This is a genomic window from uncultured Henriciella sp., from assembly GCF_964005855.1.
Classification (GTDB): Bacteria; Pseudomonadota; Alphaproteobacteria; order Caulobacterales; family Hyphomonadaceae; genus Henriciella.
This window is the reverse complement of sequence record NZ_CAXFSW010000002.1, coordinates 383,357-438,003: the sequence shown is the minus strand read 5'-3', so window position 1 is coordinate 438,003 and position 54,647 is coordinate 383,357. Positions and strand designations below refer to the sequence as shown.

The following is a 54,647-nucleotide window of genomic DNA, read 5'->3' as shown; positions in this document are numbered from 1 at the left end:
ATAGCCGAGCGACCAGTCGAACTCACCGGCAGCGGTGTCGAAGGCGTTCGACAGAGCCAGCGAGGCCACGAATGTCTGACCTTCATTGGTGTTGGTCAGGATAAAGTCATCCGTGTTCTCGTCATAGATCGGGCGGGCATCCGGAGCTGAACCGACACGATCAAGCGAGATGGCCTTGGTGATCGCGGCGTCTCTGACCTTCGAATAAAGAACGTCGGCGTTCAGCACATACCCGTTACCGAAGGACGGCGTGTTGAAGTCGTAGGTGAAGCCGAGAGCGAACTTCCACTCAGACGGGATCTCGAAGTCCGGATCGAGCGCGTTGACCGGGCCGCTGACGGCGCCATTGGCAACTTCGTCGAACATTTCCTGCGGCACACCGAAGATCGGGGTGTCACCACCGGCAACCGGGTTTGCGAACAGGTCGAAATTACGACGGTTGGCTTCGTAGAGCGTGACGCCGTTATTGGAGTAGTTGTTCGAAATCCAGACGTTCGGGTTACCACCGGAGTAGAGACCGAAGCCGCCGCGGAAGGAGAGGTTCGGCTGATAGTCATAGGTGAAGCCGATACGCGGCATCAGCAGGTCTCTGCCGTCCATGTTCTCATTGTTGCTGAAACCGTACTCATCCCGGAAATCCTGGTTGAAGTTCGGCTTCGAGTCGGACGTGTAGAAGTCATAGCGCAGACCCGCAGTCACGGTCAGGCCGTTCGGGCCGGTCCACTCGTCCTGGGCGTAGAGCGTGTTGACTTCATACTCGAAGGAGGCAGCGCCATCGGCGGCATTGTTCGTGCCGGCAGCGTTCTCATAGATCACGCGTGCAGCGATCCCGTTGCGGAAATCGTCGATGGAGTTGAAGCGGAATTCGCCTTCGGATTCCTGAACGAACAGGTTGAAGATCTCATATTCCTGACGCTCACCGCCGAAGGTGAGATTGTGGTTGCCCACATTGTAGCGGCCAAGCGCCTTGTAGTTGGCGACCGAGTATTCCAGCTGGTTGGAGTGACGGGAGTCGTCAGCACCAAGATAGATGGTGTTGCGCTGGTTCGTGCCGTCCACTGCTTCGACGTTCTGGTCGGTGATCTGGACTTCGCCGAATTCCGTGCCGCCAACCGACTGCTGGAGGAAGGTCACGTCGTTGTAGGAATAACGAAGCTCGGTGGAGAAATTGTTCGTCCAGTCCGAGAAGACCTGGCCGGAATAGGCCTTCAGCTCTGCGCCGCGGTTGTAGAGGTGGTTTGCGAACTCGAACTCATCGTCGTCGCCATCGGACTCGCTGAGGCTGAAGCCCTCATTGTAGTTGTAGGTGGCGGTCGCACGGTGATTGTCCGTGATGTTCCAGTCGACGCGGATGAGGTACTTCTCGTCTTCGGTGCCTTCCGCGGTCGGAATGCCGCCCGGATTGTAGCCGTAGACGTTCTGGGCAATGTCGCTGATTTCGTCGAATTCGGCCTGGGTGAAGCCTTCAACGACCTGACCGCTGCCGCCTTCCGGCGTGCGGTTGATCTCTGCGCCCGGGCCTTCGAATTTTTCGTAGGCGCCGAAGAAGAAGAGACGGTCTTTCAGGACAGGGCCGCCGAGGGTGAAGCCATAACGCTTCTCCTCGAAGTCAGGGCCGGTATAGTCCTGGCCTTCGGTCTTGTCGCCAACCAGGCTGTCGTCGCCATAGTCGTAGAAGGCCGAACCGTGGAATTCGTTCGTGCCGGACTTGGTCACCGCGTTGATGTTACAGGCGGTGAAGGAGCCATACTCGACGTCGAACGGGGCCAGCTCGACCGAAACGTTCTGGATGGCGTCGAACGGGAACGGCATCTGCTGGGTCGGATAGCCGTTCGAGTTGAGGCCAAAGCCGTCATTGAGGCCGATACCGTCAACCGTCAGCGAGTTGAAGCGCGGGTGGGAACCGGCACACTGGATCGAGTCGTTGAAGGACTCGTCGAGATAGACGCGCGGGTCGAGACGGACGATGTCCTTCAGGTCGCGGTTGATGGCAGGGGTCTGCTCGATGTCCTCGAGCGAGAAGGTTGCCGACGGGCCGATAGCGGTCTGGACGAGGCCGCCTGCGGTTGCCGAAACGGTCACAACTTCCATCCGGGCTTCGGCGTCATCGTCAGCGGCTGCCGCGAAAGCGACTTCGACATTGGCGACTTCACCCAGCTGCAGGACGATATCCGTGATGCGGGTGGTCTGATAACCAGGCGCTGCGATCTCGATGGTGTAAGGACCGCCGACATTCAGGCCGCGCGTCTGGAACTGGCCGGTCGCGCTGGCTGTCGAGGTGCTGACTGCACCCGTCCGCGTATCGATGATGCGCACCGAAGCGCCAGGAACGGCTTCGCCGCTTGGCGAGACGATGTCACCGCGGATACCCGCGGAGGTGACCTGCGCTTGGGCAGGCGCAACGATCGCGGCGGCGGCCATCAGGCTCACCGCAGCGCCGGAATAAAGTTTCCAGTTGGACATGAAGAACCCCTCTTCGGTTGAACAACCCGCGCCCCCTGCGAATTCAGGCGAATTACGGGCTAATTGACCGCGCCTCTATGCCCGCTCTGTAACGGTTTCGTGACACGATTATAACTGTTCTGTGCCCCGCAACATTCACCTTTAAAGGCTTGCAAAAAAGCCACACATCAGCTTCGGCGCTGGCCTAATGGCTCGGCCCGCGCTAGCTGCTGCTGGACATGACACACACCCAGGCGAGAACACCGGATTATAGCAGGCTTACCGCCCTGATTCTGCTTGGGCTTCTGGCGCTCAGGCTCGCTGCGGTTCTGCTTTCGCCGCTCGAACTCTATGCCGATGAGGCACAATACTGGCGCTGGGGACAGTCGCTGGACTGGGGCTATTATTCCAAACCACCCCTGATCGCCTGGCTGATCCATACAAGTACCGCCATTTTCGGTGATACGGCATGGGCGGTGCGTCTGCCGGCGGCCTTTCTGCACACCGCGGCGGCCTGGTGCCTGTTCCTCCTCGGACGGCGCGTGGCTGGGCCCCGCACCGGCTTCCTGGCCGCCGTGGGCTATGCGCTCATGCCGGCAGTCTGGCTGTCCTCTGCCGTTCTATCGACGGACGGGGTCCTCATGCCGCTCTGGTCGGTGTCGCTCTATCTGCTCTGGAGGGTTCGCGAAGGCGACGCCGGATGGGCCGGATTTCTCGGCCTCGGCCTCGCCGTCGGGGCAGGCTTTCTCGCCAAATATGCGATGATCTATTTCGCGATCGGCCTTGTCCTGGTCGCCGTCTTCGACAAACAGACCCGCCGCGGCCTTCTCTCGGCACAGGGCGGCGCGGCCCTGGCTCTCGCCCTTGCCGTCATAACGCCTCATCTTGTCTGGAACGCGCTCAATGATTTCGCCACGGTCGGCCACACGGTCGACAATGCCAATCTGGGCGGCCACCTGTTCAACCCGGAAAACGTCCTGAAATTCCTTGCTGACCAGATGGGCGTATTCGGACCTGTCAGCTTCCTCGGCCTTCTCGCCGCGCTCTTCTTCCTGCGCGCCAGCCGGCGCCCGGAAACCGGGCAGCAGGAACTATGGCTGAGCGCCTTTATCGTGCCGGTCCTGGCCATCATCCTCTTCCAGTCCGTCCTCTCGCGCGCGCATGCCAATTGGGCTGCAACCGCCTATCCGGCCGCATCGGTCCTGATTGCCATCTTCTTCCTGCGGGCACGGCCAAATCGCTGGCTATGGGCAGTGATCGCCGTCCTCTCTGCGGTTGGTTTCCTGATCGCACCGGACTTCACCCTCCTCGCCCGCTTGCTGGCCGGCCTCGCCGTCGCGGCAGGAATCGGCCTCTTCGCCTTGGCCTTCCGCTTCCGCCCCGAAGGGCTTTTCTGGGCGGGCCTCACCCTGCATGGCGTCCTCGGTCTCATCATGACCGCTGCCCTCATCGCGCCCACAGCCCTCTCCGGCCCGCTTGACCTCGACAATGCGCTGAAGCGCACACGCGGCTGGGACCCGCTGGCAGACCAGCTCGTCGCCTTTACCCGGCAGAATGGCACGCCGAGCGCACTGCTCACCGATGAGCGCGAGGTCTGGCATGGTCTCGATTTCTATCTGAAGGACCGGATCGACGCCCCGCTCATCCTGTGGCGCTACAATGAGGGCCCCCACAGCTTTGCCGAGGAACGCCCGCTGACCGGCGATATCGACGGGGATGTCCTCGTGGCGAGTTACCGGCCAAACCGCCGCCCGGCTATCGCTGCAGATTTCGCGACCTTCGAACGCGTCGGTGCGATCAGCGTGGACCTGGGCGAACGGGCCAATGGCTGCCCGATTGTTCGCGAACTGATGCTCTACCGCGCGTCTGGCTATGCCCCGCTTGCGCGCACGGACGCATGGGTGGAGCGGTTCGACGACCAGACCATGAATGCACCTGAGCCTTGTCCTCCGCAGGACTGAGCGCCACTTCGTTTGGACCTTTTCCCCTTTTCTGGCAGGTGCATGGGCCATGGGTACCCTGAAGGCCGTTCTCGGGCCGACAAATACCGGTAAGACGCACTATGCGATCGAGCGCATGATGGGCCATGCCAGCGGCATGATCGGCCTGCCGCTGCGGCTGCTCGCGCGCGAGGTGTATGACCGTGTCGTCAAGGCCAAGGGCGAACGCGCCGTTGCCCTCATCACGGGTGAAGAGCGTATAGAGCCGCCCACTGCGCGGTACTGGATCTGCACCGTGGAATCGATGCCGGTGCAGAAGCGCGTAGAATTCCTCGCCATCGACGAGATCCAGCTCGCGGAAGACGAAGATCGCGGCCACGTCTTCACCGACCGCATCCTTCATGCACGCGGGACCCAGGAAACCCTGCTGCTCGGCGCCGAAACCATGCGCGCAGTGCTCCGAGATCTCGACCTCGATGTCGACACCAATACGCGTGAGCGGTTCTCGCAGCTTCATTATGCCGGTCCCGCCAAAATCACCAAACTGCCGAAGCGCTCTGCCGTCGTCGCGTTCTCGACCGAGCAGGTCTACGCCATCGGAGAGCTTCTGAAGCGCCAGAAAGGCGGCGCCGCCATCGTGATGGGCGCGCTCAGCCCGCGCACCCGGAACGCGCAGGTGGCGCTCTACCAGTCCGGCGAGGTCGATTATCTCGTCGCCACGGACGCCATCGGCATGGGGCTCAATCTCGATGTGGAGCGGATCGCCTTTGCCGCGCGGTCGAAATTCGACGGGCGCCGGAACCGCTGGCTGTCAGCCGCCGAAGCCGGACAGATTGCCGGGCGGGCGGGCCGTTTTCGCACCGATGGTGAGTTCGGCGAGACAGGCGACTGCCCGCCTTTCGAGGAAGATCTCATCCGCGCCATCGAAACGAATAATTTCGAGCCGGTCGATGAGCTTCAATGGCGTAACTCGAACCTCGATTACCGCTCGATCAAGACGCTGATCGCCAGTCTCGCCCGCCCCTCCGGCAGCCCGATATTGCGCCAGAACCCGCACGCTCTGGATGAATGGGTTCTGCGGCGGATGGCAGAGGATGAGGCCATCGGGCCTGAGGTGCGCGGTGAGCGCAAGGTGCGCCGTCTCTGGGATCTTGCCCGCCTGCCTGACTTCCGCAAATCCGGTCATGAAGGCCATGGCCGTCTCGTTCTCGGCCTGGCCGAGACGCTGGCCGACCCCGATGCCCGTCTCGGCGATACCGCCATGGCACGGCGGCTCGACAACCTCGAGGCGAATGTCCCGGACATCGCCAGCCTTCAGCACAGGCTTGCCATGATCCGGACGTGGACCTATGCCGCCCATCGTGAGGACTGGCTTGAAAACCCGTCCTACTGGCGGGACAGGACCCGCGAAATCGAGGACAGGCTGTCGGATGCTCTTCACGCCGCGCTGACATTGCGCTTTGTTGACCGTCGGACGACAGCTCTACTTGCGGGACTGAAAAGGGAAGATCTGCTTTTGACCGAATTGTCTGAGACCGGAGAAGTCACTGTCGAGGGCCATGTCGTTGGCCGCCTGGTCGGCCTGCACTTTGAGCCAGCCTCGACCGCGAAAACACTGGAAGGCAAGGCCGTGCGGTCCGCAGCCGTCTCTGCGCTCGGCCCGATCCTGGCTGAGCGGCTGGGAGAGATCGCGGGCGCCCCGACAGACGCTTTTGCGCTGGCTGACAGCGGCCGCATCACCTGGAAAGGTGAGGACATCGCCGGACTGAAACCCGGCCCGGACTGGCTCGCCCCCCGGCTGGAGCTCATCGGCGCAGAGGACGCAGAAGCCCACAGGCGGGAAGCCGCCCTCAAACGTGTCGATGAATGGCTGGGCGAAGAGATCAAGCGGACCCTGCCCACCCACGCAAAGCTGAAGACAGGCGAGGCTGGCAGCGAGCTTCAGGGCATGGCGCGTGGCCTGGCCTTCCGCCTGCTTGAAAGCGGCGCCGCTATCGACCTTCGCGAGGAAAGCCCGCCGCCGCACGTCTCAAAGGAAGAGCGCGAGGCGCTGAAAACCGCCGGCCTCCGGACCGGGCGTGTCGCCGCCCATGTGCCTGACGCGCAGAAGCCGGCCGCCCAGCGGCTGATTGCCATTCTTCAGGCCACGCAGACAGGCGAGAACCGCAGGGTCGCGCCGGAAGGGGCAGGCTCCTTCGAGCTTGACGGCGAATGGGCCGATGCCGAGCTTCATGCCCAGGGCTATCTGCGCTTTGGCAAGCGGGCCGTGCGCGCAGACCTTGCCGAACGCCTTGGCTGGGAGATTTCCCGCCGCCGCAAGGAAGCCGACAAGCCTGCCTTCGAACTGCCAGCCGAACTTGCCTCGGTGATCTCCTGCCCGGGCGACGAGTTCCCCGCCGTGGTCAAGGGCTTTGGCCTCGCCCCGGCTGAGAAGGATCCGGAGACCGGCGCGGTGACCCTCTGGCGCTATCTTGCCCGCAACCGGCGCGAAGGCCCGCCGCGCGGCAAACGCCCGCAATCGGGCACGGAGGGCCGCGGCCACCAGAAGTCAGGAAAGAAAGGCGCGCCGAACAAGCGCCCGGCCAAAGGCGGCGGACGCCCCGCCCAACGTCAGCCTGATCCTGACAGCCCCTTCGCGGCGCTCGCCAGCCTGCTGCCGCCACCCCCGCCGCCAAAGCCGAAGCCCAAAAAGAAGAAAAAACCCAAAAAGCCCGACCAGGCCGCAGCGGCCCCTTCACCGGACACGGCGGCTCAGGAAAAACCCGCCGGCGAGACTCCGCCGTCGTCTCCCCCGGCGAATTCCGCCCCGGACACGTCGGAGACCAAGTCATAAGCGAGCAATTGCGCCTCGACATCTGGCTCTGGCGCGCCCGCTTCTTCAAGACGCGCGCGCTCTCATCCAGCTTCGTTTCAGGCCGCGGTATCCGGCTGTCGCGTGGTGGCCAGCTCCGCAAGGTGACCAAGCCCGGCTTCCGGATATTGCCGGGGGATATTGTAAGTTTCCCCAGAGGCGGCCAAATAGTGAGCGTCCGGGTTCTCGATCATGGAGAGCGCCGGGGGCCGGCAACAGAGGCCCGCGCGCTTTATGAGGACCTTTCGATAGAAGATCAGGAGCGCCACGATGCTTGACGCGCTTAAAAGGCTGTTCTCCGGCCGCCAGGATGCCTCCTCCGGGGAGATGGACCCCGAGGTCGCCACAGCGGCGCTTCTGGTCGAGGTCGCCCTGGTCGACGGCGTCTACGCCAATCTGGAAAGCGACCAGATCGCCGAAATCCTCCTCGACAGCCTGGATATGGACGCCGACCGCGTGGACGATGTGCTCCAGCAGGGCGAAGATCTGGCTGAGAACGCCATCGGCGCGCATCAATTCACCAAATACGTCAAGAAGCTGCCTCTTCTGAAGCGGGTGAAGGTCATCGAAGGGCTCTACATGGTCTCCATGGCCGATGGCGATGCCTGCAAGTTCGAGGACGCCTTTATCCGCCACGTTGCCAGCCTGCTGCATGTCGACGACATCCGCCGGGCACAGGCGCGCCGCCGCGCGGAATCGCGTCATATCTGACAATTGACTCAGGCGGCCTTCACCGCCAAATGCACGCCTTCAGCTATTCAGGAACACCCAACCCGAATGACCTATATCGTCGTAGATGCCTGCATCCGCTGCAAATACATGGATTGTGTCGAAGTCTGTCCCGTCGACTGTTTCTATGAGGGCGAGAACATGCTCGTCATCGATCCGGACGAATGTATCGACTGCGGTGTGTGCGAGCCTGAATGCCCGGTCGAAGCCATCAAGCCCGACACCGAGGATGACCCGGATTCCAAGTGGCTCAAGCTGAATACCGAATACGCCAAGGTCTGGCCAAACATTACCAGAATGAAAGAGCCGCCCTCGGACCGCGAACAGTACGCACAGGAAACCGGAAAGCTGGAAAAATACTTCAGCGCCAAGCCGGGCGAAGGAGACTAGACGCCGGCTGGGGAATACTCCCAGTTGTGAAATAGTCTTTTTTCTGATATATATTTATCAACAAGATCCCAAGGAGCCTGACAAAACCTCCGGTCTGACGCGCAAAGTGTTGCCGGGGTATGCAGGCTCATGTTGCGTAGAAAGGCTATCAGCACATGGCAAAAGAAACACAGGGTGATGTTCAGGAACTTTCATTCGCCGTAGGACAGTCGGTCGTTTATCCGGCCCACGGCGTCGGCAAGATCACAACGATCGAAAAGCAGACGGTCGCTGGCATGTCACTCGAAGTGTATGTGGTTTCCTTCGATCAGGACAAGATGATCCTGCGTGTGCCGACCAATCGCGCCGAAGCCTCCGGCATGCGCGCCCTGGCCGGCTCCAAGCTCGTTGATGACGCGCTGAAGACGCTGGGCGGCAAGGCCCGCATCAAGCGCACCATGTGGTCACGCCGCGCCCAGGAATACGAAGCGAAGATCAATTCCGGCGACCTTATCTCCATCGCCGAAGTCGTGCGTGACCTGCACCGCGGCGAAGACCAGCCGGAACAGTCCTATTCCGAACGTCAGCTCTATGAGAGCGCGCTGGACCGTATGGCCCGTGAACTGGCTGCGGTGGAAAACACCGACCACGACACGGCCATGGAGCGTCTGGCCAAGTCTCTGGCCAAGAAAAAAGCCGCCTAGAGCCGGTCGGAAAAAAGCTTATATTTTTCAAAGCCCTGCCCTCACCGGCGGGGCTTTCTTTTTATCCTGATGAGAGAAGCCGCGCAAAATAATCGGCCTACAGGTGAACCAATACTCGTCATACGCGTATGTCATGAAGGGACCGTCCGTTAAATAATGATGAGGAGCCGATCCATGGCCGTTCGTTCGACAACTGATACCGCAGACCGCCGTTTTGTCAGAACCGCCATGAACAAACCGATGCTCAGCCAGGAGCATGAGGTGGATCTGGCCGTCCGCTGGCGCGACAATCAGGATGAAGACGCCCTTCACGAGCTGACCAGCGCCTATATGCGCCTCGTTATCTCCATGGCTTCGAAATTCCGCCATTATGGCCTGCCCCTCTCCGATCTCGTTCAGGAGGGGAATGTCGGCCTCATGCTGGCCGCCGCCCGTTTCGACCCTGACCGCGAAGTGCGGTTTTCCACCTACGCCTCCTGGTGGATCCGTTCCTCGATACAGGATTTCGTCCTGCGCAACTGGTCTATCGTCCGTACAGGGACGACCGCGGCCCAGAAATCCCTCTTCTTCAATCTGAAACGCCTGCGCGCGAAGATCGATGATACCGGCGACGGCGTGATGACCCCGGAAAACAAGACATGGATCGCCACCCATCTTGGCGTTCCGGAACGCGATGTGGAAAATATGGCGTCCCGCCTCTCCGCCTCGGACCGTTCCCTCAACGCACCGCTTGCCACCGACAGCGAAGCTCAATGGCAGGATCTCCTCGAGGACGAGAATGAGGTGACCGAAGTGCGCGTCATGGAAATGCATGACAGCGAACGGCGCCGCAAATGGATCGTCGAGGCGCTCAAGACGCTGACCGACCGCGAAAACCTGATCATCCGCGAACGCCGCTTTACCGATGACACGGTCACGCTCGAAGTGCTGGGCAAGCAGCTCGGCATCTCAAAGGAGCGTGTGCGCCAGATCGAACACCAGGCGCTCGGCAAACTTCGCAAGGCGCTTGTCTCCATGGTGGGCGACCCGGAAGAAACGGGCCTCATTCCAATCCGGTAAACTCCTTATTTTCCGTTGCCTTCAAGGGCCGCAGCTTGTGCTTGCGGCCCTTTTGTTTGCTCCCCATATAATTGCCGAGAGAAGGGCCGCCGCTGAGCGGGGCCAACCTCTCAGACCCGAAACGGACGCAGCCTTTGCTGGTCCGATGACTGTAGTTCTGCCTTTGAAAGGGGACAGATAATGAACTTTGATACCTATACCGAACGCGCCAGAAGCGTGTTGCAATCGGCCCAGACGGCCGCCCTTGCAGGGGGACATCAGGTCTTCCTGCCGGAACACATCCTGAAAGCCATGCTTGAGGATCGCGACCAGCTGGCGGTGAACCTCATCCGCTCTGCGGGCGGTAAACCCGAACTCGTCCAGCAGAAGACCGACGAAGCGCTGCGCAGCCAGCCCAGCGTCAGCGGCGGCGACTCCGGCCTGCGGCTCGACCAGAAAACCGCGAAACTCTTCGCCGATGCCGAGGCCGGCGCCAAGAAGGCCGGCGACAGCTATGTCACAGTTGAGCGCCTTCTGATCGCGCTTTCGGCGCTGTCCGGCTCGAAAGCCAGCGACGCGCTGAAGGCTGGCGGTGTCGATACGAAAGGTCTGGAAGCGGCCATCGCGCAGCTTCGCCAGGGCCGCACCGCAGATACGGAAAATGCCGAAGAGGGCTATGAAGCCCTGAAGAAATATACCCGCGACCTCACCGCCGATGCGCGCTCGGGCAAGCTCGACCCGGTTATTGGCCGCGACGAGGAGATCCGCCGCACGGTTCAGGTCCTCTCGCGCCGGTCCAAGAACAATCCGGTCCTGATCGGTGAACCGGGCGTCGGCAAGACCGCCATCGCCGAAGGCCTTGCCCTTCGCATCATCAATGGCGACGTACCCGAAAGCCTGAAGGACAAGCGTCTGCTTGCCCTCGACATGGGCGCGCTCATCGCGGGCGCGAAGTTCCGCGGTGAGTTCGAGGAGCGCCTGAAAGCCGTCATCAAGGAAATCGAGCAGGCCGAAGGCGGCGTGATCCTCTTCATCGATGAGATGCACACCCTCGTCGGTGCCGGCAAGACGGACGGCGCCATGGATGCGTCCAACCTCCTGAAGCCCGCTCTTGCCCGTGGGGAGCTGCACTGCGTCGGCGCCACAACGCTGGACGAATACCGTAAATATGTCGAAGGCGACGCCGCCCTCGCCCGCCGCTTCATGGCCGTCTATGTCGATGAGCCGACGGTGGAGGACACAGTCTCCATCCTCCGTGGTCTGAAGGGCCGGTATGAAGCCCACCATGGCGTGCGGATTTCCGACGCCGCCATCGTGTCGGCCGCGACGCTGTCGAACCGCTATATCACTGACCGCTTCATGCCGGACAAGGCCATCGACCTGATGGACGAAGCCGCCTCGCGCCTTCGGATGCAGGTGGACTCCAAGCCTGAAGCACTGGACGAGATCGACCGGCGCCTGCTCCAGCTCAAGATTGAGGCTGAAGCCCTCAAGAAGGAAAAGGATCAGGCCTCCAAGGACCGGCTTGCCGCGATTGAGGACCAGATCGACGAGCTCCAGTCGGAGTCCGACGAGCTGACCACAACCTGGGCGGCCGAGAAGGACAAGCTCAAGGGCGCCGCCTCTGCCAAGGAAGAGCTTGACCGCGCCAATGCCGACATGGCCGAAGCCCAGCGCCGGGGCGACCTCTCACGCGCCTCTGAGCTGAAATATTCGGTCATTCCGGAGCTTGAGGCCCGCATCGCGGCCGTCGAGAAGGCTGAAGCCGAAGACGGCAGCGAACCCGATTCCGGGCTCGTCTCCGAAGTGGTCCGGCCCCAGCATATCGCCGCCGTCGTCTCCAAATGGACCGGTATTCCGGTCGACAAGATGATGGAAGGCGAACGCGAGAAGCTGCTTCGCATGGAAGACGCGCTGATGAAGCGTGTCGTCGGCCAGGATGAAGCGCTGGCCGCGGTCTCCAATGCGGTGCGCCGCGCGCGTGCCGGCCTGCAGGACCCGCACCGTCCGATCGGCTCCTTCCTCTTCATCGGCCCGACCGGCGTCGGCAAGACCGAGCTCACCAAGGCGCTCGCCGAATTCATGTTCGACGATGACACCGCGGTGCTCCGTCTCGACATGTCGGAGTTCCAGGAGAAGCATTCGGTCGCCCGTCTGATCGGTGCGCCTCCCGGCTATGTCGGCTATGAGGAAGGCGGCGTGCTGACCGAAGCTGTCCGGCGCCGGCCCTATCAGGTCGTCCTGTTCGACGAGGTTGAGAAGGCCCACCCGGACCTCTTCAACACGCTGCTTCAGGTGCTCGATGACGGGCGCCTGACCGATGGCCATGGCCGCACGGTCGATTTCCGCAACACGATCATCATCATGACGTCGAACCTCGGCGCCGATGCGCTCGCCAGCGGCGACGCCGGTGAGATCAGCGATGCCCAGCGCGAGTCCGTTATGACGGCGGTCCGGGCGCACTTCCGGCCGGAATTCATCAACCGGATCGACGAGATCGTCTTCTTCAAACGGCTTGGCCGCGCAGAGATCGACCACGTCGTCGACATCCAGATGGCCCGCCTGTCGAAGCTGCTTGCCGATCGCAAGATCAAGGTCGACCTGACCGAAGCGGCCCGCACCTGGCTCGCTGACCGGGGCTATGACCCGGTCTATGGCGCGCGCCCTCTCAAGCGCGTGATCCAGAAAGAGCTTCAGGACCCGCTGGCCCGGCTCGTTCTCGAAGGCAAGGTCGCCGACAATTCAACCGTAAAGGTCGATGTCGAAGGCGATGCGCTCTCGATCAATGGCGTCCCCAACGACTTCGCCAAGGGGGCCGCGGCCCTGAACTGATCAGGCAGCGACAGAGCTGAAATTCTCACCCGGCCCCTTAGCGGGCCGGGTGATTTTCATTCAGAAACGCAAACGTCTCACGCAGCACCTGCGCGCGCACGTCCGAGCCGCCCATATAGTGGTCAGCCTCACCCAGACTTACGGACCTGAATCCGGGCTTGCCCTCAAGCGCGCTTGCAATCAGACGCGCCTGCCCCGTACGCACAACAAGGTCATTCTCGGCATGGAGGATCAGGATCGGCTGGTCATATTCGCCTGCCCGCGCCACGGGAGAGATCACCGCCTGCTCGGCCTCTGAGTCAAACCGGTTCAGTCCAAGATAGCGCTCCCAGTACTGGCCGGTCTCGGACTCAAGCTCGAACGACCCGACATGGGCGAAGGGCTGGGTGACACCGTTCACGGAGATGAGGCAGCGCGAGCGCGCCTTATCCTTCAGCCCCATCATCAGCGCGGCATAGCCGCCATAGCTTGCCCCGGCGACACAGTAAGCGTCTTCTGCGACAAGGCCCTGGCTCACCGCCCATGCGCCCGCATCGGCGATATCGTCGATCATCTTGCCGCCGAACTCACCAAAGCCCGCATTGCGGAAGTCCTGCCCATAGCCGCTGGATCCGCGGAAATTAGGCTGGATCACAAGATATCCCTCGGCTGCAAGCGCCTGCGCCCACCAGTCATAGCCGAGACCATCGCTCGCTTCAGGCCCGCCATGCGGCATGATCACGGTCGGGAATGGGCCATCCTCCAGCGTGCGGCCGGGCGGCACCGTCAGGAAGGTCTCAACCTGAAGCCCGTCACGCGCCCGGATCTCGCGCGTCACGACCTGCCCGGTCGCCGCCTCAGCAAGATGGGACGCGGCTGAACCAATCGGCCCCAGCGCACCTGCACCCCGGTCGAACACATAATAGTCAGCGGGCCTGCCGGGCTCTGCGGCTGAGATTGCAATCTTCGACCGGTCGCGGTTCCAGGATTCAATATTCACTCGCTTGCCCGCAAGCGCACCGCTCAACTGGCCAAGCACATCGCTCAGGACCGGGTCGGTAAACACCTGCTGGGTCATCCCGTCGAAATACTCGAACCCAACAATGCTGCGGGTATAGGAATCGCGTACGGGGTTGGCCCGGCCGACATCGACGCCTGCCAGACGGATCGGCTCCATGGAGCCATCCTCAAGTGACATGAAATACAGCCCATCCTCGTCGCCGACATCGCGGAAGATGATCAGCTTGCCGCTCGCCTGATCGAGGCCAAGAACCGCAAAGTCATTGGCGCTGGCGCTATCGTACATGAACAGCGTGCGGTTATTGCTGCGCAACTCACGCCGGGTGGAGCGATCCGGGCTAACGATTTCAGCGACAACATCACCCTCAGCGTCGAACCAGGCGCTGAGGGTGGACTTCAGCAGGGTGCGCGCACGGCGCGACTTGCCATTATCAAGCCGCGTCTTGAACGTTGCGATCGACCAGGCCGTGCCGCCCCGATCCGGCCTTATACTGCCCAATGAATGCCCGCTCTGGCTTGTATTGACGGACACAGCTGCCAGCATGACGTGCCGGTCATCATCCGGCAGAACGGACACGACCGACTGCCCGTCAATAATGAGCCCCTCATCATTCAGCAGAACGTTGAGCTCATTTTCATCGATGTCGTAGGAGAGCGCCTGCAGGAAATTATAGTCCCTTTGCCCGTCCACGGTCTGCAGCGATTTGAAGGTGGAGACATTGATGATGAGGTAGTCATCGGACGGCCAGTAAAACCCCTGGAGGCGAACTTCCCCGCCGAGCGGGATGAATGCGACGTCCTCACCCTTCGCAATATTGAAGATACAGACCGATGGCCGGCCCTGCGGCGAGCAGTGTACGGCAAGCAGATCACCTGTTGGCGACAGGCTCGGCCACTTCACGCCGTCGGCGCGCCCATACAGGTCCGCAGTATCGGCGGACGACGGCAATCCTGCAGTGAATATTACACAAAGCGCCGCAATCAGTTTCTTCATGGATCATCTCCCTCTCAACCTAAAAGCTAGAGAAGGGCGCTAACGCGCACAACTGTCCAACAGCCTTCCGCTGCGCATTTGCGTGAAGCTTCTCACTGCGCCAGCCAAAGAGACTCGGATCTGCGCAAATATGCATGGGTGCGCTGCACAAATATCCCTTCAAATTTTTGCTGCAGGCGCGAAGGTGTTGTTGTGCACCTGCGAACACGCAGGGCCATGAAATGCGGGCAACGACCCATAGCCATTCAAATCGAAAAGGGCTCGATTATGAAAAAGCGTATCTCCTCCCTTCTTTTCGCCATGTCGATCTTCGGCGGTGTTGCACACGCAGATACCGATTACTCCAAAGTGTCGGCAACTTTCACCTATGACGAAGCCGCACTCGAAACCGAAGCCGGCGCCGCTGCCGTTCTTCAGAACCTCGAAGACCAGGCCGAGCGCGCCTGCCGCAAGGTTTCGCTCGTCACCCTCGGCCTCGCGGTCGATGAAGTCTGCGCGCAGGACCTGATGTTCCAGGCTGTCGACCGTATCGGTCACCGCAACCTTGCAACGCAATATGCGGCCTCCGACTACTTCACCGCCCAGCCGTCCGAGCGTATCCAGCTCGCCGCACGCTAGGCGCAGCCCTGCTGCCGGCCAGATGGCTGGCGCAAGCTGAACAGGAAAAGCCCCGGCCTGGTTATCCAGCGCCGGGGCTTTTTTTTATAAACTTACTCGTGGGCCGAAGCGGACTTACTCACATTGCACGAGTTCGAGCGAGGTTCTTTCGCGAACGCTCTTTGTCATATTGCCAACACTCGTTTCAGCAACGTCCTTGGCATCAACTCGCATCGTGTTTTCCTTGCCCCGTTCACCGTCGCTGACGATAGCGACCGTGACGAGTTTCGGCTCATTCGTCTTGTTCGTTATTGTGGCGTCAATCCTGCCGAACATTTCGTTCTGTTCGGTTTCAAGCGTCACACCCGAACAGCCCTTTGCGCCGCCGCCGCAGCCAGCCAGCAATGCAGTGGCAGCGATCAGGCCGCTGCTCCATCGAAGCGCTTTCATTCGCCCCTCCAGTTCTAGTTACACGTTTGATTTTTCCGTGTTTCCCCTAGCAGGACCCCAAAAAATCATAGCAATCAAACTAAACCCTGGAAAACGTGTCAATATCGCCCTCGCGTAAGGCTGGTCTTCAGGCGCCGGGAGAGCCGGCCCCGCCTTGCGCCAGCACGGCTTCGCGTGCGCAAAAGCAAAAGCCCCGGACGAGCGGTCCGGGGCTTCTTTTCGGAGAAATTTCAACTCAGCTTTTGCCGGGGCTCAGGGCGCCGGCGGGACGTCATGGCTCGCCATCATGATGTTGCCGCTGTCCATCGGCGAAGGCGCCGACTGGCGAAGCGCGTCGACCTCATCGCGGCGCTCCTTGAACGCGGCAAAGATCTCTGGCGTCTCAGCCAGCTTGCGCCCGGTTGGCAGATCCAGCGTCATGCCGTTGATCGCCGTGCCATTGCGGAGGACTTCATAGTGAAGGTGCGGGCCCGTGGAGGCGCCCGTCGAGCCGACATAGCCGATCACGTCGCCCTGCTGGACGCGCGCGCCGGCCTTTGTGCCGCTGGCGAAGCGGGACATATGGGCATAGGCGGTCTGATAGCCATTGGCGTGCTTGATGCGGACATAGTTGCCATAGCCGCCATAGCGGTTCGCCCGCTCGATTGTGCCGTGGCCGGCTGCATAGATCGGGGTGCCCGTGGGCGCGGCGAAGTCCGTGCCCTTGTGCAGCTTGCTATAGCCGGAGATCGGGTGGCGGCGATACCCGAAATTCGAGGAGAGACGCGCACCATTGATCGGCGTCTTCATCAGGAATTTCGTGGCGCTCTCGCCATCATAATTGAAGTAATCCACTGCGCCGTCATCTTCCGGCGTGAAGCGGTAATAGGACTTGTCGAGGCTGCGACCGTTGATGGCTGCATAGATCACATTGCCGGAGCTGACACGGTTGCCGCGCTCATCGACCATTTCCTCATAGACAATCTCGAACTCGTCGCCCGGATGGATGTCGCGCTGGAAGTCGAGGTCATAGCCGAAGATCTTGGCGAAATCGACGACCTGCTGGTCATGTGCGCCCTGGGCCAGCGCGGTCTGGTAGATGCTTCCGTCGATCTTGCCAGCCACCCGCCGCTCGACCGGCTGGGTGTGGGGCTGCAGGACCATGGACATGAACTTGCCGTCACTCATGCGCTGCGACAGGATCTGACCACCGGTGTCGCGGCTGAGCGAGAGGGAGACAAGCTCTGCCGTGTCAGGTGTATCGCCGCGGAACTGCGCGGTGACATTGAGACCGGGGCGCACCTTGCGCGGATCGACCAGTTCGGCGTCATAGATCGCCTGAAGCGACTGCGAGGCATCAGAACCGGCAACGCCCAGTTCCGTCACAAGCTCGATCAGCGTCTCGCGCGGCTGCAACGTGGCGTCGCGCGTTATGATCTGATCCTCCGCATCGAACCCTTCTGCGCTCAGAAGCGTTGCAGCCAGCGGTGAAGCAAGCTGCACGGCGGCAGCAGGTTGAGCCTCAGCCGTTTTGGACTGGCCGAGGGAATGGAAGATGGTGAGCGATGTGCCGACGGCGGCAATGCCCAGCATGGAGAGTGTGATGGTACTACGCGAGAAATTCATGTCGAGAAACGGGCCTCCCTGGTCCCAGCGTGCAAGACGCATGCAGACGGTTCAAGTCTATGCCCCTGTCGGTTGAATTCCTTACCTCGCAATTAAGGTAAATGGATTTATCAACCTGCCCCGGCACTGTAGGTACCGGGGTGATCGGTGGGCTGCAAGCCCGTGGTTCCATTCTATTTGCAGTCAACGGTAGGAAAGCAGCCTCTGGATACGGAATGATGGCGTCTTTGATTAAAAATCGCCCATGGTTGGCTGGCATCTGCACCGTGATTGGGCTGCTCGCCTTGATCGTGGCCGGCGCCTGGCTGTTTCGTCAGGCCCTGGCCGCCCGTATTGCAGATAGCTGGTGCAGGTCGAACGGCCTGAACTGCGAGTTTCAGATCGAAAGGCTTGGATTTTCCGGGGCCTCTGTCCACGGAATCCGGGTGCGGACCGAAACCGGCGAGCCGCCTTTTGAAGCAAACGAGGCCGAGATCGTCCTGAACTGGGATGGCCTCTTTTCCCCCCGCGTCACATCGGTCCGCCTCCAAGACCCCGTCCTTCGCCTTCAATACACTTCAGAGGGGAAATTCGAATTGGGCGGGCTGGAGAAAATCGGCGCCGGCCGGGACTCCCAGGGCTCAATGCCATCCATTCCGGAGATCACCATCAAGGACGCCCGGATTGAGGCCCACACCCCCGCCGGCACGGTGACCCTTCGCGGCGACCTATCCGGCAACCTCCCTCTCCAGGCCGAAGTCCATGCGCGCATAGAGCCCGCCGACCTTCGCACCGACAAGGGCCACCTGCGCCTGGAAGAAGGCCGCGCTGACTTCACCCTCATCGCCGGCCAGCTTCGCGGCAGCGCCCGTCTCCAGATCTCATCGGCCGCCTTCAAGGCTCTCACCGCGCAGGAGATCCTGCTCGATGTGCAGATGGCCCAGTCTCTTCGCCCGCGCGTCGAATTCGCGCTCGGGATCGGGGACGTCGAGGCCGAGACGTTCTCCGCCCATGCGCTTCAGCTGGATGGCACGGCCAGTCTCCGGCTTGGCGACGAAAAGGAGGGCGAGCCAGGCCCGCTCAGCTATCTGCGCGCGCTCAGCCTCAGCGGCACAGCCGGCGCGCTTCGGTGGCAGGATGTCTCGTCCGGACAGACGTCCATCACGCTCGACACCGAAAGAGCCCGCGCGCGAAAATCGGCGCCTCAGGGTCTGTCGGGCACATTCGCGGTGGAGACCGCCAGCGCGATCTCTCCCTGGTTTTCCGCAGAGGCCCTTACGCTCAGCGGAGAGGGCCTGCTGAGTGACGAGCTGCAGCACGCTGACCTCAGCGGCGACCTCACAGCCACCGGCGCGGCCATCCCGGAGGAGACGCGCGCCTCTCTCCTCTCCGGCATCAGCGTCGGCCCGCCCTTCGGCGCCCATGCCGCCGCCCTGCGCCGGGGCCTCAGCGCCGCCCTTTCCAATTTCCGGACCGGCACGGGCTATGCGTTCACCCGCTCACCGGACGCCGGCTGGTCGATTGCCTCATCAGGCAATGTTGCGGTGACCGCAGAAAATGGCGCCCACCTCTCGCTTGCGCCATTCGACGCCGTGCCCGCCCTGGAGGTTGCAGAGACAGGCTTTTCGATGAGCGGCGTCCTCGCCCTTGATGGCACCGGTCTGCCCGACGCAACCGCCCACCTCACCCGGCTTGAAACGGGCGGCAGCGGCCTGCAGATCGAAACGGGCGGCTTCACCCTGAAGCCCTGGACCGTCCAGGGCCTGTCGCTGTCGGGCGACCTCAACAGCTTTGTCTATGAAACAGGCGGCGACGGCCCCCGGATCCGCGCCGTCGGCGAAGCCACGGTCAGCGGTGACCTTTTCGGTCAGTCCTTCAAGCCGACAAAGGTCTTTGGCGGCATCGAGGCTCTCATCGCTGACAGCCTTCGCGTCCAGTCCTTCAGTACACGGTGCATCGGCCTCGATACCCAGGGCTTCACCACCCCGCAGGACCTTCGCGTGGGCGCCTTCACTGCGCAGCTCTGCCCGCCGGAGGGCCGTCTGGTCCGCCGCGCCGGCGGGGCGCTCACCGGCTCGGTGTCGGTCGACAGTCTCTCCTTCCCCTTCTCAACAGCCGACACGAGCGGCAAGCTCTCCCTGCGCGCAGGCAAACTCGACTGGCGCGCCGCGCGCCATGCGGAAATCGACATTACGGGCAGCCAGATGACCGCCCGCTTCGACCTCGGTGAAAACACGCTGCAGATTTCAGCGGCCCGTCCAGAGCTCGATTTCGCCCTGGCCTCACCGCTGGAGATAAATGCCCGGACAGGCCGTACAGAGCTGTCGGGCTCGCTCATACCCGCCGACATTGAACTTGAAGCGCTCCGCTTCGATGCGACGCTCCCCGAAAGCGGCCTCTCCGGCACGGCGGCGGCGCAGAATGTCGTCATACGCGATACGCATGAAGACCCCTTCTACCAGCCCTTGCGGGGCGATTTCGACGCCGTCTTTTCCAATGGCCTGATGCAACTCAGCGGCCCTATCTCCACCCAGCGTGCGGGCGAGATTGTCGCCGATGCGAACATGACCCTCGATCTTCTCGAACTGGACGGAGAAGCCTCGGTAGAGACGCGCGATCTGGTATTTGAGCCGGGCGGGCTGCAGCCCACCGCGCTCAGCGAAAAGGTGCGCGGCTTCCTCTCCAATGCGCGCGGCCAGCTGAATGCAGGCGCATATTTCCTGATCGAAAGCGGGGATGTCTCCGGCACAGGTTATGTCGAGGTGGACGAGTTCGGGTTCGACACGCTGCGGGTCGGTGCGGTGAACAATGTTGACGGGCGCGTGGAGTTCGACAGCCTTCTGGACCTGCACACCCCACCCGGCCAGACCGTCAAGCTGGGCGAGATCAATCCCGGCCTGCCCCTTCGCGACGGTGAAATCCACTTTCAGCTTCTCGGCCCGCAATCTGCTGTGATCGAGGATGCCGGCTGGCCCTTCGCGGGCGGGCGCCTTGAAGTTGGCCGCTCGGAATGGACAATTGCAGGTACGAGCGACATCGTGGAGATCAGTGCGCGGGAGCTGGAGCTTTCGGAGATCATCAGGATCTTCAACCTGCCGGATATCGAGGCCCAGGGCACTGTCTCGGGCCGCTTCCCGGTCGAGTTCGACGGCCCGAACGTCCTTGTCCGCGACGCGGTCCTGACCGCCGATGAAGAGGGCGGCAAGATCGCCTATACCGGCGATGTGGCCGACGCGGCCTCCCAGGCCGATGAGCGTGTAGATCTTGCCTTCCGCGCCTTGCGGAACTTCCAGTTCAGCGTTCTGGAAGTCGGCGCGGACGGAAATCTGACCGGCAGCATCATGATCACATTGCGGCTTGTCGGTGTCTCGCCGGATGTCCTTGGCGGAGCTCCCTTCGCCTTCAATATCGGAGTGGATTCGGAACTGGCGAAACTCATCAATGCCAGCCGCCGGATTTCCGGAACAGACTGGCTGGCAGAGATTAATGAGGAAGATGTTTCCGGTCTGCCATCAGAAGACAAGGAAACCTCGAAACAGGCCCCGCCCACACCTGAGCCCTGACCAATTGACTGTTCAAACCCCGTTCAGACGCTATGGTGTAAGCTGTGGCCAAGATGAGAGCACAACACATGATTAGAGCCGCCATTCTGTTACCGGGCCTCCTGGCAATCGCCGCCGGGTGCACGCCGACCGTTCGCGTGCAGGCACCGACAGAACCCATTACGATCAATCTCAACGTCAAGGTCGAACAGGAAGTCCGCGTCAGGCTCGAAAGAGAAGTCGAGGATCTGATCGCTTCCAACCCGGACATTTTCTAGGTCCAAGGAACCAAGCTTCTTATGGCTAATATCTTCCGCATCGCCATCTCGGCCCTCGCGCTCGCGAGCGGGTCCGTCATGCTCGCCGCCCCCGCTGCGGCGGCCGATCCCCAGATCGAGGCCGCCAAGGATCAGGGGGTCGTCGGTGAGCGCATCGATGGCTATCTCGGCATCGTCAAGGGCGGCGCCGATCCCTCGCTCGTCCGCCTTGTGCAGGACATCAATAATCGCCGCCGCGCCGCCTATGGTGAGACAGCCGAAAAAACGGGGACAACACCCCAGCAGGTTGCCCGCGTGACGGGCGAACGGCTGATCGCGCAGGCCGCGCCTGGCGAATATATCATGGATGACAGTGGAACATGGTCGCAGAAATAAGCGTCCCCTTCCCATGAACCGTCTTACCCTGATTGCCATCATCACCGCGCTCGGCGTGCTCGTGCTCGCCGGCGCGGGCGTTTACATGATGTGGGCGCAACTCGGCGTCACGATGAGCATGCATGGCTGGATCGCCTATGGCATCGGCGCCCTTGCCAGCATTGCGCTTTCGGTCGGTCTTTTCTGGCTGACTTTCCACAGCGCACGCAGCGGCCATGACGATCTGGCCCACCCCGAAGACTATGACGGCTGAGCGCGGCGCTGCATAGAACGCGTCATGAAGGCCCGAATCAGCTAGATTCGCGATAATTCGCGAACAGCAAGGGGCCTTCCATGCAAGCCACCATCGATCCGGCGCACCTTTCCGCCTATATCGCCTCGCGCATCTGTCATGACCTGGTCTCGTCGGTGTCCTCCATCACCAACGCGCTGGATTTCATGAATGAGCCCCAGGATTCTGAAATGCGCGTGCAGGCCGAGAAGCTGCTGCATGACGGGGCCGACAGCGCAGCGCGCAAGCTGAAATTCCTGCGCTATGCCTTTGGCTCGGTCGGCCTGTCCAATGGCGCCGCCGACATTCACGATGCCAAGCAGATCACCGAAAGCTTCGTCGCCAGTCACAACAAGCAGCCCTCCCTCGACTGGGATATCGAGACAGAGCATCTGAGCTTTTCCCATGCCCGTCTCATCATGAACATGGTGATGCTGGCCATCGACTGCCTGCCGCGCGGCGGCACGATCGAGGTCAAGGTCCGCAATCAGATCGAGGGGCTGGGCATAAGCGTCAACGCCAGCGGTCAGCGCTGCAAGCTGCGCGAAGACACCGCTGACGCAATTGCCGGAACAGAGCCACAGGAGGGCTGGTCGGCCCGCACCGTGCAGCCGCTCTTTACCCGCATCATCGCTGAGGGGCTTGGCGGATCGCTCGAAGTTGAGGCCGAGGAGGAGCGCATCCTGCTCAGGGCCACCGGCCTGAATGCTGAGGGGTAAACCGCTCATTAACCCGCACGTGCCCATTCTGGGCCGATTGCCGGGCATGTCTTGGGGGTAATGAGATGAAATCCTGTCTGATCGTCGACGATTCCCGGGTCGTGCGCAAAGTGGCAGGCCGGATTATCTCTGACCTGAAATTCGAGGTTCGCGAGGCCGGCGACGGCACAGAAGCCCTGGATGCCTGCCGCCAGCAGATGCCGGACGCGATCCTTCTCGACTGGAGCATGCCGGTCATGAACGGGCTCGATTTCATCCGCGCCCTCCGTCGCGAGGAGAATGGCCGAAAGCCCATCATCGTTTTCTGCTCCACAGAGAATGACGCGGAACATATCGGGGAAGCCATGCGCTCCGGCGCAAACGAATTCATCATGAAACCCTTCGACGCGGACATCATCGAGAGCAAGTTTGCCGAAGTCGGATTGATCTAGATCTCGCGATGTCCTGAAGGGCATCTTCTTTTTACACGCAGGACGAGCCGGACCGGATAGACACAAGATTATGGATGAGAGCGTCTACAGCGAAATAGCCCAGATCGCCCGAAAGGGGTCCGGTCAGGATATTCCGCCGACAAAATCCTATCTGATCGAAGCCCGCCTCGCCACGCTCCTGCGCCGGGAGGGCCTGTCCAGCGTCGATGAGCTGGTCCACATCCTCAATTCACGCCCCGACAGCAAGCTTGCCGGTGAGGTCGCCGCTGAGCTGACCTCCAAGAAAACCCGTTTCTTCGATGGCCGCCCGGCCCTTGAACGCATTGTCCAGACCGTCCTGCCCGACTGCGCAAGGCGCGCCACGGACGGGCGTGTGCGCATCTGGTGCGCGGGCGGTTCAACAGGACAGGAAGCCTATTCGCTGGCGATGCTGATCAGCGAACTTCCGCAAGACACCCTTGGCGACGTGCAGATCGAGATCGTCACCACCGATATCTGCGAGAAGACCAGCGCCTCGGCCCGCTCGGGCATCTTCGGTCATTTCGAAATCCAGAAGGGCCTTTCGGTCCGCCGCATGCTGACCCATTTCACGCGCCTCGAAACCAGCGAGTGGCAGATCTCCCACGCGCTTGCCAGCAAGGTCGGTGTGCGCACGCACAACCTCATGCAGCCGGCAGACGGACTTGGCATCTTCGACGTCATTCTCTGCCGCAATGTCCTCACCGAGATGACACGCCCGGCGCGCACGCAGGTTCTGCTCAATGTCGCGCGCCAGCTTTCCGATCGCGGGCTTCTCGTCCTTGGCGAGAAGGAATCGGCCGCAGGCCTGATCGCCGGCCTGGAGCCCTCGCGCGCCTTCCGGGGCGGCTATATGCGCAATGTGGACGCAGGTGAGCTGACCATCGCCGCCTAGGCTGAGCCTCTCCGACAGGCTCTATCCCCGGGGATAGACAGCGGGTTTCCCACAGTTTCACGGCGACACCCGGCGCTTTTTCACCAGCACTGTCTGTACCCCGCCCATGCACCACCCATGCACCACCCATGCACCGTGGGTGCACCGTCAATTCGGCCCTGGATCACCCCTCAATTTGCCCTCATGCCTCACACACCGATTGACAATTTCACCCTCTCAATGCACTTTGTTTTTCAAAGTTATTGGAGATGAAAATGTCAAAGACTGCAACAGACGACCTCGCTTATGTGCGCGCGCTCGCCGAAGCTGGCGCGAATGCCCCGCTTCTGGGCGGGCGCTTCCTTGTCTGGTGGGGCGGGCTCGTCACCGCCGCCTATATCGGCCACTACCTCATCATCACCGGCATGCTGGGCCTCGGTCCGGAAGCCCTTGGCATCATGTGGAGCGTCTTCGCAATTTTGGGACTTGGCGGTTATTTCCTCCTCGCCAGGGCCTTCCCGCAAGACAAACCCGGCCAGTCTTCCGAGGGAAACCGCGTCTCGGAAACCGTCTGGATGGCCTCCGGTTTCGTGCTCGGCAGCTTCTTCCTCGGCGTCACAATCAAATCCTTCATGGACGGCGCCGCCTCGATCGGATTCAACTGGTCGATCCCGCTTGTCCTTGGCGTCTATGGCATCTCGCAACTGGTTAGCGGTGAGATCGCAAAAGTCAGCTGGCTGAAGCTCGCCGGCTATCTCGCCATCGCCTTTGTCGGCCTCACCACGCTCATCATCGACACCGCCGAGCTCTACCTCGCCGCCGCCGTCGCTGCCGCCTTCAGCGTCCTCCTGCCCGGCCTGTTCATGCTGCGCGAAGAACCTTCGAGCGTAGTGTAGGGTGAGCCGGAATGGACAATGAAAACCCCTTTGATCACAGTCAGATAGACGACATCATCCACGGCCGCCTCCGGCTTGGTGTCATGGCGTATCTGTCCTCCGTCAGCCCCGCCATTTTTGGTGAGCTGCGCGACAAGGTAGGCGCCACGGACGGCAACCTGTCGACCCATCTGAAAAAGCTGGAAGAGGCCGGTTATGTGCGTCAGGAGAAGCGTTTCGTCGGCAAGAAACCCCAGACGCGCGTCTTCCTGACCGATGAAGGCCGCAAGGCCTGGCTCACATGGATAGACAGGATGCGCGGCCTGATGGATGCCGCAGAATAGGCCCGCCCGGAACGCCCTGGCCCCTTTCGCACTTTCCTGAAGACCCGGTTGCCAGACGTTCAGCCGGGTCTTGCTATTGGAGGGGGCAGAAGAAAGATGTGGAGACCACAGATGAGCCCCCTGAAGACAATTGCTCTGACATGTGCCGCAACGGCCGCCCTGACCCTGCCCGCCATGGCGCAATATGGCCCGCGTGGTCATGGACCGGCAGAGGGTGAGGGTGTGGCGATCCTCTACCAGCATTCCGATTTTCGCGGCCAGTCAATCCGCGTAACGGGCCCCATCCCGCATCTCAGCCAGTACCGCTTCAATGATACCGCCTCCTCCATCCGCATTCAGGGCGGCAGCTGGGAAGTGTGCGTCGATCCGAACTTTCGTGGACGCTGTGAAATCCTGACCTATCCGGAAGGGGAGCTGGGTCAATTGCGGCTCAATGATAATATCAGCTCCATCCGGCCCGTCGCCGGCTGGGGACATGATCGCGGCGGCTGGCGCGATCGCCCGCGCGGGCACGACCGGCGTTACGATGACAGACCGGGTTACGGCCGCGGCGGCTATGGCGGGGGCCGGTACGGCCGCAATGACGCGCCGGTTGTCCTCTTTGAGGACGCGGACTATCGCGGCGATGCGCTGCCGGTAAATGGCGCAATCCCGCACCTCAACCAGCTTCGCTTCAACGACAAGATCTCCTCCATCGCGATCAATAGCGGCGCCTGGGAGGTCTGCACCGACCCGAACTATCGCGGCCATTGCGAGGTCATCAGCCGGTCGGTCGGCGAGACAGGGTATTACCGCCTGAACGACAATATTACCTCGATCCGCCCGGCCAGACGCGGCTATGGGCCAAGGCCGGGATACAACCGGCCTTACTAGGCTGCGCAAAGGGCTTCACGCCTGCAGGTTTGGGGGCTACCTAGCCCGCCATGGCGAACCCGACTGATCCCGCCCGGCTGATTGTCGTTGGCGCCCTCGCAGGCGCCCATGGTGTGCGCGGCGATGTCCGTGTGCGCAGCTTCACCGACGAGGCCGAGGCCATCTTCGATTTCGATGCCCTGCTGGATGAGGCTGGAAAGCCGCTCCTCAAGGTCGCCCGCTACCGCCCGGCCAGCGACCATTTCATCGTAACGCCAGCCACCCCGCGCCAGAAGGAGGAGTGGGACGCGATGAAAGGCGTGAAACTCCATGTCAGCCGCTCTGACCTGCCCCCCGCCGACGAGGATGAGTTCTATGTCGAGGATCTGGTCGGGCTGAATGTGGCGGATACAGCTGGCAACAAGGCCGGCACCGTAAAGTCTGTCCAGAATTTCGGCGCAGGCGACCTTCTGGAGATCGCCCCCGCGGCGGCTGGCGAGCCGGCCTATTTCGTCCCCTTCACGCTTGAAGACGTCCCGGGCGTCGATTTTGAGCAAAGGCAGGTCACCCTGAAAGATCCGCAGGTCTGGGCCGACCAGTCGGACCCGCGAAAACCGGAGACGGCGCGCGACTAAAGGGTCCCGGCTTTCCTTGCAAGATCCATGAGATAGCCCTCCAGCTTGCGGCTCTGGGTCTGCAGGTTGAAGCTCTCAAGCGCCAGCTCACGCCCGGCCTCGCCCATCCGGGCTGTCCGCTCCCTGTCGGTCAGCATGCGCGCCAGCCTGTCCGCCAGCGCTGCATCGTCCCCCTCATCGACAAGATAGCCCGTCTCGCCATCCTTCACGCATTCGGGAATCCCCGCATGGCGCGTCGCGGCCAGCGCGCATCCGGACAGCATGGCCTCGATACAGACCAGCGGCAGACCCTCCGCATCGCCGGACTGCGCGCGCTTGGACGGCACGACGGCGATGCGCGCCTCTGCCCATTGGGCCGGCATCTCATCTGCAGGCACCCAGCCGGGAAGCTCGGCCTGCACGCCGGCCTGTTCGAGCCGCTCAACCAGCGGCGCCTTCAGATCGCCATCGCCGATAAGACGCACCGTCCAGCCTTCCAGCTCCTCGCCCAGCCGGGCCAGCGCCGCAATCAGCGTGTCGATGCCCTTCTTCTCGGTCCAGCGCCCCGCGAAGACGAGCAGATCGCGCTTCTCGCCGGGCTCGAAACGGGCCGGGTCAGCCGTGTTATGGTGAACCACCATCTTGCCCATCGGCGCGCCCTTTTCCGCCAGTTCATCATGGATGAAACGCGAGCAGGGCAGGATGAGGTCGGCTTCCCGCCAAAGCTGGGCCCGGCGCCGGTTATAGACCCTGAACAGGCTGTTCTTTGTGTTGGCCGTCTTGGTCGCGTCGCCGCCATAATAGGTCACGGCCAGCGGCAGGTTCAGCTTCTCGGCCAGCGGCAGCGCATAGGCCCCCGACTTGCCGAAGCTTGCATGTATGGCGACAGGATCGAGATCGCGCAGCGTCTTCTCCAGCCGGCGCGATATGCGGCCCAGCTGCTTGAAGCCGGCCTCACCGCCAAGCCCGTGCAGCGGCCCAAGCTCGATCACCTCGGCGCCCTCTGGCACCGGCCCTTTAATTTCATGGCCGATATAGACGGGCTTCAGCTTGCTGAACGCCGAATAGCCTCTTGGAATGAAACTCTCCGAGGGCGTGAACAGCTTGTCGCAATAGGCGAGGAAACGTCTTTGCGCAGTCATGCCATCACCCTTTCCGTCACAGGCTTGTCCCCTGACTATTCCAGCCTTCCGGCAACCGTCAAACATGTCTTGGCAGTCACCGCCCCATCGCCTAAGACCCGGGGGTAAACCTCCAAAGGACCTGATATGTCAGACTACCGCCTTTTCGGCGCTGAAACCTCTCCCTATTCGATGAAAGTGCGCGCCTTCCTGAAATATAAGGGTGTGGATTTCGAATGGGTCGGCCGGTCCTCGGAAAAGGAGCAGGAGTTCCAGTCCCAGGCCAAGGTGCCGACGATCCCGCTTCTGACATCGCCGGGACGCGCCCCCAACCAGGACTCGACCGACATCCTTTCGGCCATCGAGAACGATCATGCGGAGCCCTCCTGCGTACCGGACGATGCGGCCTGCGCCGTGCTCGCCCTCATCCTTGAGGATTATGGCGATGAATGGCTGAACAAGATCATGTTCCGCGAGCGCTGGGGCCAGAAAGCCGACCGGGACGCGGCCGCCGAGCGGGCCATGGAACAGTTGTTCGACGGCAATTTGCCACGCGCCAAGAAGAAGACGCGCGACCAGATCGCCAAGCGCATGCGCGAACGCCTGCCGCTCATCGGCATTGAACGCAAGAATGAGAAGGCGCTGAAGGATTCGTTCGAACGCTTCATCCCGCTGCTCAACACCCACCTCGAGAATAACCTCTTCATCTTTGGCAACCGGCCATCGGTGGCCGACTTCTCGATTGCCGCCCAGCTCTCGCAGATGCTGATGGACCCGACGCCGGGGGCCTGGCTGCGCGAACATGCGCCCTTCGTCACCGCCTGGTGCGAGTTCATGGATGCCCCGAAAGCGGGCGACGGCTTCAAGTCACTTGAGGAGCTGAAGCCCACCCTTCTGCCGATTTTCTCCGAGGAGCTTTCGAAGACCTATCTTCCCTGGGCCAAGGCCACACTTGAAGCGGATATCGCCAAGGAAGACCGCGTCAGCGTCAAGCTTGATCGCAAGGCCTTCGAACAGGTGACACAGCGCTATACAGCGACCTCTTTCAAATCCGTGCAGAAGGCCGTTCGCCGGCTGAGCGACAATGAGGCGCTGACAGACTTCCTGAAAACGGCGGGTGCGGACGTCTACTTCCAGAATCCGAACAAGTAGGCTGCCCACCACAGCCAGACACAAAAAACCCCGGACCGCTGGTCCGGGGTTTTCATTATGTGCGGTCAGCCAGAAACCTTAAGCGGCAGACTGCTTGCCGATCAGTTTCGGCTTGGATTTGGGTTGCGACGAAGAGCCGATCTCGATCTTTCGCGGCTTTTTCGCCTCGGGCAGCTCACGCAGGAGTTCGATGCGCAGCAGGCCGTTCTGCAGGCTCGCACCGGTCACAATGACGTGATCGGCGAGCTGGAAACGGCGCAGGAAACCGCGCTCGGCAATGCCGCGATGAAGATACTGGCGCTCTTCGCCGTCTTCACTGGACGACTTCTTGCCAGCCACAGTCAGCAGGTTTTCATTGGTCTCGATTTCGAGATCGTCTTCGGAAAACCCGGCAACTGCGATCTCAATCGCGAAAGCGTCGTCTGCGACACGCTCAATATTGTAAGGGGGATAGCCCTGTGTCCCGTCCAGGCGGCTGGCTGAATCAATGAGATTGGCCATACGGTCAAAACCGACCATGGTGCGGTACAGGGGGGTCAGATCAATTGTACTCATGACAAACAGTCCTCTCTAAGCAACTGTATCCGGCTATCGCCGGACCATCATATGCGGTTCATCTGTCACTCCGGCCCGTTCGTCGGCACCGGCAGATTACCGGCCCGGACCCGCTTGGCAGCGCCCGGACATGGTGTATTTGGGGAGCAGGACCCTGCGTTCAAGTGAAAAATGGGAGATCAACATGAACCGGATCATCACCACAAGCTTCCTCGCCCTGGCGCTTGCCGCCTGCGGCAGCGGCAATGATGACGCCGCCCCTGCGGGCGAAGAGGCAAGCCCTGCCGCAGAGGCCCCTCAAGCAGAAACGGAGATGGAAACAGCCGAAGCCGATCCTGCCGAAGCGGCTGCGGATGAAGGCTATACGCTGGAGAAATCGATTGAGGGCACCTGGCGCAGCGAGGCTGAACGCGCCCGGGATGACTACCGCAACCCCGCCGAAACGCTGGCCTTCTTCGGGATTGAAGGCGACGACACAGTGATTGAGGTCTGGCCGGGTGGCGGCTGGTACACCAATATTCTCGCCCCATGGCTGAACGCAAATGGCGGCACCTTCATCGCCGCTGTTGTGAGCCCGGAGCGCTCCGACCGCGCGGCTGAAGCGCTTGAGGCCTACCAGTCCAACTATGCGCCCTATACCGACACGTTCGGCGAAATCCAGTACACCTATTACGACTCTGAATCCGGGCCTCTCGGCGAACCGGGCAGCGTCGACGCCGTCCTCACCTTCCGCAACATCCACAACTGGATGTCCGGCGACCATGCCGACAAATTCTTCAAGGACGCCTATGCGGTCCTGAAGCCCGGCGGCGTCCTGGGCGTGGTAGAGCACCGTCTGCCTTCGGCATTGAACCAGGACCCGTCCGCCCAGTCCGGCTATGTCCATCAGGACTATGTCACGCGGCTGGCCGAAGAAGCCGGCTTCAAGCTCGACGCGGCCAGCGAGATCAACGCCAACCCGGCGGACACCGCAGATCACCCCTTCGGGGTCTGGACCCTGCCGCCAGTGTCCCGCACCACGGACAGCGACGGCAACACGCCGGACGGCTTTGACGCGGAAAAGTACCAGGAGATCGGCGAATCCGACCGGATGACGCTTCGCTTCGTCAAACCCGCAAGCGATGACGCACCCGCCGGCGACGAGGATGCAGCGGCCAGCGAAGAGACGCCAGCCGAAACCGAATAAGGTTCTGGGCAGACCAGACGAAACTATCTAGAAGGCGGGCCATCATGACCCGCCTTCTTTTTCCGACACGCCTGTTCGAAACCGCCCTCTCCGACACCGCTCTTCTGGAAGACCTCGAAGAGGCCTGCTGGATGATCGAGGATGGCGACGAAGCCGGCCATCGCTGGTGCGAGGAGAAGGGATATCCCGGCTATACCTCCTATGCCTCGCTGGACGATCTGCCCCGGCGTGCGCCCGCCTTTGCAGAGCTTGAAGGCCAGCTACTGAAACAGGCAGGCCGCGCCGCGGAAGAGCTCGGCTGGGATATCGATGCGAAAGACATCACGCTGGACGCCCTGTGGATCAACATCCTCGGCGAGGGGGGCCACCATCCAGGCCATATCCACCCTGGCAGCGTCCTCTCCGGTACGCTCTATATCGCCGTCCCGGAAGGCGCGGGCGATATCCGGTTCGAAGACCCCCGGCTTGCCCGCATGATGGCGGCCCCGCCCCTGCTCGATACGGTTGAGGAGGACCAGAAGCGCTTCGTCTATGTCGCGCCGAAACCGGGCGAGCTTCTCATGTGGGAAAGCTGGCTGCGCCATGAGGTCATGCCTGGCCGCAGCGAGGAGCCGCGCATCTCGATCAGCTTCAATTTTGGGCACCGCGCCTGATATACGGCAGGTTTGGCTTGACGCCAGAGCCGTCCTTTTGCACTGCAGCACCAAACCCACTTTCCGTCCTTCTGGAGCGACGCATGGATATTTCCAAGATCAGCATAGGCCAAAACGCGCCTGACGATATCAATGTCATCATCGAGGTCCCGCTCGGCGGCGAGCCGATCAAGTATGAGATCGACAAGACGTCCGGCGCCATGTTCGTCGACCGCTATCTCTACACTTCGATGCGCTATCCCTGTAATTACGGCTTTATTCCGCACACGCTGAGCCTGGATGGCGACCCGATCGATGTCATGGTGGTCGGCCAGCGCGCGCTTGTGCCCGGTGCCGTCGTCCGGGCCCGCCCGATCGGCGTCCTGCTCATGGAAGATGATGGCGGCGAAGATGAGAAAATTCTGGCTGTCCCCCACCAGAAGCTGACCCGCTTCTATGAGAAGGTCCACACCTATACCGACCTGCCGGAAACCCTGATCGACCGCACGACCCATTTCTTCCAGCACTATAAGGATCTCGAGCCAAATAAATGGGTGAAGGTCCGCGGCTGGGAAGGCGTTGAGAAAGCCCGCGAACTCATCGTGGAATCCATCGCCCGGGCGAAGTCCAGCTAGACGGCATGGAGTTTTCCGTCTGGCTGGCGCTTGTCGGGCTGTTCTTCGCGGGCGGCCTGACACCCGGCCCTGCCGTCATGCTGGTCGTCTCTTCGTCGCTGCGCTATGGCGTGCGCCCGTCGATGCTTCCAGCGGTCGGCGTGTCGACGGCGAATTTTGTATGGATCGGTCTGGCCGCCGGCGGCGCAGCAGCGATTGCCTCACGGTTTCCGACCGCTTTCCTTGCTCTCAAGCTGGCGGGCCTGATCTTCATCATCTGGCTGGCCGTCGGTCTTGTGCGCGGCGCCTCGCGGGATCTGCGCCTGTCGCGCGAAGCCATGCCGAAACGTGCGGCCCTTTTCGGGCGTGGTTTTGGCCTCCAGCTTGCCAACCCTAATGCGCTGGTCTTTTTCGGGGCTCTTCTGCCGAGCTTTTTCGACGCCGACCGGGCGCTGGTCCCGCAGATCGCAATCATGGTCGCGACCATCACGGTCAGCGAGATGACCGGTCTCTTCGTCTATGCCTTCGCAGCCGACCGCATGGCGCGCAGCTTTGCCGACCCGGCCTTCGCCAAATGGTTCAATATCGGCGCGGCCGCCCTGATGGTTGGCTCCGCCGCCTTTGCCGTCTGGGCGACAAGCCAGCCCTGAACCGCGCGGCCTAGGCTTCGATCAGCTCGAACTTTCCGGTATCGGCGCTGCGCCAGTAAAGCTGGCCGAGCGCGATCGCGAACCAGGCGCCGTGCAGGTGGAGTTTTCCGGCCTTCACCCGCTCTGCGACGAACGGAAACGTCATGAGATTGCGCAAAGATGTATCGACACCGGCGAACTCCAGTGCCGTCTGGAGATCGTCTGGTTTTTCGGCCAGCACCTTGTCGCGCGCCTGGTTCAGAAGCTCCACCCACGGGGCGATGAACTGACCGACCGGTTTGTCATCGGCCGCCGACAGCGACGCCTGCACCCCGCCACAGCCGCCATGGCCCATGATGACGATATGTTCGACTTCCAGAGCGGTGACCGCAAACTCCAGCGCGGCGCTGACACCATGCTGACCGCCGCCAGTTTCATAAGGCGGGACGAGATTGGCGACATTCCGCACCACGAAGAGCTGGCCGGGGGCGGCGTTGAAAATGTCGGAAGGCTCAGCACGGCTGTCAGCGCAGCCGATCAGCATCACATTCGGATTCTGGCCTGCGGCCAGCGTTTCGTAGAGCTGTGCCTGCTCCTTATAGATACCGCGCCTGAAAGAGCGGTAGCCTTCGATCATTTCCTCGGGTGAGCGCATATATAGTCTCTCGATTTTTTCGACTGCGCCCGCAATAGGCACGCAATGTCCACTCGGCAACGCCGAATTGCTCAATCTTTGCTTAAAGACTCAATCCTTTTGAAAACTCTTATATAAGAGATTACACCTGCATTGGGTCCTGGGGATGGGCGATGACTGAAGACAGCTCTGGCAAGAAAACAAAACCCGCGCGGCGACGGCAGGGGCCGCGCCGGAGTGAGGCGTCGCGCCTCGCCATTCTTGAGGCGACACGCGAAGAGCTGGTCCGGTCCGGCTGGCGCAAGTTCAGTGTCGATAGCGTGGCGCGCAATGCCCGCGCCTCCAAGCAGACGATCTATCGCTGGTGGCCAGCCACGGGCAGCATGTGTGTTGAAGCCGCCATCGGTCTTATTCCCTCTGTCACCGCTTCGACCAGCTCGGACACGGCAGCGCGGATCGCCGCCCTGATCCAGCCCTTCGAGACCGGCACCCGCAACGGCAATGCACATGCCGTTCTGCGCGGCGCCCTGATGGCTGCCGGGGATGAAAAGGCCGCAGGTGAAAGCTGGCGCAACTGGATGAAGTCCAATATCCGCGCGCCTTTACGGCTTATCCTGGCAGAGATGGCCGCCAAGCAGACCATTCGCCGCGATTATGACATCGACGAGGCGGTGAACCTTCTGATCTCTCCGGCCTGGCACAATCTCATCGTCATGCGCGCGCCGTTGAAGGATGGCTTCGCCAGGGAACAGGCCGACCGTCTCCTGAAAGCCCTGGCCCCCTGAGCGATCAGGCCTTGGCGCCGCGCTTGCCGCCCCCATAGACCGGATTGGAAAGTGCGCTTGCCTCATCGAGCGGCCAGCGCGGACGCGCAGCAAAACGCATCGCGTCAGGACCGAGGGCGCCAGCGGCAAGATGCTCTGCGCCCGCGAGCGCGATCATCGCTGCATTATCGGTACAATGACGAAGGGGCGGCGCAATAAGACGGGCCCCATGTCCTTCGGCGACATGCTCGAGCGCCTGCCGGATCGCCCCATTCGCCGCAACGCCGCCCGCAACGACAAGGCGTTTGGCCCCTTCAACCTCAAAGAGACCGAGCGCGCGGTCTGCGCGCGCGGACAGGCAATCGGCAATCGCCGTCTGATAGCTGGCGCAAAGATCCGAAACGTCCTGCTGGCTCATCCCGCCCTGTTCGATAATACGGGCGGCCGCCGTCTTGAGACCTGCAAAACTCATATCCAGTCCCGGCCGGTCCATAAGCGGGCGCGGCAGGCGGTAGCGGGCCGGATCACCGCCCTGCGCGGTACGCTCCACGGCCGGGCCACCGGGAAAGCCGAGATCGAGGAGCTTTGCCAGCTTGTCAAACGCCTCACCGGCGGCATCGTCGATCGTTGTGCCAAGACGGCGGTACTGCCCCAGCCCGGTCACCTCGATGAACTGACAGTGTCCGCCTGAGACCAGCAGCAACAGATAGGGAAACGGGCAGTCCTCCGCGAGGCGGGGCGACAGCGCATGGCCTTCAAGGTGGTTGACGGGGATGAAGGGCTTGCCCACCGCGAGCGCAAGCGCCTTTCCGGTCATCATGCCCACCATGACACCGCCGATCAGGCCCGGCCCCGATGTCGCCGCCACCGCGTCCATGTCAGAAAGCTTCAAACCGCTCTCGCCGATGGCCTTTGCCACGACCTGGTCAGCAATGTCGGCATGCGCCCGGGCCGCGATTTCAGGAACGACCCCGCCATAGGGCGCATGATCCTCGACCTGTGAGCGCACGATCTCAGACAGGATTGTCGCGTGGCCATCCTCGAGGCGCAGCACCGCGGCTGCCGTCTCGTCGCAGCTCGTTTCAATTCCAAGAACCGTATGAGAGGTCATGCGCCTCATTTAAGGCCACAGGCCCCGATGCGGAAGGCGGGCGGCTCAGTCCTCCACCAGCGCGGACAGAAGCGAGCGGATCCATGTCTCGCGGTCGATATTGTAGGCCTTGAACGTCGTCGCATAATCCCAGTAGCACCAGCCAAACCCATGCGCCTCGGCCGTCTCGCGCATCGCGCGCGTCCATTTGACCCGCTGGTCGAGCGGCACCTCTTCATAGACGCCGAACTCGCCGAGAAACATTGGATGGCCATGCTCGGCAGCAAACTGCGCGGCGCGCGCCGCCGCCTGGTCGAGATCACGATACTCTTCGTCAGTGCCCCATTCACGCCCCGTCGGTGGCGGCGGGTCCGCAAAGAAGGCCCCCTGATGGGTGAAATCATAGGGCTGGTAGCTATGGAAGGTGAGGATGATGCGGTCATCCTCTGGCGGGTCGCTCTTGAGCAGTGCCGGCAGCGTGCCCCATTGCGCACTTCCGACGATAACCCAGCGGTCCGGATGCCTTTCCCGCACAATATCCAGCAGCGTCTGATTGACCGCATCGGTGCGCGCCACGCTCATCTTGTCGCGCGGTTCGTTGATCAGTTCGAGGATCAGGCTGTCGGGTGCGCCCTCAAAAGCCTCCGCGATCTGCCGCCACATCGCAAACAGGCGCTCATACTGCGCGTCGGGGGCCTCCATCAGGGCGTCGAAATGATGCAGGTCGACAATGATCTTGAGCCCGAGCTCATCCGCCTCCGCCACGATCTCTTTCACCCGGTCGATCAGCGCCGGGTCTATCGTGTAGGGCGCCCGCGTCATGGCATGCGCGCTCCATCGCACCGGAAGGCGTACACTGTCGAAACCGGCATCCTTGATGCGCTGCAGGTCCTCTGCGCGCACCGTATAGCCCCAGTCGCCTTCATTCGACGCCTCCAGCGCGCCGCCCAGATTCATGCAGCGCTGCACCGGGGAGGCCGGAACGCTAACCGGACCCCGCGGCGCGGCCGATGATGTCTCCAGCCCGCAGGCGGCGAGCGGAAAAAGGAGGCTGAGGCAGAACGTCTTTAGCTTCGTCATGGCAATCCCGTCTTGGCGCTATAATGATGATGTGCGCACACATCATGCCAGCCTTGCCAGCCCCTGTCCCTTGTCTCGCACCTGTAGAGCCTTTAGCAGGCAAACACTCAGATTCCGGAGCGAAGATGCCAGTTGTAAAAGCCCCCAAGCTCAAACTCAAAATCGGGACGCGCGGCTCCCCGCTCGCGCTTGTGCAGGCGCGTCAGGTCGGCGCGAACATTGAGCGGCTGAGCAATGGTGAAGTCACCTGCGAAATCGTCACCTTCACCACGGGGGGCGACAAGCTGACCACCGAGCGGCTGATCAATGCGGGCGGCAAGGGCCTCTTCACGCGTGAGATTGACCGGGCCGTGGATGAAGGCCGCTGCGACCTTGCCGTGCACAGCCTCAAGGACGTTCCCGGCGCCTTGCCAGAGGGGCAGGCGCTGCTGGCCTTCCCGAAGCGTGAAGACCCGCGCGACGGCTTCATATCGCTGACTGGTGTCCAGGGCCCGCGCGACCTGCCCGAAGGCGCCACTGTGGGCACCGCCAGCCTGCGCCGCGAATCGCAGACGCTCGCCATGCGTCCGGACCTCAGCATTGTCACCTTCCGCGGCAATGTGCAGACCCGGCTCAAGAAGCTGGAGGACGGCCTCGCCGACGCAACCTATCTCGCCATGTCGGGACTGGAGCGTCTTGAGATGACCCATGTGGCCATCCCTGTCCCGATCACGGACATGATCCCGGCGGCCGGACAGGGCATCATCACCGTGGCGGCGCGTCCCGAAGAGATGGACCGCGACATTGTCGACCTGCTGGTCAGCCTCAATCATGAGGACACGCGCCTTGCCGCCCTGGCAGAACGTGCCTTCCTTGTTGAACTTGACGGCTCCTGCCGCACGGCCATGGGCGGTCACGCCCGGCTTGAGGGAAGCGAATGGAAATTTGACGGCGAGGTCCTGGAGCCCGATGGCTCACGGCGGTGGGCCAAGTCCGGCAGCATCGCCGCTGGCGCCAGCGACGCCCAGCTCGCAGACCTCGGCCGCGGCATCGGCGAGCGTATCCGGGAGTCGGCCGGCGGAGAGCTTCCCGCCTTCGAAGATGACTGACCTCCCCATTATCATCACCCGGACCGAGCCCGGTACGGCGCAGACCGCCGAGGCGCTGAAAGCGCGCGGCCTGAACGCGATCCTCTCCCCCGTCCTGACCCTTGCGCGCAGCGACGCGCCCCTGCCAGCGCTTTCAGGCTTTGGCGGCATCGTCTTTACCAGCGCCAATGGCGTGCGGTTCACAGCTGGCGAAAGCGAGGTACGTGACCTGCCAGCCTGGTGCGTTGGGCCTGCCACGGCGTCCGAGGCGCTTCGCGAAGGCTACAGTCCCGTGCATCAGTCTTCCGGCGACGCAACGGACCTCGCTCACTATATCGCCCACCATTGGCCCGCCGGAGCGCAAAAGCGCCTTCTGCATGTCGCCAATTCGGCCGCGCGGGGCGTCCTGAGAGAGGCGCTGGAAGCTGAAGGCTTTGAGGTCACCTACGTGCCTCTCTATCATGCCCCTGCCGCCCCTGCGCTTTTCCCGGATGCGGCAGCCGCACTTAAGGCAGGCCAGCCCGCCATCGTGCTCATCCATTCATCCAAGGGCGCGCAGGCCTTTCTTCAACTGTGCAAGGGCGTGGACCTCTCGCAGGTCTCGTTCGTTGCAATCTCTCAGCAGGCTGCCCAGCCTGTGCTTGAAGCCGGCCATGAAAGCGTCATCATCGCAGCTCATCCAGATGAGGCCCATCTGCTCGAAGCGCTCGACCAGTTCATCGCTGGACGTTGAGCCGGGCGAAAACAGTCAACGCATCTGGACCGTCCGGGCCAGACGCGACAGGATACAGAAGTCATGAGTGACCAGCAGCCGACCTCTTCCGATCCCATCGACGCCGAATTCGAGCCGGCGGAGACCGAAACCCCTTCTGAGGATGAGACCGCGGCCTCCCGGAAGGCACCGAAAAGCTCAGGCCCCGGCTGGCTCTCGCTGCTCTTCGTCATGCTGGTTGCCTTCGGCGCGCTTGGGCTATCGCTCTGGTCCTCCGGTCTTCTGGAGAAGGGGCTGAAGCCTGATGAAACCTCCACCGGCCTTGCCAGCCTGACCGACCGCCAGTCGGACCTTTCCAACCGGTTCGACCAACTGGAACAGGACATGGGCGCGTTTGGCGCGCGTCTCGACAAGATCGAAGCCCGCCTGGACGAGACCGAAACGGCGATGGCCGAGGCCTCAGGGCCCCAGCCTCAATCGCAACCTGCCCCCTCTTCCGCCGATATCTCTGCCCTGCAGGAACAGATCACCGCCCTCGAAGAACGCGTGTCTGATCAGCAGCCCTCTTCTTCCATTGACCCACAACGCATAGCCGATCTGGAAGCGGCCGTGCAGGCGTCCGGCAATGATGATGAGGGCGCCTCCTCGGCCGAAGTGGCCCAGCTTCGCCAGCAGCTGACGGGCCTTCGCCGGGAGGTCTCACAGCTGAGCTCGGCGCAGTCGACCCTCGGCAATACCATCAATCAGGCAAGCGAGCGCGCCGATAGCGCACGGTCCGACGCGCTGGCCGCCTCCCAGATGGCGTTGGCGATCGCGTCGCTGGAGACCGCCCTCTCACGTGGAGGCTCCATTGAGGACTCGGCCGCGCTGCTGCAATCGCTTCCGTTTTCCAGCAGCGCTGTCGCCACTATTTCCAGTCTTTCCTCGAGCCCTGTCGCCAGCGAGGACAGCCTGCACCAGCGCTTCCTGGACCTGCGCGAGACCGCCCTCGACCGTGACAGCGCAGCGGCCGGCGAGCCGGGCTGGGTAAACTCTCTTTTCGGCGACTATGTCTCGGTCCGCCGGGGCAGCGCCGAGAGCGAAACCGCTGACCGCCTCGCAACAGCCACCGCCGCGCTCGACTCCGGGGACCTCAAGTCCGCCCTTGGCGCTGTCGAAGAGCTGCCAGACCCCAGCCGCGCAGTCTATGAGAGCTGGATCAGCGATGCCCGTCAGCGTATCCAGCTGAGTAGCGCCGTGAACGCCTTGCGCCTCGAATTCATCGAACAAACACCTAGATAAGACCTCCATGATCGTCCTATTTCTCGTCATCTGTCTCATTGTCCTTGCAGGCGCCGGTGTGCTCTGGGCCTCGCAGCTCTCTGGCAATGTCGTGATCACGCTCGGACCGGACACGATCAGCGTGGAGCTTGTCGTCGCCATTCTGGGCGTCATCCTGCTCGGCGCCATCATGGCGCTTGTCTGGGCCGGTCTGGCTGGACTTATCAAACTGCCCAAGCGCTTTTCACGCGCCCGGCGCAATTCCCGTACGCAGAAGGCCAACCGTTCGCTCGCTGACGGTCTTCTGGCGGCAGAGGCTGGCGATGTGGGCGCGGCACGCAAATATGCCAGCCGCGCCGCCCAGCATGCAGAAGATGAGCGCCTCAAACTCCTGCTTGAAGCTCGCACGGCCGAGATCACCCATGACTGGTCGGGCGCAGAGCGGGCCTGGGGCCAGCTGGCCCGCCTGCCCGGCGGACAGCTCGCGGGTCTTCGCGGCGCCGCCAGCGCCGCCAGCGAACGCGGCGATACCACCGTGGCCGAAACGCGGGCCCGCGAAGCGCTGCAACTGAAAAGCGATGCCGACTGGCCGTTCAATGCCCTCTTCGACAGCCAGATTGCGCGCGGTCACTGGAACGAGGCGCTTGAGACGCTGAGCCTTGGTGAGAAACGCAGCCTCATCTCAGGCGACAACCTGCGCCGCCGGCGCGCCGTGCTCTACACCGCGCAGGCCGCCAGCATGCCCAATGCAGAACGGCGCGAGGCGCAGAAGCTCCTCGCGGATGCCCTGCGCGCTGCCCCCACCTTTCCACCTGCCGCCTATCATGGCGCGCGCCAGCTCAAGATGGACGGCAAGATAAAGGCCGCCCAGGGCGTGCTAGAACTTGGCTGGAAGGCCAATCCGCATCCGGCGCTGGCGCATCTCTGCCGCCGTCTGGATGCCGACGATACGCCCAAGGCGCAGGTTACCCGCCTAAAGGCGCTCATCAGCACCAATCCCGATGCCCGCGAAAGCCGGATCCTCAAGGCCGAGATTGCCATGGCGGAGCGCAACTGGATCGACGCGATCCGTGAGCTTGCCATGCTGGTCGAGGAACGCCCGACAGCCCGGCTCTGCCTTCTCCTCGAACAGGCCCTTCGCGGCTATGGCGACAGTGGCGAGGCCGATCGCTGGGGACGGATGGCGATCACTGCCTCACGGGAGGCCGAGTGGTCTGACATCGACCCGAACGGCCACGCCTTCGACTATTCGCGGCGTGACTGGGCCCGTCTTGTCTATGCATTCGGCGATGCCGGGACGCTGATTCATCCGCGCTACGAATCCTATGGCCGGGAACTGGAAGCGGGCCGGCACATCGCCCTGCCCGCCCCGCTCGCCGGTGTGCGGCCCGATGCGCCAACCGGCCAGAAGGCCCTGCCCGCCGCCAGCGGTCCGCCCTCTCCAGTCACCCAGCCGCCCGTCGATTACGTCCGTGAAGGCGGCGACGACTAAGCACCGCCGGAGCTGGCTTTTTCTGACATGCCCGCTTGCCCGCGCGCCCGCTTGACGGTATGGAGGCGCCTTCCATCAGGTAGCCGCCTTAGCTCAGCTGGTAGAGCATCGCATTCGTAATGCGGGGGTCAGGTGTTCAAGTCACCTAGGCGGCACCATTTCCTTCCAGTTCGCCACGCGAAAAATCGATCCAGAGTATCGATTTCAGGAAAGAAATGCCTTCCTCCATGAGGACCGACAGGTAAGCAGCCTCTCAGCGCCCCGGTTCGATCAGAATTTTGATCTCATGCGGGTGTTTCGCGAGCGCATCGAAAGCGGCTTCTGTTTCCTCAAGCGGTCTGCGGCTCGTAATCAGCCTTGAAACCAGCTCTCCGTGTTCACCGATCATCGACAGGGCTTCCCTGAACTCTTCGGGCCGGTAGGCAAAACTGAACTCCAGCGACAGTTCGCGGACAATAGCCTCGAGGGGCGTGATCGCCTCTTGATGAGGGCAGACGCCCGCAACAATGATATGGCTGTGCGGCATGGCGGAATTGACCACCTCGCCGAGGACCCCCGGCACGCCTGTACACTCAAAGATATTGGCGCCCGGCGGCAGACCGCGAAACTCCCGTGCCAGAAGGGGCGACATCGCAGACGGCGAGAAACCGGCCCGATCCCATTGGGCAAACGGGCTCTCGCTTGCTGGATCGACCACAATGTCGGCACCAATAGCTTCGGCCGCGTCCCGTCGCTCTGCAGAGAAATCGGCAGCGATGACCGGGCCCCGCCCATCGAGTTTCAGCGACAGAATGACCGCCAGCCCCACCGGCCCACACCCGACGACGAGATTGGGGCCTGGCTGCCGGTTTGCGAGCCGCGAGGCGTGCAGTCCGACAGAAAGCGGCTCGGTCAATGCGGCAAGGTCTGGCGGCACGGCCGCCGGCACCTTGAAAGTGCGTATCGCATCAACACAGCTCAGCGTTGCCAGTCCGCCGTGATGGCCAGGTGAGAGACCAATCGTCTGAGGGCCTTCATGATCATGGGTGAAGGGGAGCGCCGTGACGATATCGCCGGGCGTCAGTGCACTCCCATTCGTATTGGGGACGTCTACCACTTCAGCGCTGAATTCATGCCCGGGCACTATGACCGGTAACGCCGCTTCCCCGGCTTCGTCCGCGCCTGCCGCCATCTGCTTGCGAAGCGAAAGGTCGCTGCCGCAGATACCGGTAAAAAGCGGGCGCACCAGGATCTGGCCTTCGCGCGGCACCGGGTCCGGCAGGGTCTCCACCACAATCCGGCCCCCTTTCAGACATGCAGCTTTCATCGATCTGCTCTCTATCCTTTCGGAAGGTCCGCGAAGCGGGAAATGTCCGGCTGGCCCGTACAGGCCGTGGTGCCGCCATCGGCCACCATGATTGTGCCCGTGACATAGGAGGCTGCTGGCGAGGCGAGGAAGGCAACCACCTCGGCCATCTCTTCCGGCTGGGCGGCCCGGCCCATGGGGATACGGGACAGCCAGTCTTCGCGAAGCCCCGGTATCTGATTGAGGTCAGACGTGATCGGCGTGTCGACCAGACCGGGACAGAGAGCGTTCACCCTGATGCCCGCACCGGCATGGTCCATGGCCAGCGCCCGGGTATAGTTGATGACAGCCCCCTTGGCCGCATTATAGGCGGCAAACCGGTAATCGCCGCCAAGTCCGGAGATTGATGCTGTATTCACGATAGCACTGCCTGATGGCATGTGCGGGATCGCGGCCTTGCAGGCATAGAAGACACTGTGCAGGTCAATCGCGATGACGCGCTCCCACTGGGCGGCATCCATCTCCACGCTGTTGCCATAGCTGCCGACACCGGCATTGTTGAACAGGATATCGACCCGGCCATATTTGTCGGTCGCTGTCTTGATCAGCGTTTCGACATCGGACTGCCTGGAGACATCGCCCGCCGAAATCAGTGCCCCCTCAAAATCAGCCGCAAGCGATGTGAGACCCGCTTCATTAAGGTCACCCAGCACCAGGCTGGCGCCCTCTTTCCCCATGAGACGCGCCGTGGCCGCACCAATTCCCGAAGCGGCGCCGGTGATGACGGCCACCTTGCCTTCAAACCTGTGACTGGACATGGCGTGCGCTCAGCTCATCTTCTGGCTTGGCGGTGTTTCATTGGCCCAGTCGCCGCGGCGTTCTGCGGCCCTGCCGGCAATCTTGCCCCACATCGAGGCCGATTTGGCGAGGAATTTAATGTCGAAATTCTCTTCTCCGCGGAACTCGAGGACTTCGACACCTTCAGGGCCGGGCGTATAGCGGTATGCCTTGTCGGCCTCCACAAAGAACCCGTCGCCCGCCCTCAACTCTTCGGTTCCAAGCTGCAGGCTGCCAGCGACGACATAATAGAGGCAGTCGACATTATGCGTGTGCAGCGGCAGCGGAAATCCGCTTTTGAACCAGGCATAGGTCAGGCTGAAACCGGGTTTTGAGAACAGCGTCTTGACGATGTTGCCTTCGTTCGCGCCGGCCTCACTGGCGGCCATGATCCCGGCCTCTATTTCCGGGGTCACGTCGCGATATTCCATATGCCCCGCTTCATCGAGAATGGGGGCGGTTTCGGTCCGGAAGATCTCAAATCCCCCGGCCGCCTCAGTGGTCTGCGCTTCTTGAACAGCCGTATTGCTCATGGTGTTTCCTCCTGGGTTTCGGCCCGTCTTCGCGGGCCTTGTGAGAGTCAGGCTACGCTCATTTGCTTTATAGTCAATATTGACTATTTATTGGCAGTCGCCACGCTATGGCGAATCGCGGAAAGCTGGGATTGATGACAGACTCTGGAGATCGCCAGGACGCTGACGCGCGCACAGCGCCGCGACGGAACAGGCGCGGCGAACGCACGCGCAAAACGCTTCTCGATGCGACGGTCAAAAGCCTCCATCAGAGAGGGTACGGCGGGACCACTGTCGAAGCAGTGATGAACGATACAGGGATAAGCCGCGGCTCTGTCCTCAATCAGTTTCCCACCCGTCTGGATCTGATTATCGCCGCTGCCGAGCATGGCATGAGCGAGATGATAGGCCATACAAGCGGCGAGCTTGAGACCTATGATGACGCGGCTGCCTGCTATCGCGCCTTTTGCGACATCACCTGGCGCAGCTACCAACTGCCAGCTGCCTCGGCGGTCACGGAAACCCTGCTGGCGGCACGCTGGGACAAGGAGCTGGCCGCCGCCTTCCGGCCCATTGCCGAGCGGGTGGAGACTGAGATCGACGGTCTCGTCGCCCGCATCGCAACACAGTCGGGGATCGCGGACATTGATGGCTCAATCGTGCATGCCCGCATCCTGATCCTTAGCCTGCGCGGCATTACGCTGGAGCTCGCCTATGACCCTGGCCGCCCCCTCATCCTTCGCGCGCTGGAGCGGATACGTGCTGAACACGCCGCCCATTGCGACACGGTGCTACCGGTCGGCTAGGCCGTTCGTGTCGCCGTCAGTAACAGAAGGTTCGTTCGCCGCCCGCGATCCCGTAGATGTCGCAACAGGGTAGGCAAATTTTCGCCCCTTATTGCTTGGGCTTCACATTACATTCATGTTACCTGAACAAGTGTTGCTGGGACACTTGGGCTATTCGGGGGAATCTGCAGTGCGCAATACAGAGGGCGGGGGCGCCGGCTCTGACCGAAAACTCTATTTTACGCGCCCCGCACAAAATGCCTGCAGGGTGGACTGCCCAAGACCGATTTTATTGGCGCTGAGCCGGATTCCCGCGACATGCGGAAGGCTCTGCCAGCTCTTCTCCAATTCCATCAAACAGGGAGCAACCTCGCATGCTTGAGAACAAAGCAAAAACACCCTCATGGCTACGGAAAGGGCTTGTCGCGATCCTGCTGACAATCAGCTCTGCCATGGCTTTTTCAGCGCCGGCAAGCGCCAAGGAATTCACCTATGAGAACCTGCTTTATCCATGGATGAAGCTCGATGCCTATTTCGATTACGACGCCTATGTCGATTGCTACATGCGCGAATACCGCAACGATGTCTGGCAACGCTCGCGCGAAGACGAATTCATCAAGGACGAAAAGCGCACCGAGACGATCGACCTGATGAAGGACCGGGTCGGAGAGGCTAATCTGGAAGACGTCTTCACCCTCCGCACAAAAAAGGAATTCGGGGAGTACGACTTCGAGGAAGGCGTCTTCACGTTCAATCCTGTCTCCAAGACCGCCTATTTCTACGAATCCAATGGGAGCATCTGCAGCTTTCCCCAAAACCTGAAAGTCAAATTCTCGAATGCCGACATCATGGAAGGCATCGAAATGGCGAAGGATGAGGCACAGGCTTTCCTGACCTCCCGCAAGCGCGGCAGCAGTGTTGACCGGTCTGTCACGATGGAAATCGACTTCGTCCTGACCGCGCGAGACGGTGAAATGCTCGTCGCCAATATTACCGAGGCACGGGTCCTGAATATCGGACAATACAGGGACTATGACGGCGCCGTCCTCGAGACCTATGAAGGCTCAGCGCCCGCCGCCGCCCCGGCTGTCGCGGCCAGCCCGCAATCGCTCTCGCTCTTTGGCTTTGTCCCGGGCGGATCGCTGCAGACCCTGCGTGATGAGCTGCCGCGCGGTAGCCTGTCGTGCAGCCCGGCGGGAGACGAGTGCGAGGTCCACCTGAAAACCGGCCAGACGCTGGTCGCCAAGCTCGACAGCAGCGACACAATCACCGTCCTTGAGCACCGCGTGAAGCTCGGTAACCAGCAGGTCTCAGAGACTGTTGATGAGCTGAAGGCCACCTATGGCTCGCCGACCAGCGACAAAAATCAGGCGCCGAAGGCGGGCGGATTCAGCACCTTTGGCCAGGTCCCGGCCCAGCCGGGACAACGAACGCTGATATGGCCGTCCGAGGACTATGAGCTCAAGGCTGTCATCTTCTATGGCGCCGGCGATCCGACCGAAGTCGTCACCACCATCCGGCCACGCTAGGACTTTGAGGGGAGCAGACACAATGAAAACCTATCTTACAGCGGCGCTCGCCGCCCTCGCCCTGGTCGCCCTGCCTGCCTGTTCCGGCGGGGACGGAAATTCAGGCGCTGGCAAATCTGCCGCAAGCAAACTCGCCAAGCTCGAGCCCGCCGAAGCCCGGCAGAAGCTGATGGAAAGCGGCTACCCGATAAACCAGAGCGGATTTCGCCAAGCGGTCGACTATCTCGATGCTGACGCCGTTGGACTGTTCATCGCGGCGGGTTTCGATACCAATGCCATGGCGGACGCGCTGAGCTGGCCGGTGGAGGGCACGCAGCGCTATCACAATCCAAAATTTCCGGCGCAACTCGAGACCAGCTACACCGACCCGTCCTACCGGACGATCCTCGCAACCATGTTCGAGAACGGGCTGACACCAAACGAACCCATCTTCTCGATTGGCGCGAGCAAATTTGCCTCGCGGTACACATCCAGCGTCTTTGCCGAGGCCCTGCGCATCGGCGATGACGATTTCATCAGCTTCCTTCGCACGTTCGAGTCCGACTGGGATACCAGACCGGGCTGCTATCAGCACAATCCAAGATGCCGCAATACCGGAACGATGTCTGGATGGCTGTTCTATGCGCCGGTCCGGACCGAAGTCTGGTCGCTGGAGGCCGCGTTCGATGCCTATGAACGGCTCAAGGCGCTCGGTATTGCGCAGCCGGCTGCGGGCGAGGACTCCGATCCTTACCTGATGGCCGTGATCGCCTATCGCAAACACCTGTGGTCTCGCGATAACGCGGACGTCGATGCCCTCTGGCAGGCGGCCGGGAGCCCGCGCCCCGTCCTGCCCTATGGCACCAGCATTGAAGAGGCAGCCCGCAAAGCCGACCCTGACAAGGTCATGTTCACAGCCACAGGAAGTCAGGGTGCATACCTTGTCGACAAGGTCTTCCCCTGCATCGCCGACAATGGCGGCGACTACTATGCCTGCCTGGAAAGCCCACCTGAAGAGGACTAGCCGAAGGTCCCCTGTGCAATGAGAAGCCCTGGCAGCGCTCCTGCCGGGGCTTTTTCATACGGCCCACTCACAGCCCCAGCGGATAGTCCGCGACCGGCTCATAGACGCTTTTCTTGCCCTCGCGCGCGATGCTCTCATAGAGATGGAAGCGGTCAGCGGTCCATGGGCCTGCGCGCAGCACCTGCCAGCGCTCCGACCAGGCCATGGCATCCTCCAGCATCGTCCCATTGAGATAGGCCAGTGTCACATGCGGCTTGAACGGCTTCGGGTCAGGCTTCACGCCGATCCGCTCGGCTGCCTTGCGGCAGTCACGGGCCAGCGCATCAAGCGGCGCCGAGCGTTTGACGGTCGCAAAGACCAGCGATGGCTCCTTGCGGCCAAACCAGCCAACGCCTTCGATCTCCATGTCGAATTGCGGCGCTGCGATCTTGCCGATCTCTGCGTCCAGCTCTTCGGCGACGATCTCGCTGACCTCTCCGAAGAAGCCGAGCGTGACATGGAAATGACCCCGCTCGCGCCACCGCGCGCCATTAAGCCCGGTCTGGAGCGGCTCCAGACGGTCGATAATGTCTTCCGGGACGGGCAGACCAGCAAATAGACGGATCATGCCGTCAGAGGACAGGCAAACGCCCCGGCCATCAAGGCCGGGGCTTCAGTTTTGGCTGACTGGCGGCTTTAACCCGCCAGATCGTCCAGCCTGCCGAAATGCTCGGCCAGAAGATAATAGAAGGTCACGCGCGACTTGTTGGCGCCTTCCGGCTTCATCTTCTCGCAGATCTTGCCGATAGCGGCATCGATCTCGGCATTCTTTTCCTTCAGGCTCAGCTTCTTGCGGCAGAACTTGTCGCGCACGCGCGCAAGCTCGTTCTCATCCGAACACGAGACCAGCGAGGAGTCCCGGTGGCGCAGTGCGATCCCGAGATGACCGACGATCTTCTCGGCCGCCTTCTGGTTGTATCCCTTTGCATATTTCCTGATATTTTCAGCATATGCCGATGCGTCGGCCATATGTCGTCCCCCTCAATGTGAATGTGCGTCCGAACTGTCTCCCCTGACAGGAGAATTATGCTGCCGCCACACCGAGAGAAAGTCAAACGCGGCGGGCCTTATGGACACGGGGAAGGCTGGGCGAGGTGGAGCGCGTTCACCCGGTCCTCTATCTCCTCACTCCACGCCATCGCGAACGCATCGATACAGGTCTTCAGCTGGTCCATGCTTGTCGCACCGATAATGGTCGACCCCATGAAGGGGCGCGTGTCGCAGAAGCGGATGGCAAGCTGGGCGGGATCGGCGCCGATTTCGTCGGCCAGATCGAGATAGGAATTGATCGCCGCCTCGGCTTTGGGGGTCTCATAGCGCTGCAGCCGGTTGAAGAGCTTCTTTCGCGAGCCTTCAGGCAACGCGCCGCCGCGATACTTGCCTGTCAGATAACCCTGCGCCAGCGGGGAATAGGCCAGCAGGCTCACCTTTTCGCGCACACAGCATTCCTCCAGCTCGCCCTCAAAGGTCCGGTTGACAAGGCTGTAGGCATTCTGGATCGACTGCATGCGCGGCAATCCCCTGGCCTCACTGGCTGAGAGGAATTTCATCACGCCATATGACGTCTCGTTCGAGACCCCGATGTGACGTATGCGCCCGGCCTCCACATGGCGCTGCAGGTGCCCGAGGATATCCTCGAAAGGCTCGAAATCCACCTCATAGTGATGCGGCTTCAGAGAGCTTCCGAAGATCGCCGCGGGCCGGTCCGGCCAGTGCAGCTGATAGAGGTCGATATAGTCGGTCTGCAGGCGCTTCAGGCTCTTTTCCACTGCTTCATCGACCTGCTCGCGGGTCTGGCGGGTCAGTTCGACATCGCCGTCGCGGGTCCAGGTCTGATTGGAGCGGCCGCACATCTTGGTCGCCAGGACGATATCCTTGCGCTTGCCTGTCTTCTGAAACCAGGTTCCGATGATTTCCTCGGTCCGCCCCTGCGTTTCCGGCCGGGGCGGCACCGCATACATCTCAGCGGTGTCGAAGAAATTGATGCCGCGCGAGACGGCATAATCCATCTGCTCATGACCCTCGGCTTCGGTGTTCTGTTCGCCCCATGTCATCGTCCCCAGACAGCAGGCGGAAACCTCGATATCAGTGTTGCCAAGCGGGCGCCGCGTATCATGCATAGTTTTATCCTATTTTTCCGATTGCGAGATACAATCAAAGCAGATCGCGCACTGGCAACCTGTTTTCCTTGAAGTGGGGGGCCTCTTCCCACATATTATTGCTAATCGGCATGACTTTATGCCGGCCTTTCGAAAGAGGGATAAATGAACGACTTCAACCAATCTATTGCCCGCGGCCGGACAATGGATGCGAGCATTGACCAGGGCCTTCGCACCTTCATGCTCGGCGTTTACCAGAAACTGACGCTGGGCATCGCGCTGTCCGGCGTGCTGGCCTTCCTGGCTGGCACGTGGGATCCGCTGACCGCCCTGATCTTTGGCACGCCGCTCTATTATGTCGTCGCCTTCGCCCCGATCGCGCTGATCTTCGGCTCGATGTTCTTCATGAAGAACCCCTCGCCGACGGGGTCCGCGATCCTCTACTGGGCGATCGTGACCTTTATCGGTCTTGGCCTCGGCGTCTACTTCTACATGGCGGACGCGAACATCTCGACCCAGACGGCTGGCGGTATCTCGCAATCGCTCAACTATATGACGATTGCCAAAGCCTTCATGATCACAGCCTCCGCCTTTGGTGCGCTGACACTCTGGGGCTACACGACCAAACGTGACCTCTCCGCCATTGGCAGCTTTGCCATCATGGCGATCTGGGCCCTGTTCGCGGTCTCCGTGATCTACATGTTCCTCCCGATGCTTGGCATCATGGAGCCGTCTTCCGGCATGGAATGGCTGATCTCGGGTGGCTTCGCGCTGCTCTCGGCTGTCCTCGTCGCCTGGCAGACGCAGGAACTGAAAGAAGGCTATTACCAGCTGTCCCATGATGGCCGCAGCCTGGCTGTGATGACAAACTGGGGCGCGCTGAACTTCTTCATCATGTTCGTGAACATGTTCCGCTTCGTGCTGATGCTTCTGGCATCGCGCGAATAGGACTGCGCTCTAACGCACCCGAATATGAAGCCCCGGAGCAGCCGCTTCGGGGCTTTTTCTTGACTCCCGCTCCTGCCTGGTATGATCTTGGAACAGATCATGAACCATGTGGAGGCGGAGGCGGCATGGCCTATGACCCTCATAACCCTTGCGCGAGCGATATCTGCCGCGGCGTCCTGCGCCTTCTCGGCGACATGAACCTGGCCGGCATTACCGAAATGACACTCGCCAATGGACGGCGCGCCGACATCGCCGCAGTCGGTCCGAAGGGCGAGATCACAATTGTCGAGATCAAGAGCTCCGTCGCCGACTTTCGCTCTGATGGCAAATGGCCCGACTACCGGCCCTTCTGCGACCGCTTCTATTTCGCCGTCAGCCACGGCTTTCCCAAGGACCTTATCCCGGACGAGACCGGCCTCATCGTTGCGGACGGGTTTGGCGGCGCCATATTGCGCCAGCCGGACACGACACCGCTCGCGCCGGCCCGCCGCAAGGCGATGACGCTGCGTTTTGCCCGCCTTGCCGCCTATCGCTCGGCCCAGGCCGCCTATCAGCCATATGCGCCCGAAGCGGCGAGATAGATTGTCAATGCGGCCACCAGGAAGGCAAGCAGGGTTGCATTGCGCGTCGCAGCCGCGACCGCCTCTTGCGCCGCAGCCTCCCCGGTTTCAGCGCGGCGGCTCCGGCGCATCTGGCGCCACACATAAAGCGTCTGGTGCACACAGACCAGAAAGGCGAGCGGCGCGGCCAGCCAGCTCGCCGCCGTCAGGGCGCAGCCGGTCAGGAAGATCAACGCCCCTCCAAAGCCAATCCAGAGATTGCGGGGCCGGTCCTCATCAATATCCTCCGTGGCCGCCTCTCCTTCGCCTGTCAGCGCGTCCAGTTCATCGGCCATCCTGGCGATCTGATGCAGCCGCCAGGTCTGATGCAGCAGATAGGCGCCGCCGCCAATCCAGAGCAGCCCCATCGCCCGCAAGGTCCAGACAAGTAGTGTTTCCATACGTCCTACGGTGTGGTTCGCGGCGCGCACTTGCAAGTGACGCTGGACGCCCGGGCGCAGAATGCCTAGCTCAGACGCCATGAGCCTTGGCTACCCCCTCGCCACCACTGGAGAAGATGCCCTTAAGGGTATCGCAGAGGCCGCGCGCACACGGTACGAGGCCGAAGCGCTGGCTGGTGAAACGCGCGTCCTGTCGCTTGAGACCGAGTGGCTGAAGCCCGAAGGCGAAGATGTCGCCGCCCTTCAGAAACAGGCCGAGTCAGGTGAGGCAAAGGGCTTCATTCAGGTCTATGAGGATGCTGACGGAAAGCCGGTCCTGGCCGTCACCTACTGGAAGCTCGAGGGCGCGCCTTCCCCAAAAGCCCCGCAGGCGCCGGCGCCGGAAGAGGTGCAGCCTTCAAGGCCTGAAAAGAAGAAGGCGCCCTCAGAAGAGGATCACACGGACGACCTTTATTTCCGCCATGCCCGCGCCAAGCGGAAGCCGAAGAACAAACAGTCAGATCCGCGCCAGATGGACCTTTTCATCAGCCCGGATCCGCGCGGGTATGAACACAAGGATCCCAACAATCCGAATACGATGCTCACTGACGAGGAAGGCGACGGGACCACATTCGGCGGCTAGTTCCGGTCAGCCTCGTCAGGCACTGGCCGGCGCAAAAGTCAGCGCGACACCATTATTGCAATAGCGAAGCCCTGTCGGCTCGGGGCCATCCTCAAAGACGTGGCCCTGATGGCCGAGGCACCGCGCACAATGGTATTCGGTGCGCGTGAAGAACAGCTTCCTGTCTTCTTTGAAGCCGAGGCTGCCGTCGATATAGTCCCAGAAACTCGGCCAGCCCGTCCCGCTTTCATACTTCCATTCAGACCTGAAGAGCGGCAGGTCGCAGCCCTTGCAGTTGAAAGTCCCTTCGCGCTTTTCCTCATTGAGCGGCGAGGTGCCCGCGCGCTCTGTGTCTTCCTTGCGCAGGACGTTGAAGGCATCTGTGGACAGCCTTTCGCGCCATTCTGCCTCCGTGAGGCTGCGCCAGTCTGTGTCGGCATATTGCGCCTCGGACGCACTCTGGCTTTCTGCATTGCTGCGCGAATTGGTGCACGCGGCGATGAGGCCGCCGGCCACGCTTCCAAGCAGCAGCCTGCGACGGGAAAATCTGGTCTTCGTCTGTGTCATACACCCAATATGGTCGCCGCACGCTTTACGGCGACTCACAAATGCGTGTGGAAATGACGCGCGCAAGTCTGCAGCGAAGGGTCGCCATTAACCCATTCTGCCGATAGAAGACCGCCTTTGGATCACATCAATTCGCGGGAGCGGGCCATGGATGACGGAAAGCTGACAGATGCAGCGCGCGAGAAACTGCGCCTGACGGTCGAGCGGATCGAACGCCTCGAAGAGGAAAAGAAAGAGGTCGCCGACCAGATCAAGGACGTCTACGCCGAGGCCAAGGCCATGGGCTATGACACCAAGGCGCTGCGTCAGGTCGTGCGTCTGCGCAAGCAGGACCGTCAGGAACGCGAAGAGCAGGAAGCCGTCCTCGAAACCTATCTTATTGCCCTCGGCGAGGCCTAGATCTTTGCAGCCCGGCCGGACCCCATCCGGCGGTATTTGGCGTTTGGCGGGAACGGGCCTATTCTCCCGTCCAGCCATGTCACGTGAGATCGACGAAAGAAAAAAGCGCAAGGCGCTTCGCAAGCTGCGCAAGGCCGCAGAGCTCGCTGAGCGAGGCGAGGGTCCGCCCCTGTCCGACTGGGAGCGCGAATTCCTTGAAGAGGTCGAACAGCGCATAGAGACCTATGGCTCGGCCTTTGCCGACCCCGAAAAAGGCAATCTTGAAGACCCGATGTCCGCGCTCCAGACCCAGAAGCTGAAAGAGATCGGCAAGAAGGCGCGCGGCAAGGATACGGGCTTCAAGACCCGCAAACCCCTCGGCTGGAAGAGGAAGCAGGATTTTACCCCCCGCGTGCGCCAGATCGATGAGGATGTGGCCGAGACGGAGGCCCCTGCGCCCAGGTCTGAGCCTGCGCCTGCGCGCACGCCTTTCGGCGTGATCCGTGGCAGCGAGCTTGGCGATCAGACTTCAGAAACGCCTATCACCGCTGCGCACGCGAAAAAGCCTGCCAGATCATCGCAGCCGGCAGAACCGAAGACCCCGCAAAAGCGCCCGGCCTTCCGTGTCATAAAAGGCGGCAAGGATGACGCTTGAACAGCAGGCGGCGTGGGACCGCTTCCAGGCTGAGACCGCAGATGCGCGCCAGCCCTATGATATCTTTGCCTTTGGCGACGGGCCGGCACTTGCCGATGAGCTTCTGGCGCTCGTCCTTTCCGGCACGAAGCAGGCAACGGCGGCGCGGCTTAATCTCTACAAGACAATGGGTATGCGCCCGCCAGCGCCCGGCGACCTGTCCCTTGTCCTGGACGGCCGCGGCCGGCCCGCCTGCGTGATCGAGACGACGCGGGTCGAAATTGCTCCCTTCAACACCGCTCCCGAGGATTTTGCCTGGGCCGAAGGAGAAGGTGACCGCTCCCTTGAGCACTGGCAGGCCGCCCACCTCTCCTATTTCCATCGCGAATGCGCGCGCGAGGGGAGTTTCTTTTCCGAAGATGAGCCCATCGTCTTTGAGCGCTTCCGGCTTATCTGGACTCCTGGAACGCAATAGCGGACGGACCGTCCGCGAATGGAGCACAGGAATGAAAACTGTCGTTATTACAGGCGCATCGACCGGCATCGGCCGGACGACCGCCGAGCGCCTTGCCGCGAAGGGCTGGAAGGTCTTTGCCGGCGTGCGCAAACAGGAAGACGCAGACACGCTCAAAAAGGCAGACCCAGCCATCGAACCGCTGATGCTGGACGTCACCAAGGCAGAGGATATTGAGGCTGCCATCGCCAAAGTCTCCGATACGCTTGGCGGCGCGAAACTCGCCGGACTGGTCAACAATGCAGGCATTGCAAGCATGGGCCCGCTGGCCCTTCAGCCGGCCGATGAGTTCAAGGCGCATTTTGAAGTCAATGTCTTCGGCACGCTGAGCGCCACCCAGGGCTTCCTTCCGCTTCTCGGCATGGACCGCAACCGCACAGGCGATCCCGGCCGGATCGTCAACATCACCTCGCTTGGCGGGCGGATCGCCGCGCCCTTCCTTGGCGCCTACACCGCCACCAAACATGCCGTCGAAAGCATGACAGACAGTTTCCGGCGTGAGCTTGTCATCTATGGGATCGACGCCATCGCCATCGGTCCGGGTTCTGTGAAGACGCCGATCTGGGACAAGGCCGAGGACAAGAATGAAGATCAGCCCTACGCCAACTCCGCCTGGGCGGAGCCGATCAGAAAGTTTTCCGAAACGATGCTGAAAGGCGGGCGCGAAGGCCTGCCGCCGGAACGGGTCGCCGAGATCATTGAGACCGCGCTCACCGATTCCAGTCCGAAGGCACGCTATGCGCCTGTGCCGGACAAGTTCACCAACTGGACCATCCCCACCCATATTCCCAAGCGCTGGCTCGACAGCATCTTTGCAAACCGCTTTGGCATGGAAAGACCGGACTAGTCCTTGCCCCACCTGACCGCGCGTCAGCATTTAAAGCCAGAACGGCCCGCCCTAAGCTCCTTTCCATAAACCGAGGGAGAAACGGATATGGGCGATCTCGTCACGCGCAAGGATGACAACGGGCTTTGCTGGCTCACCCTGAACCGGCCGGACAAGCTGAATGCGCTGACGGTCGACATGTTCAGGGAGCTGCGGGCCCATGTGCAGGACCTTTACAAGGATGAGAGCGTGGGCTGCGTCATCCTGAAGGGCGCTGGCAAATGTTTCTCCGCCGGTCACGATCTTGACGACATTGCAGAAGGCGAGGCCGTCCCGTCCCGCGGCTGGCATTCAGAGACTCTCCGCCTGATGGAGAAGCT

General features: G+C 61.9%; 58 protein-coding genes and 1 tRNA gene (2 of these 59 running past the window's edge). 42 read left to right on the top strand and 17 right to left on the bottom strand.

The genetic code is table 11. The features are described from left to right. Positions 1-2,463, bottom strand: partial view of a TonB-dependent receptor gene (locus ABNU55_RS05305; protein ID WP_290750388.1) — the 5' portion only. It extends 711 nt beyond the left edge of the window; 2,463 of the gene's 3,174 nt are visible here — the first part of the coding sequence; its start codon is at positions 2,461-2,463; the stop codon falls past the left edge of the window. 218 nt (positions 2,464-2,681) lie between these two features. Here ABNU55_RS05305 and ABNU55_RS05300 point away from each other — a divergent pair, with 218 nt between their 5' ends. The 8 genes from ABNU55_RS05300 (at position 2,682) to clpB (ending at position 12,905) form a co-directional block, all read left to right on the top strand. After that, positions 2,682-4,403 carry a glycosyltransferase family 39 protein gene (locus tag ABNU55_RS05300; RefSeq protein WP_290750386.1) on the top strand — a complete coding sequence of 574 codons (1,722 nt, stop codon included), beginning with the start codon at positions 2,682-2,684 and terminating at the stop codon, positions 4,401-4,403. A 49-nt stretch (positions 4,404-4,452) separates the two neighbouring features. After that, entirely contained in the window at positions 4,453-7,215 is a 2,763-nt protein-coding gene (locus ABNU55_RS05295) for a helicase-related protein (RefSeq protein WP_290750381.1), read from the top strand. Between the two features lie 8 nt (positions 7,216-7,223). After that, on the top strand, positions 7,224-7,511 hold the full coding sequence (locus tag ABNU55_RS05290) for an RNA-binding S4 domain-containing protein (protein WP_290750379.1): 288 nt from the start codon (positions 7,224-7,226) through the stop codon (positions 7,509-7,511). Then, positions 7,504-7,944, top strand: a complete 441-nt coding sequence (locus tag ABNU55_RS05285) for a TerB family tellurite resistance protein (protein ID WP_290750377.1) — start codon at positions 7,504-7,506, stop codon at positions 7,942-7,944. The genes ABNU55_RS05290 and ABNU55_RS05285 overlap by 8 nt, the downstream gene beginning before the upstream one ends. Before the next feature lie 66 nt (positions 7,945-8,010). Continuing rightward, on the top strand, positions 8,011-8,352 hold the full coding sequence (gene fdxA / locus ABNU55_RS05280; protein WP_290750375.1) for a ferredoxin FdxA: 342 nt from the start codon (positions 8,011-8,013) through the stop codon (positions 8,350-8,352). Between the two features lie 155 nt (positions 8,353-8,507). Then, positions 8,508-9,035, top strand: coding sequence for a CarD family transcriptional regulator (locus ABNU55_RS05275; RefSeq protein WP_290750371.1), 528 nt, complete (start codon positions 8,508-8,510; stop codon positions 9,033-9,035). A 174-nt stretch (positions 9,036-9,209) separates the two neighbouring features. Further along, positions 9,210-10,094 carry an RNA polymerase factor sigma-32 gene (locus ABNU55_RS05270; RefSeq protein ID WP_290750369.1) on the top strand — a complete coding sequence of 295 codons (885 nt, stop codon included), beginning with the start codon at positions 9,210-9,212 and terminating at the stop codon, positions 10,092-10,094. A gap of 180 nt (positions 10,095-10,274) precedes the next feature. Next, positions 10,275-12,905: an ATP-dependent chaperone ClpB gene (gene clpB, locus ABNU55_RS05265; RefSeq protein WP_290750366.1), complete on the top strand. Its 2,631-nt coding sequence runs from the start codon at positions 10,275-10,277 to the stop codon at positions 12,903-12,905. A gap of 37 nt (positions 12,906-12,942) precedes the next feature. Here clpB and ABNU55_RS05260 read toward each other — a convergent pair whose 3' ends face one another. After that, positions 12,943-14,898 (bottom strand): prolyl oligopeptidase family serine peptidase, encoded by a 1,956-nt coding sequence (locus ABNU55_RS05260; protein WP_290750364.1) that lies wholly within the window; start codon positions 14,896-14,898, stop codon positions 12,943-12,945. A gap of 267 nt (positions 14,899-15,165) precedes the next feature. On the opposite strand from ABNU55_RS05260, the gene ABNU55_RS05255 reads away from it, so the two are divergent. Next, positions 15,166-15,516, top strand: coding sequence for a UrcA family protein (locus tag ABNU55_RS05255; protein WP_290750362.1), 351 nt, complete (start codon positions 15,166-15,168; stop codon positions 15,514-15,516). A gap of 114 nt (positions 15,517-15,630) precedes the next feature. Here the strand turns inward: ABNU55_RS05255 and ABNU55_RS05250 are convergent, their stop codons facing one another. Both ABNU55_RS05250 and ABNU55_RS05245 read right to left on the bottom strand, forming a co-directional pair. Then, on the bottom strand, positions 15,631-15,945 hold the full coding sequence (locus tag ABNU55_RS05250) for a hypothetical protein (RefSeq protein ID WP_290750360.1): 315 nt from the start codon (positions 15,943-15,945) through the stop codon (positions 15,631-15,633). Between the two features lie 252 nt (positions 15,946-16,197). Then, positions 16,198-17,592 carry a M23 family metallopeptidase gene (locus ABNU55_RS05245; protein WP_290750358.1) on the bottom strand — a complete coding sequence of 465 codons (1,395 nt, stop codon included), beginning with the start codon at positions 17,590-17,592 and terminating at the stop codon, positions 16,198-16,200. Positions 17,593-17,816: 224 nt separating this feature from the next. Here ABNU55_RS05245 and ABNU55_RS05240 point away from each other — a divergent pair, with 224 nt between their 5' ends. The 11 genes from ABNU55_RS05240 (at position 17,817) to rimM (ending at position 26,743) form a co-directional block, all read left to right on the top strand. Next, positions 17,817-21,092 (top strand): YdbH domain-containing protein, encoded by a 3,276-nt coding sequence (locus ABNU55_RS05240; protein ID WP_290750356.1) that lies wholly within the window; start codon positions 17,817-17,819, stop codon positions 21,090-21,092. Positions 21,093-21,160: 68 nt separating this feature from the next. Next, positions 21,161-21,349 (top strand): YnbE family lipoprotein, encoded by a 189-nt coding sequence (locus ABNU55_RS05235; protein WP_290750353.1) that lies wholly within the window; start codon positions 21,161-21,163, stop codon positions 21,347-21,349. Between the two features lie 21 nt (positions 21,350-21,370). Further along, positions 21,371-21,724, top strand: a complete 354-nt coding sequence (locus ABNU55_RS05230) for a YdbL family protein (RefSeq protein WP_290757296.1) — start codon at positions 21,371-21,373, stop codon at positions 21,722-21,724. Between the two features lie 13 nt (positions 21,725-21,737). After that, positions 21,738-21,977 (top strand): hypothetical protein, encoded by a 240-nt coding sequence (locus ABNU55_RS05225; protein WP_290754448.1) that lies wholly within the window; start codon positions 21,738-21,740, stop codon positions 21,975-21,977. An 80-nt stretch (positions 21,978-22,057) separates the two neighbouring features. Next, positions 22,058-22,714, top strand: coding sequence for a histidine phosphotransferase family protein (locus ABNU55_RS05220; RefSeq protein ID WP_290754447.1), 657 nt, complete (start codon positions 22,058-22,060; stop codon positions 22,712-22,714). 65 nt (positions 22,715-22,779) lie between these two features. After that, complete coding sequence (locus ABNU55_RS05215) at positions 22,780-23,145, top strand: response regulator (RefSeq protein WP_290754446.1); 366 nt, start codon at positions 22,780-22,782, stop codon at positions 23,143-23,145. Positions 23,146-23,215: 70 nt separating this feature from the next. Then, entirely contained in the window at positions 23,216-24,058 is an 843-nt protein-coding gene (locus ABNU55_RS05210; RefSeq protein WP_290754445.1) for a protein-glutamate O-methyltransferase CheR, read from the top strand. 254 nt (positions 24,059-24,312) lie between these two features. After that, positions 24,313-24,933 carry a hypothetical protein gene (locus ABNU55_RS05205; protein ID WP_290754444.1) on the top strand — a complete coding sequence of 207 codons (621 nt, stop codon included), beginning with the start codon at positions 24,313-24,315 and terminating at the stop codon, positions 24,931-24,933. 11 nt (positions 24,934-24,944) lie between these two features. Then, positions 24,945-25,256 carry a transcriptional regulator gene (locus ABNU55_RS05200; RefSeq protein WP_290754443.1) on the top strand — a complete coding sequence of 104 codons (312 nt, stop codon included), beginning with the start codon at positions 24,945-24,947 and terminating at the stop codon, positions 25,254-25,256. 111 nt (positions 25,257-25,367) lie between these two features. Then, the gene (locus ABNU55_RS05195; RefSeq protein WP_290754442.1) at positions 25,368-26,129 is read left to right on the top strand and encodes a beta/gamma crystallin-related protein; all 762 of its coding nucleotides are present in this window, start codon (positions 25,368-25,370) and stop codon (positions 26,127-26,129) included. A gap of 50 nt (positions 26,130-26,179) precedes the next feature. After that, a complete protein-coding gene (gene rimM / locus ABNU55_RS05190; protein WP_290754441.1) occupies positions 26,180-26,743 on the top strand; it encodes a ribosome maturation factor RimM in 564 nt (187 codons plus the stop codon). Here rimM and ABNU55_RS05185 read toward each other — a convergent pair. Continuing rightward, positions 26,740-27,864, bottom strand: a complete 1,125-nt coding sequence (locus tag ABNU55_RS05185; RefSeq protein ID WP_290754440.1) for a glycosyltransferase — start codon at positions 27,862-27,864, stop codon at positions 26,740-26,742. The genes rimM and ABNU55_RS05185 overlap by 4 nt on opposite strands. A gap of 126 nt (positions 27,865-27,990) precedes the next feature. Here ABNU55_RS05185 and ABNU55_RS05180 point away from each other — a divergent pair, with 126 nt between their 5' ends. Next, positions 27,991-28,995 (top strand): glutathione S-transferase family protein, encoded by a 1,005-nt coding sequence (locus ABNU55_RS05180; RefSeq protein ID WP_290754439.1) that lies wholly within the window; start codon positions 27,991-27,993, stop codon positions 28,993-28,995. A gap of 78 nt (positions 28,996-29,073) precedes the next feature. On the opposite strand, the gene ABNU55_RS05175 is transcribed toward ABNU55_RS05180, so the two are convergent. Further along, on the bottom strand, positions 29,074-29,550 hold the full coding sequence (locus tag ABNU55_RS05175) for an Hsp20 family protein (protein ID WP_290754438.1): 477 nt from the start codon (positions 29,548-29,550) through the stop codon (positions 29,074-29,076). A 184-nt stretch (positions 29,551-29,734) separates the two neighbouring features. On the opposite strand from ABNU55_RS05175, the gene ABNU55_RS05170 reads away from it, so the two are divergent. The 4 genes from ABNU55_RS05170 (at position 29,735) to ABNU55_RS05155 (ending at position 32,632) form a co-directional block, all read left to right on the top strand. Then, positions 29,735-30,736: a methyltransferase domain-containing protein gene (locus tag ABNU55_RS05170; RefSeq protein ID WP_290754437.1), complete on the top strand. Its 1,002-nt coding sequence runs from the start codon at positions 29,735-29,737 to the stop codon at positions 30,734-30,736. Between the two features lie 44 nt (positions 30,737-30,780). Continuing rightward, positions 30,781-31,389: a TIGR02466 family protein gene (locus ABNU55_RS05165; RefSeq protein WP_290754436.1), complete on the top strand. Its 609-nt coding sequence runs from the start codon at positions 30,781-30,783 to the stop codon at positions 31,387-31,389. A gap of 83 nt (positions 31,390-31,472) precedes the next feature. Continuing rightward, positions 31,473-32,003 carry an inorganic diphosphatase gene (gene ppa / locus ABNU55_RS05160; protein WP_290754435.1) on the top strand — a complete coding sequence of 177 codons (531 nt, stop codon included), beginning with the start codon at positions 31,473-31,475 and terminating at the stop codon, positions 32,001-32,003. Between the two features lie 5 nt (positions 32,004-32,008). Beyond that, entirely contained in the window at positions 32,009-32,632 is a 624-nt protein-coding gene (locus ABNU55_RS05155) for a LysE family translocator (RefSeq protein WP_290754434.1), read from the top strand. A 10-nt stretch (positions 32,633-32,642) separates the two neighbouring features. On the opposite strand, the gene ABNU55_RS05150 is transcribed toward ABNU55_RS05155, so the two are convergent. Further along, on the bottom strand, positions 32,643-33,266 hold the full coding sequence (locus ABNU55_RS05150; RefSeq protein ID WP_290754433.1) for a carbonic anhydrase: 624 nt from the start codon (positions 33,264-33,266) through the stop codon (positions 32,643-32,645). A 152-nt stretch (positions 33,267-33,418) separates the two neighbouring features. Between ABNU55_RS05150 and ABNU55_RS05145 the strand changes: the two genes are divergently transcribed. Beyond that, positions 33,419-34,030 (top strand): TetR/AcrR family transcriptional regulator C-terminal ligand-binding domain-containing protein, encoded by a 612-nt coding sequence (locus ABNU55_RS05145; RefSeq protein WP_290754432.1) that lies wholly within the window; start codon positions 33,419-33,421, stop codon positions 34,028-34,030. Positions 34,031-34,034: 4 nt separating this feature from the next. On the opposite strand, the gene tsaD is transcribed toward ABNU55_RS05145, so the two are convergent. Continuing rightward, positions 34,035-35,129 (bottom strand): tRNA (adenosine(37)-N6)-threonylcarbamoyltransferase complex transferase subunit TsaD, encoded by a 1,095-nt coding sequence (tsaD, locus tag ABNU55_RS05140; RefSeq protein ID WP_348764250.1) that lies wholly within the window; start codon positions 35,127-35,129, stop codon positions 34,035-34,037. A 36-nt stretch (positions 35,130-35,165) separates the two neighbouring features. Further along, a complete protein-coding gene (locus ABNU55_RS05135) occupies positions 35,166-36,179 on the bottom strand; it encodes a glycoside hydrolase family 5 protein (protein WP_290754430.1) in 1,014 nt (337 codons plus the stop codon). A 125-nt stretch (positions 36,180-36,304) separates the two neighbouring features. On the opposite strand from ABNU55_RS05135, the gene hemC reads away from it, so the two are divergent. The 5 genes from hemC to ABNU55_RS05110 all read left to right on the top strand — a co-directional run bounded on the left by hemC (position 36,305) and on the right by ABNU55_RS05110 (position 40,868). Continuing rightward, positions 36,305-37,267: a hydroxymethylbilane synthase gene (gene hemC / locus ABNU55_RS05130; RefSeq protein WP_348764249.1), complete on the top strand. Its 963-nt coding sequence runs from the start codon at positions 36,305-36,307 to the stop codon at positions 37,265-37,267. Next, positions 37,260-37,979, top strand: coding sequence for a uroporphyrinogen-III synthase (locus ABNU55_RS05125; RefSeq protein WP_290754403.1), 720 nt, complete (start codon positions 37,260-37,262; stop codon positions 37,977-37,979). Before hemC ends, ABNU55_RS05125 begins: the two co-directional genes overlap by 8 nt. Before the next feature lie 63 nt (positions 37,980-38,042). Next, positions 38,043-39,239, top strand: coding sequence for a hypothetical protein (locus tag ABNU55_RS05120; protein WP_290754404.1), 1,197 nt, complete (start codon positions 38,043-38,045; stop codon positions 39,237-39,239). 7 nt (positions 39,240-39,246) lie between these two features. Continuing rightward, complete coding sequence (locus ABNU55_RS05115; RefSeq protein ID WP_290757311.1) at positions 39,247-40,710, top strand: heme biosynthesis HemY N-terminal domain-containing protein; 1,464 nt, start codon at positions 39,247-39,249, stop codon at positions 40,708-40,710. Positions 40,711-40,792: 82 nt separating this feature from the next. Further along, positions 40,793-40,868: transfer RNA gene (locus ABNU55_RS05110), tRNA-Thr, on the top strand. Positions 40,869-40,963: 95 nt separating this feature from the next. Here ABNU55_RS05110 and ABNU55_RS05105 read toward each other — a convergent pair. The 3 genes from ABNU55_RS05105 to ABNU55_RS05095 are packed head-to-tail and all read right to left on the bottom strand — an operon-like array spanning position 40,964 to position 43,365. Then, complete coding sequence (locus ABNU55_RS05105; RefSeq protein WP_290754406.1) at positions 40,964-42,016, bottom strand: zinc-binding dehydrogenase; 1,053 nt, start codon at positions 42,014-42,016, stop codon at positions 40,964-40,966. Positions 42,017-42,027: 11 nt separating this feature from the next. After that, entirely contained in the window at positions 42,028-42,813 is a 786-nt protein-coding gene (locus tag ABNU55_RS05100) for an SDR family oxidoreductase (RefSeq protein WP_290754407.1), read from the bottom strand. Between the two features lie 9 nt (positions 42,814-42,822). Beyond that, positions 42,823-43,365, bottom strand: coding sequence for a cupin domain-containing protein (locus ABNU55_RS05095; protein WP_290754408.1), 543 nt, complete (start codon positions 43,363-43,365; stop codon positions 42,823-42,825). 134 nt (positions 43,366-43,499) lie between these two features. Between ABNU55_RS05095 and ABNU55_RS05090 the strand changes: the two genes are divergently transcribed. The 3 genes from ABNU55_RS05090 (at position 43,500) to ABNU55_RS05080 (ending at position 46,661) form a co-directional block, all read left to right on the top strand. Next, the gene (locus ABNU55_RS05090) at positions 43,500-44,150 is read left to right on the top strand and encodes a TetR/AcrR family transcriptional regulator (protein WP_290754409.1); all 651 of its coding nucleotides are present in this window, start codon (positions 43,500-43,502) and stop codon (positions 44,148-44,150) included. 353 nt (positions 44,151-44,503) lie between these two features. Then, entirely contained in the window at positions 44,504-45,658 is a 1,155-nt protein-coding gene (locus ABNU55_RS05085; protein ID WP_290754410.1) for a DUF4852 domain-containing protein, read from the top strand. A gap of 22 nt (positions 45,659-45,680) precedes the next feature. Next, positions 45,681-46,661, top strand: coding sequence for a hypothetical protein (locus tag ABNU55_RS05080; protein ID WP_290754411.1), 981 nt, complete (start codon positions 45,681-45,683; stop codon positions 46,659-46,661). A gap of 67 nt (positions 46,662-46,728) precedes the next feature. Here ABNU55_RS05080 and thpR read toward each other — a convergent pair whose 3' ends face one another. From thpR to ABNU55_RS05065, 3 genes are all read right to left on the bottom strand, one after another. Next, positions 46,729-47,268, bottom strand: coding sequence for an RNA 2',3'-cyclic phosphodiesterase (gene thpR, locus ABNU55_RS05075; RefSeq protein ID WP_290754412.1), 540 nt, complete (start codon positions 47,266-47,268; stop codon positions 46,729-46,731). 68 nt (positions 47,269-47,336) lie between these two features. Further along, the gene (locus ABNU55_RS05070) at positions 47,337-47,669 is read right to left on the bottom strand and encodes a DUF2853 family protein (protein WP_290754413.1); all 333 of its coding nucleotides are present in this window, start codon (positions 47,667-47,669) and stop codon (positions 47,337-47,339) included. 98 nt (positions 47,670-47,767) lie between these two features. Beyond that, the gene (locus ABNU55_RS05065; RefSeq protein ID WP_290754414.1) at positions 47,768-48,820 is read right to left on the bottom strand and encodes an aldo/keto reductase; all 1,053 of its coding nucleotides are present in this window, start codon (positions 48,818-48,820) and stop codon (positions 47,768-47,770) included. A 144-nt stretch (positions 48,821-48,964) separates the two neighbouring features. Between ABNU55_RS05065 and ABNU55_RS05060 the strand changes: the two genes are divergently transcribed. Together ABNU55_RS05060 and mmcB are read left to right on the top strand one after the other, a co-directional pair. Continuing rightward, complete coding sequence (locus ABNU55_RS05060) at positions 48,965-49,747, top strand: Bax inhibitor-1/YccA family protein (protein ID WP_290754415.1); 783 nt, start codon at positions 48,965-48,967, stop codon at positions 49,745-49,747. Positions 49,748-49,872: 125 nt separating this feature from the next. Then, positions 49,873-50,328, top strand: a complete 456-nt coding sequence (gene mmcB, locus ABNU55_RS05055; protein WP_290754416.1) for a DNA repair putative endonuclease MmcB — start codon at positions 49,873-49,875, stop codon at positions 50,326-50,328. On the opposite strand, the gene ABNU55_RS05050 is transcribed toward mmcB, so the two are convergent. Beyond that, positions 50,298-50,747 carry a hypothetical protein gene (locus ABNU55_RS05050; protein WP_290754417.1) on the bottom strand — a complete coding sequence of 150 codons (450 nt, stop codon included), beginning with the start codon at positions 50,745-50,747 and terminating at the stop codon, positions 50,298-50,300. The two genes, mmcB and ABNU55_RS05050, sit on opposite strands and share 31 nt — an antisense overlap. A 61-nt stretch (positions 50,748-50,808) precedes the next feature. On the opposite strand from ABNU55_RS05050, the gene ABNU55_RS05045 reads away from it, so the two are divergent. Further along, entirely contained in the window at positions 50,809-51,369 is a 561-nt protein-coding gene (locus ABNU55_RS05045; RefSeq protein ID WP_290754418.1) for a hypothetical protein, read from the top strand. 15 nt (positions 51,370-51,384) lie between these two features. Here the strand turns inward: ABNU55_RS05045 and msrB are convergent, their stop codons facing one another. After that, complete coding sequence (gene msrB / locus ABNU55_RS05040; RefSeq protein WP_290754419.1) at positions 51,385-51,915, bottom strand: peptide-methionine (R)-S-oxide reductase MsrB; 531 nt, start codon at positions 51,913-51,915, stop codon at positions 51,385-51,387. Positions 51,916-52,062: 147 nt separating this feature from the next. Between msrB and ABNU55_RS05035 the strand changes: the two genes are divergently transcribed. The 5 genes from ABNU55_RS05035 to ABNU55_RS05015 all read left to right on the top strand — a co-directional run. Further along, positions 52,063-52,314, top strand: a complete 252-nt coding sequence (locus ABNU55_RS05035) for a DUF2312 domain-containing protein (protein WP_348764248.1) — start codon at positions 52,063-52,065, stop codon at positions 52,312-52,314. Between the two features lie 76 nt (positions 52,315-52,390). After that, positions 52,391-52,948 (top strand): hypothetical protein, encoded by a 558-nt coding sequence (locus ABNU55_RS05030; RefSeq protein ID WP_290753466.1) that lies wholly within the window; start codon positions 52,391-52,393, stop codon positions 52,946-52,948. Beyond that, positions 52,938-53,402: an ASCH domain-containing protein gene (locus ABNU55_RS05025; protein ID WP_290753464.1), complete on the top strand. Its 465-nt coding sequence runs from the start codon at positions 52,938-52,940 to the stop codon at positions 53,400-53,402. Before ABNU55_RS05030 ends, ABNU55_RS05025 begins: the two co-directional genes overlap by 11 nt. Before the next feature lie 31 nt (positions 53,403-53,433). After that, positions 53,434-54,288 carry an SDR family oxidoreductase gene (locus ABNU55_RS05020; protein WP_290753462.1) on the top strand — a complete coding sequence of 285 codons (855 nt, stop codon included), beginning with the start codon at positions 53,434-53,436 and terminating at the stop codon, positions 54,286-54,288. 87 nt (positions 54,289-54,375) lie between these two features. Beyond that, positions 54,376-54,647, top strand: the start of a protein-coding gene (locus ABNU55_RS05015; protein WP_290753460.1) for an enoyl-CoA hydratase/isomerase family protein. 466 nt of this gene lie beyond the right edge of the window; only the first 272 of its 738 coding nucleotides appear in the window; it begins with the start codon at positions 54,376-54,378; its stop codon lies off the right edge, out of view.

What these genes read in the sequence shown, in the direction of transcription:
- ABNU55_RS05300 (WP_290750386.1), top strand. Translation starts at nt 2,682, where the DNA reads ATGACACACACCCAGGCGAGAACACCGGATTATAGCAGGCTTACCGCC.
- ABNU55_RS05295 (WP_290750381.1), top strand. Translation starts at nt 4,453, where the DNA reads ATGGGTACCCTGAAGGCCGTTCTCGGGCCGACAAATACCGGTAAGACG.
- ABNU55_RS05285 (WP_290750377.1), top strand. Translation starts at nt 7,504, where the DNA reads ATGCTTGACGCGCTTAAAAGGCTGTTCTCCGGCCGCCAGGATGCCTCC.
- fdxA (WP_290750375.1), top strand. Translation starts at nt 8,011, where the DNA reads ATGACCTATATCGTCGTAGATGCCTGCATCCGCTGCAAATACATGGAT.
- ABNU55_RS05275 (WP_290750371.1), top strand. Translation starts at nt 8,508, where the DNA reads ATGGCAAAAGAAACACAGGGTGATGTTCAGGAACTTTCATTCGCCGTA.
- ABNU55_RS05270 (WP_290750369.1), top strand. Translation starts at nt 9,210, where the DNA reads ATGGCCGTTCGTTCGACAACTGATACCGCAGACCGCCGTTTTGTCAGA.
- clpB (WP_290750366.1), top strand. Translation starts at nt 10,275, where the DNA reads ATGAACTTTGATACCTATACCGAACGCGCCAGAAGCGTGTTGCAATCG.
- ABNU55_RS05260 (WP_290750364.1), bottom strand. Translation starts at nt 14,898, where the DNA reads ATGAAGAAACTGATTGCGGCGCTTTGTGTAATATTCACTGCAGGATTG.
- ABNU55_RS05255 (WP_290750362.1), top strand. Translation starts at nt 15,166, where the DNA reads ATGAAAAAGCGTATCTCCTCCCTTCTTTTCGCCATGTCGATCTTCGGC.
- ABNU55_RS05250 (WP_290750360.1), bottom strand. Translation starts at nt 15,945, where the DNA reads ATGAAAGCGCTTCGATGGAGCAGCGGCCTGATCGCTGCCACTGCATTG.
- ABNU55_RS05245 (WP_290750358.1), bottom strand. Translation starts at nt 17,592, where the DNA reads ATGCGTCTTGCACGCTGGGACCAGGGAGGCCCGTTTCTCGACATGAAT.
- ABNU55_RS05235 (WP_290750353.1), top strand. Translation starts at nt 21,161, where the DNA reads ATGATTAGAGCCGCCATTCTGTTACCGGGCCTCCTGGCAATCGCCGCC.
- ABNU55_RS05230 (WP_290757296.1), top strand. Translation starts at nt 21,371, where the DNA reads ATGGCTAATATCTTCCGCATCGCCATCTCGGCCCTCGCGCTCGCGAGC.
- ABNU55_RS05225 (WP_290754448.1), top strand. Translation starts at nt 21,738, where the DNA reads ATGAACCGTCTTACCCTGATTGCCATCATCACCGCGCTCGGCGTGCTC.
- ABNU55_RS05220 (WP_290754447.1), top strand. Translation starts at nt 22,058, where the DNA reads ATGCAAGCCACCATCGATCCGGCGCACCTTTCCGCCTATATCGCCTCG.
- ABNU55_RS05215 (WP_290754446.1), top strand. Translation starts at nt 22,780, where the DNA reads ATGAAATCCTGTCTGATCGTCGACGATTCCCGGGTCGTGCGCAAAGTG.
- ABNU55_RS05210 (WP_290754445.1), top strand. Translation starts at nt 23,216, where the DNA reads ATGGATGAGAGCGTCTACAGCGAAATAGCCCAGATCGCCCGAAAGGGG.
- ABNU55_RS05205 (WP_290754444.1), top strand. Translation starts at nt 24,313, where the DNA reads ATGTCAAAGACTGCAACAGACGACCTCGCTTATGTGCGCGCGCTCGCC.
- ABNU55_RS05200 (WP_290754443.1), top strand. Translation starts at nt 24,945, where the DNA reads ATGGACAATGAAAACCCCTTTGATCACAGTCAGATAGACGACATCATC.
- ABNU55_RS05195 (WP_290754442.1), top strand. Translation starts at nt 25,368, where the DNA reads ATGAGCCCCCTGAAGACAATTGCTCTGACATGTGCCGCAACGGCCGCC.
- rimM (WP_290754441.1), top strand. Translation starts at nt 26,180, where the DNA reads ATGGCGAACCCGACTGATCCCGCCCGGCTGATTGTCGTTGGCGCCCTC.
- ABNU55_RS05185 (WP_290754440.1), bottom strand. Translation starts at nt 27,864, where the DNA reads ATGACTGCGCAAAGACGTTTCCTCGCCTATTGCGACAAGCTGTTCACG.
- ABNU55_RS05180 (WP_290754439.1), top strand. Translation starts at nt 27,991, where the DNA reads ATGTCAGACTACCGCCTTTTCGGCGCTGAAACCTCTCCCTATTCGATG.
- ABNU55_RS05175 (WP_290754438.1), bottom strand. Translation starts at nt 29,550, where the DNA reads ATGAGTACAATTGATCTGACCCCCCTGTACCGCACCATGGTCGGTTTT.
- ABNU55_RS05170 (WP_290754437.1), top strand. Translation starts at nt 29,735, where the DNA reads ATGAACCGGATCATCACCACAAGCTTCCTCGCCCTGGCGCTTGCCGCC.
- ABNU55_RS05165 (WP_290754436.1), top strand. Translation starts at nt 30,781, where the DNA reads ATGACCCGCCTTCTTTTTCCGACACGCCTGTTCGAAACCGCCCTCTCC.
- ppa (WP_290754435.1), top strand. Translation starts at nt 31,473, where the DNA reads ATGGATATTTCCAAGATCAGCATAGGCCAAAACGCGCCTGACGATATC.
- ABNU55_RS05155 (WP_290754434.1), top strand. Translation starts at nt 32,009, where the DNA reads ATGGAGTTTTCCGTCTGGCTGGCGCTTGTCGGGCTGTTCTTCGCGGGC.
- ABNU55_RS05150 (WP_290754433.1), bottom strand. Translation starts at nt 33,266, where the DNA reads ATGCGCTCACCCGAGGAAATGATCGAAGGCTACCGCTCTTTCAGGCGC.
- ABNU55_RS05145 (WP_290754432.1), top strand. Translation starts at nt 33,419, where the DNA reads ATGACTGAAGACAGCTCTGGCAAGAAAACAAAACCCGCGCGGCGACGG.
- tsaD (WP_348764250.1), bottom strand. Translation starts at nt 35,129, where the DNA reads ATGAGGCGCATGACCTCTCATACGGTTCTTGGAATTGAAACGAGCTGC.
- ABNU55_RS05135 (WP_290754430.1), bottom strand. Translation starts at nt 36,179, where the DNA reads ATGACGAAGCTAAAGACGTTCTGCCTCAGCCTCCTTTTTCCGCTCGCC.
- hemC (WP_348764249.1), top strand. Translation starts at nt 36,305, where the DNA reads ATGCCAGTTGTAAAAGCCCCCAAGCTCAAACTCAAAATCGGGACGCGC.
- ABNU55_RS05125 (WP_290754403.1), top strand. Translation starts at nt 37,260, where the DNA reads ATGACTGACCTCCCCATTATCATCACCCGGACCGAGCCCGGTACGGCG.
- ABNU55_RS05120 (WP_290754404.1), top strand. Translation starts at nt 38,043, where the DNA reads ATGAGTGACCAGCAGCCGACCTCTTCCGATCCCATCGACGCCGAATTC.
- ABNU55_RS05115 (WP_290757311.1), top strand. Translation starts at nt 39,247, where the DNA reads ATGATCGTCCTATTTCTCGTCATCTGTCTCATTGTCCTTGCAGGCGCC.
- ABNU55_RS05105 (WP_290754406.1), bottom strand. Translation starts at nt 42,016, where the DNA reads ATGAAAGCTGCATGTCTGAAAGGGGGCCGGATTGTGGTGGAGACCCTG.
- ABNU55_RS05100 (WP_290754407.1), bottom strand. Translation starts at nt 42,813, where the DNA reads ATGTCCAGTCACAGGTTTGAAGGCAAGGTGGCCGTCATCACCGGCGCC.
- ABNU55_RS05095 (WP_290754408.1), bottom strand. Translation starts at nt 43,365, where the DNA reads ATGAGCAATACGGCTGTTCAAGAAGCGCAGACCACTGAGGCGGCCGGG.
- ABNU55_RS05090 (WP_290754409.1), top strand. Translation starts at nt 43,500, where the DNA reads ATGACAGACTCTGGAGATCGCCAGGACGCTGACGCGCGCACAGCGCCG.
- ABNU55_RS05085 (WP_290754410.1), top strand. Translation starts at nt 44,504, where the DNA reads ATGCTTGAGAACAAAGCAAAAACACCCTCATGGCTACGGAAAGGGCTT.
- ABNU55_RS05080 (WP_290754411.1), top strand. Translation starts at nt 45,681, where the DNA reads ATGAAAACCTATCTTACAGCGGCGCTCGCCGCCCTCGCCCTGGTCGCC.
- thpR (WP_290754412.1), bottom strand. Translation starts at nt 47,268, where the DNA reads ATGATCCGTCTATTTGCTGGTCTGCCCGTCCCGGAAGACATTATCGAC.
- ABNU55_RS05070 (WP_290754413.1), bottom strand. Translation starts at nt 47,669, where the DNA reads ATGGCCGACGCATCGGCATATGCTGAAAATATCAGGAAATATGCAAAG.
- ABNU55_RS05065 (WP_290754414.1), bottom strand. Translation starts at nt 48,820, where the DNA reads ATGCATGATACGCGGCGCCCGCTTGGCAACACTGATATCGAGGTTTCC.
- ABNU55_RS05060 (WP_290754415.1), top strand. Translation starts at nt 48,965, where the DNA reads ATGAACGACTTCAACCAATCTATTGCCCGCGGCCGGACAATGGATGCG.
- mmcB (WP_290754416.1), top strand. Translation starts at nt 49,873, where the DNA reads ATGGCCTATGACCCTCATAACCCTTGCGCGAGCGATATCTGCCGCGGC.
- ABNU55_RS05050 (WP_290754417.1), bottom strand. Translation starts at nt 50,747, where the DNA reads ATGGAAACACTACTTGTCTGGACCTTGCGGGCGATGGGGCTGCTCTGG.
- ABNU55_RS05045 (WP_290754418.1), top strand. Translation starts at nt 50,809, where the DNA reads ATGCCTAGCTCAGACGCCATGAGCCTTGGCTACCCCCTCGCCACCACT.
- msrB (WP_290754419.1), bottom strand. Translation starts at nt 51,915, where the DNA reads ATGACACAGACGAAGACCAGATTTTCCCGTCGCAGGCTGCTGCTTGGA.
- ABNU55_RS05035 (WP_348764248.1), top strand. Translation starts at nt 52,063, where the DNA reads ATGGATGACGGAAAGCTGACAGATGCAGCGCGCGAGAAACTGCGCCTG.
- ABNU55_RS05030 (WP_290753466.1), top strand. Translation starts at nt 52,391, where the DNA reads ATGTCACGTGAGATCGACGAAAGAAAAAAGCGCAAGGCGCTTCGCAAG.
- ABNU55_RS05025 (WP_290753464.1), top strand. Translation starts at nt 52,938, where the DNA reads ATGACGCTTGAACAGCAGGCGGCGTGGGACCGCTTCCAGGCTGAGACC.
- ABNU55_RS05020 (WP_290753462.1), top strand. Translation starts at nt 53,434, where the DNA reads ATGAAAACTGTCGTTATTACAGGCGCATCGACCGGCATCGGCCGGACG.